This is a genomic window from Pseudohaemophilus parahaemolyticus (assembly GCF_938021905.1).
Taxonomy (GTDB): Bacteria; Pseudomonadota; Gammaproteobacteria; order Enterobacterales; family Pasteurellaceae; genus Haemophilus_A; species Haemophilus_A parahaemolyticus_B.
Window position 1 is genome coordinate 1 of sequence record NZ_CALIFA010000087.1, and the last position, 57,671, is coordinate 57,671.

Here is a 57,671-nt window from a genome sequence, read left to right on the forward strand (position 1 = left end):
AAGGTGTCTTTTTTTGTATCACGGCTAATTTTTTATTTGGTTTAGGTTATTATTTTGCTATTTTATTGCACCCATTAAGCGGCGAAAGTATGTTTGGTTTTCGAATTATTGTATTGATTCCATTTATTTTACTCGCGATTTTATTATTCAAACAGACTCCAAAATTTAAACAACTTTGGCAAAAAATAAAGAAAAATCCACCGATTATCTTTATTTTATTATTGCTTGCACTAAACACAGGCGTACAACTCTGGCTTTTTATGTGGGCGCCTAACAATGGCCAGGCAATTCCTGTTTCTATTGGCTATTTATTGTTGCCTATCGTTGCTGTAGCATTAGGTAAAATCGTATTTAAAGAAAATTTTACCTTATTAAAATGGCTTTCTTTAACTTTTGCGATTATTGGGGTAGGCACAAATATTATTTTAACGGGGACTTTTTCTTGGGCAACACTAGTCGCCGGCATTGGCTATCCACTTTATATTACATTACGTCGCTATTTTGACATTAATAATCTTGCTACATTTTTTATTGAATTATTATTAGTTACTCCCTTTGCATTATATTTTATTTCTCAAACGGAGATGCAGCCAATTTTAATGGAAAATCATTATCTTTATGCGATTCTGGCTCTGTTTGGATTGGTAAATGGTATTGCATTTATTGCTTATATCGCTTCCAGTAATTTATTACCTGTAAATGTGTTAGGGCTATTAGGTTATATGGAACCTTTAGTTATGCTTACTATTTCATTTATTATTGGCGAAAGTTTGGATTCAAAATCTTATATATTGATGATCTGTTTAGCTATTGCGATTACATTATTAACTATTGATAACTTCAAACAAGGAAGATTAAAACGATGAACGACATTGTAAATTATTGGGGCTTTTTAACCGCTTGTGTTTTATTAAATCTCACCCCCGGCTCGGATACCATTTATATTATTACTCGCACCATTGCAGAAGGTAAAAAATCGGGCATTGTTTCTGCTCTCGGTATTCAAACGGGAATGCTATTTCACGTGCTAGCGGTTTCATTAGGTTTAGCGGGCGTTGTTGCTCACTCTCCAATGTTGTTTGCTGTTCTCAAATATGCAGGTGCAGCTTATTTGCTTTATTTAGGCATCAAAATGTGGCGTGAACCTTTGGTCATTGATAATCCAAATTTAGACAAATTACCACTCTATAAAATTTATCGTCAAGGCGTGATTACTAACGTATTAAATCCTAAAGTAGTGTTATTCTTCTTGGCATTATTGCCACAATTTGTTACCTCAAACTTAGAAAATACCTTTTTACCGTTTTTATTACTGGGCTTAACTTTGCTCGGCACAAGTACCGTTTGGTGCATCATATTAGTGATAGCAGCCTCCCCATTGGGTCGTTTATTAAGAAATAGTCAAACAATTGGCAGCGGGTTAAATAAAATTTGTGGCACCATTTTTGTTGGGTTAGCAATGAAGATCGGATTGTAAAGATAAAATAAATGAGTGTGGTTTGGTAGTTTCTGATTTTTTATAGTGAAGATAGACAAGTAGGATAATCCGCTCTAAAATCAGAACTTTTCTTAATTTTTTTATAATGAATAGGACTTTATATGCAAACTCTTCTTAAACTTACACAATTTGTCAGTAAAACTTTTGCACTCTGGGCAATTGTTTTTGCTGTTCTTGCCTTCTATTTCCCCACTGAATTTAAAATCTTCGCACCTTATATTCCTTACCTATTAGGTTTAGTGATGTTTGGTATGGGGATTACGCTTACCTTTAATGATTTCGGCGAAGTAGCAAAACATCCAAAATCAGTCGTAATTGGCGTAGTTGGGCAATTTGTGATTATGCCCTCTATCGCTTTTGTTCTCGCTAAAGCCTTTGACTTACCGCCTGATTTAGCCGTTGGCGTTATCTTAGTCGGTTCTTGCCCTGGTGGTACCTCTTCAAATGTAATGACCTACCTTGCAAAAGGGAATACCGCACTTTCGGTTGCTTGTACAACAATTTCTACGTTGCTTTCTCCATTACTAACGCCTGCAATCTTCTACGTTCTTGCTAGCCAATGGTTAGATATTGATGCATCTGCAATGTTCTTATCCGTATTAAAAATGGTGCTTTTCCCAATATTCTTGGGGTTAGTTGTACGTGCGTTATTTAAGAAAGCGATTGAGCAAGCCAGCCAAGCCATGCCGTTAGTTTCCGTTATTTCAATTGTATTAATTTTGGCTGCTGTGGTTGCGGTAAGTAAAGATAAAATTGTAGAATCAGGCTTGTTGATTTTCAGTGTAGTAGTGTTGCACAACTGTTTAGGCTATTTAATTGGTTTCTTTTCTGCAAAATTATTCAAATTAAATATAGTCGATAGCAAAGCTATTGCCATTGAGGTAGGAATGCAAAATTCAGGATTAGGGGCAGCATTAGCCGCAGCACATTTCAACCCAATAGCTGCTGTACCAAGTGCTTTATTTAGTTTCTGGCACAACGTTTCAGGCCCAGTTTTGGCGAATATTTTCTCAAATATGAAGGACGATCATAAAACGAATAAATAAAATTTGTGTATTGTAGCAACTGTGTTTACCTAAAAACACAGTTGCTTTTTTCATTTCTAGGATTAGCCTTCACAGCTTGAACAACTTAATAAGTTGCGGTTAAACACTTGTGCTGCACTCATTGAGTATTGATAGTAAATTGATTTTAAACCCAACTCTTCTGCGGTTAAGTATAACTGGTTCAAGTCTTTTGCAGGGGTTGCAGGGTGCACCATAATATTAATACTCTGACCTTGATCGATATATTTTTGGCGTTGTGCTGCTTGTTGAATTACGCTTAATTGACTGATTTCAGAGAAGGTTTTGAATATTTCTTTCTCTTCATCAGTTAGTTGTGTCAAATGTTGCACAGAACCATCATTATGTAAGATAGATTCCCAAATTTCTTCGTTATCTAAACCTTTTTCTTTGAGTAATTTCTCTAAGAATGGATTTTTGTAAATGGTTTTGATTTTAGCCAAATCTTTTACATAGTAGTTCGATTTAAATGGTTCAACCGATGGCGATACGCTGCCTAAAATAAAGCTACTTGATTTAGTTGGTGCTATTGACATCAATGTGGTATTACGGCGTCCGTAGCCTTTTAAGATTTCAGGCTCACCAAAACGTTGTGCTAATTCTTTTGACGCTTTTAATGTTTTTTCCTGTAAGGTACGGAAAATTTCATTATTTTTTTGCATCGCTTGGAAGCTATCAAACGCAATGTTGTTCGCTTGTAAATAACTGTGCCAGCCTAATACCCCTAAACCTAATGCACGGTGGCGACGAGCAAATTTATTTGCACGATGCAAGAATGGAATTTCATTACTTTTCTCAATAAATTCACTCATTACTACATCTAAGAAGTAGGTTAATACTTCTGGTGCATCAGTCTCTTTCCACTCATCAAAATAGAGCAGGTTCATTGAAGATAAGCAGCATACAAAGCTCTCATCAGAGCTGGATGGTAACATAATCTCCGTGCACAAGTTTGAAGCATGTACGGTCATATTTTTATCTTTATAAACGTCTGGGCGACCTGCATTCGCATTGTCCTTAAAGAATAAATATGGAATACCCGTTTCAGTTTTACGTTGCAGTAATTTTGCCCAAAGCTGGCGTTTATATGGATCGCCAGCTTTCATTGACTCTAACCATTCGTGCCCTACGCAAACCCCATAATACATTAACTGAATTGGATTACCTTCAGTATGAATGTCTAACCATTCATCAATATCGCCGTGTTCAATATCAATATAGCCTGCGAATTGACCTTTACGGGAAGTCCCTTGAGAAATCACATCGATAACGGTATCAAATAACTTGCTGAAATTAAATGAGCCATCTGATTTACCGTTGTTTCTGATTGATGAACCACGTGGACGAATATCGCCAAAATAGCCTGATGTACCGCCACCGATTTTACTCATCATCCCCACTTCTGCAGTAGTTTCCATAATTTCGTGGATAGAATCCCCAATATAACTACCAAAACAAGAAATTGGTAAACCACGGTCTAAGCCAAAGTTTGACCAAATTGGCGATGAAAGTGAGAAATAACCACGAGCCATATAGTGGAAGAATTTATCCGCATAACCTTCAATACCTAATTTTCTTTCAGCGTGTTCAGCAATATAACGGATACGGTCTAAAGCGGTTGTTCCTTCAAGTAAATAACCACGTTGTAAAAATAAACGGCTATCTTCGTTTAGCCAAGCAAAATCGGGACGGGAACTAGAATAAATCATCTGCGGTAATCTGTTTCATTTTTTTACTATAATCGGTACTACGTTTGTTAAAGAAATCCGTTTCTTTGGTTGAAAGAATCTCAATATCAAACCACTCTGTTTCTTTTAACAATTCAGGATTGATGTCGTGTGGTGGTTCTAAACCTAATATCATCAATGAATTGTTATAACGGCTTTTAATGTAATTGAGCACAGTTTCTTTGCTAATAAAGCTCAAATCACCGTCTTCAAAAATCCAATCTAAAATGCCTTTTTCTGCATCAAATGCTTGATCTGCTAAGTTTTTTAATTCAACGAAGAATTCATCTGTAAATAATTCTGAATGTTCATCACGTAAAATTTCGTATAACGCAATTCCGAATTTACCGTGAATTTCTTCTTCTTTAGAGGTTGCTTCAACCGCATTTGAAATCCCTTTGAATAAGTTTTTATACTTATTGAAAGACATCATAATCAAGAATTGACCAAATAATGAAATATGTTCAACAAATAAAGAGAAAAGCACTAAAGAAAGTACAAATTCGCCTTTGCCCGCATCTTTATCTTTCATAAAGGCTTCCATGTAGCGGATGCGGTTCATTAACGGTTCAATCTCTTGAATTTGGCTAAACATCTCATTTAAGCCTAATTTTTCAAGCAAAAATGAATAAGCATCTTTATGGCGAACTTCTGATTCAGCAAAAGTACCACCTACATCATCCATTTCAGGTTTTGGAAAATAACGATAGAGCTCACCCCAGAAACGTTTTACATTCACTTCTACCTGCGAAATCGCCAGCATTGCACGTGTTAAAACGTGGCGTTCGTGGTTGCTAATGGTTGTGCGATAATCTTGAATATCACCTGTAAAATTGAATTCGGTGTGTAGCCAATATGAGTGGCGAATAGCATCTTTAAACTCAAGTAGTTCAGGGTATTCGTATGGTTTGATGTTCAAGCGTTTTTCAAAAAGATTACGTCTTTTCATACTTTGCTCTATGTTTCCTTATTGAAATTGAGGGCAAATTCTAGGGAATTTCTTTGGTAAGAACAAGTCTTGACAAAATGCTTTTGAGCACATTTTCTACTCCCCCTTTACTAGTTTATTGATTTATAAAGAAAAAATCTTTTAGATGATTTTGTTCTATATATTGTGCTTCAGTGTTATAAAAACACAATATATTGTGTTGTTTTACTTATGGATATCTTGTGTATATCTTTCTTTTTTACCAGAAAATTAAAGCAAAACGCTTTGATTTATAGTATTATCTTGCCATATTTAATCCTTATCACTAGCGGTTATATTTCTGAACTCTTTTGCAAAACTCTCAGAAAATTTAATCCCTTTCAATTTATAAAACTATGCAGAAAAATTTTTATTCAGGGCGATTTTCTGTTGCCCCTATGCTAGATTGGACTACGCGTCATTGCCGTTATTTTCATCGCCAATTTAGCCAACACGCTTTGCTTTATACCGAAATGATCACCGCTCCAGCAATCATTCATGCCAAATATGATCTGTTGGAGTACAATCCTGCTGAAAACCCAGTAGCATTGCAATTAGGCGGAAGCGATCCAAAACAGCTGGCACATTGTGCAAAATTGGTAGAAGAACGCGGTTATGCGGAAGTGAATTTAAACGTAGGTTGCCCGTCTGATCGCGTACAAAATGGCATGTTTGGTGCCTGTTTGATGGGTAAAGCCGATTTAGTTGCAGACTGCATTAAAGCAATGCAAGATGCAGTCCAAATCCCTGTGACGGTTAAACATCGCATCGGAATTGATGATTTAGACAGCTACGAATTTCTCTGCGATTTCATTGAAAAAGTGCAACCTTATTCGAACGATTTTATCGTGCACGCTCGTAAAGCATGGCTTTCTGGCTTAAGCCCGAAAGAAAATCGAGAAATTCCACCGCTTGATTATGAACGCGTTTATCAGCTCAAGCGTAATTTTTCACATCTCAACATCTCTATCAATGGTGGTATTAAGACCATTGAAGAAATTAAACATCATCTTCAATTCGTTGATGGTGTGATGGTAGGGCGTGAGGCTTATCAAAATCCTTCATTATTAGGAGAAATTGACTCGCAAATTTTTGGCGAAAATCGACCGCTTGTCACTGCCCGAGAAGCAGTAGAAAAGATGTTGCCTTATATCGAAAAGGAATTAGCGAAAGGGGTTTACCTCAATCACATCGTTCGTCATATGCTTGGAGCATTTCAAAATTGCAAAGGTGCAAGACAGTGGCGTCGCCATTTAAGTGAAAATGCTTGTAAACCAGGGGCGAATGTGTCAATTGTAGAAGATGCATTAAAGTTTGTCGAAAATAGATAAAAACTCTGCTTGTATCGCCACAAACAATGAAATTTAGCATAGAAAACAAAAATTGCTTTAAATGAATAATTTTAGATTTGCTAGAATGCAAACTTCTTATATACAGGAGATCTTATGAAAAATAAAATTTTGGGCAGTGCCTTAATGATTGCAGGCACAACCATTGGTGCGGGAATGTTAGCGATGCCGCTTACTTCTGCAGGAATGGGCTTTGGCATGACGCTCGTCTTACTCGTTGGCTTATGGCTACTTCTCACCTACACAGGCTTGCTCTTTATGGAAGTGTACCAAACCGCCAAACAGCAAGATGTCGGTGTGGCAACGCTTGCTGAACAATATTTTGGTATGACAGGGCGTGTGTTAGCTACCGCAAGCTTGTTAATTTTACTTTATGCGTTGTTGGCGGCTTATATTACGGGCGGTGGCTCGTTAGTTTCGGGCGTGTTGCCTGAAAGTTTGGGCGCAGATAATGCCTTAAAAATCGGGATTTTAATTTTTACTTTTATTTTAGGTGCATTCGTTGTAGTCGGGATTAAAGGTGTAGATGGTTTAACCCGTGTGCTTTTCATCGGAAAAATCATTGCCTTTATTGGCGTATTGATGATGATGTTGCCAAAAGCCAAATTAGAAAACCTGACTGCTGTGCCGTTAGATAATTTATTGGTGATTTCTGCGATTCCTATCTTCTTTACCTCGTTCGGTTTCCACGTGATTATGGGAAGTATCAATAGCTATTTAGAAGCGGACATCAAAAAAATCCGTGTGGCAGTACTTATCGGGACGTTAATTCCATTAACCGCTTACCTCTTGTGGCAATTGGCAACGCACGGGGTATTGAGCCAAAGTGAGTTTGCGACATTATTAAAACAAGATGCAACCTTAAACGGCTTAGTGAAAGCGACCAGTCAAATCACGGGGAGTACCGTGCTTGGCGAAATGGTACGAATTTTCTCTACATTAGCGTTAATTACCTCATTCTTAGGCGTGGCGATGGGGATTTTTGAAGGCGTGGGCGACTTATTGAAACGTGTACAGTTGCCAAACAATCGCTTGATTTTGACACCATTAACCTTTATTCCACCGCTTGCGTTTGCATTGTTCTATCCAAATGGCTTTATCGCAGCCTTAGGCTATGCGGGTTTACTCTTCTCTTTCTACGGCTTAGTGCTTCCAATCGGCTTGGCGTGGCGTGCTCGTCAATTACACCCAAATCTGTCATACCGTGTTGCGGGCGGGAACGCTGCTTTAGTGATTGCGTTGATTATGGGCGTGATTATTATGGTCATTCCATTCTTAATGCAAGCTGGAATTTTACCGTCTGTTGCAGGTTAATTATGTAAGTTAAACGTAGAGTGATATGCTCTACGTTTTTTATTTCCAAAATAAAATTCGTATTTTATTATTTTTTTCATAAATAAAAAAATTCTAGGTTGAAATTTTAACTCAAATTCGATATATCTATTTTCAGTTAATTTTTAAAATCTAAAGAGGAAACATTATGAGCCAACCTCATTCTGGCGTGCGTCAAAACATTCATATGTTGGGCGAATTTTTAGGAGAAACCATTCGAGAAGCACAAGGAAGCGAAATTTTAGATCTTATTGAGAGCATTCGTCAGCTTTCAAAAAAATCTCGTAGTGGTGATGAACAAGCCCGCGAGCAGTTGCTGAATAAACTTGCCCATATTTCGACTGAAAATGTCTTACCTGTGGCTCGTGCCTTTAGTCAATTCTTAAACCTCACCAATATTGCAGAACAATATCAAACGATTTCTCGTCACGACTATGATGAAACCTTAGGTAATCGTGCTCTAAGTGCACTTTTCGCCCGCTTGAAAGCACAAAATACGCCTGTTGAGTTAGTCATTCAAACCGTTGAAAAATTACTAGTTGAGCTTGTTTTAACCGCTCACCCAACCGAAGTGACACGCCGTTCTTTGGTGCATAAACACGTTGAGATCAATAAATGTTTAGAACAATTAGAGCACGATGATTTAACCGAGGGCGAAAAATTCCGCCTACAACGTCGTTTGATGCAGTTAATTGCACTTGCGTGGCATACCAATGAAATTCGTGCCGCTCGCCCAACGCCAATTGATGAAGCTAAATGGGGAATGGCTATTATTGAAAACAGCCTTTGGACTGCTGTGCCAGACTTCTGCCGTGAGTTGAATTTCCAATTAGAAAAACATTTTGGCGTACAACACGATGTAGCACTTATCCCTGTGCGTTTCTCTTCCTGGATGGGAGGCGACCGCGATGGCAATCCGTTTGTGACCTCTGAAGTAACTCGCAAAGTATTCTATATGAACCGCTGGAAAGCCGCAGATCTTTTCTTACGCGATATTAGTAATTTAGCCGAAGAGCTTTCAGTAGTGCACTGTACGCCTGAATTCCGCGAAAAATATGGCGATCATATTGAGCCATACCGTGTGGTGGTAAAAGGCTTACGTAGCAAATTACAAAATACCTTAACTTACTTTGGCGAGTTAATTGAAGGTAAACCCGTTACGATTAACAAAGATGAAGTCATGTTTAATGACGAAGAACTTTGGGAACCGCTTTTTGATTGTTACCAATCGTTACACGCTTGCGGAATGCGTATCATCGCAAACGGTGGCTTACTAGATTGCTTACGTCGCATTCGCTGCTTTGGTTTAAGCCTTTCTCGCTTAGATATTCGCCAAGAAAGTACCCGTCATGAAATGGCAATAGCAGAAATCACCCGTTATATTGGCTTAGGCGACTATTCGCAATGGACTGAAAATGATAAACAGGCGTTTTTAGTGCGTGAATTAAGCTCACGCCGCCCACTTATTCCAACCAATTGGACACCAAGTCCAGAAACGCAAGAAATTTTAGATACATGCAAAGTCATCGCTGAGCAGCCAAAAGGCGTGATTTCTGCTTATGTGATCTCTATGGCTCGTGAAGCATCGGATGTATTAGCGGTACATTTATTACTCAAAGAAGCAGGCTGTAAATATACGATTCCCGTTGCTCCGCTATTCGAAACATTGAACGACTTGGATCACAGTGAAAAAGTGATGACCGATTTGTTCAATATCGGCTGGTATCGTGGCATTATCAATAACTACCAAATGGTAATGATTGGCTACTCCGATTCTGCAAAAGATGCGGGAATGTTAGCCGCTTCTTGGGCACAATATCGTTCACAAGAAGCCTTAGTGAACTTGGCGGAAAAACATAATATTGAATTGGTTTTATTCCACGGTCGTGGTGGTACGGTGGGGCGTGGCGGTGCACCTGCTCACGCAGCACTGTTATCTCAACCTCCTCGTTCGCTCAAATCAGGCTTACGTGTAACAGAACAAGGTGAAATGATCCGCTTTAAACTTGGTTTGCCAGAAGTGGCTGTTGATACCTTAAATCTATATGCAAGTGCAATTTTAGAAGCGAACTTACTCCCACCACCAGAGCCAAAACAAAGCTGGCGTGATGTGATGGATAAAGGGGCTGAGATTTCTTGCGAAATTTATCGTGGCGTTGTGCGTGGCGAACCTGATTTCGTGCCTTATTTCCGTGCTGCAACGCCAGAACAAGAGTTAGCGAAATTACCGCTTGGCTCACGCCCTTCAAAACGTAATCCAAACGGCGGGGTAGAAAGTCTGCGTGCTATTCCTTGGATCTTTGCGTGGATGCAAAACCGCTTAATGCTACCAGCATGGCTTGGTGCGGGAGCTGCATTGCGTAAAATGATTGAAACAGGTGATGAAACAACGCTTAAAGAGATGAGTAAAGAGTGGCCTTTCTTCTCAACCCGTATCGGTATGCTTGAGATGGTGTTCTCCAAAGCAGATTTATGGTTGGCAGAACATTATGATCAACGCTTAGTCGCTAAAGAGTTGCAACGCCTAGGGCAAAATCTCCGTACGCAATTGAGTGAGGATATTCAAACCATTCTTGCTCTATCAAGCGATGGTCAGTTAATGGGTGATTTACCTTGGATTGCCGATTCTATCGCCTTACGTAATGTTTATACCGACCCACTTAACTTATTACAAGTTGAGTTGCTTGCCCGTTTACGCCAAACTGAGAACCCAGATCCAGAACTTGAACAAGCCTTGATGATTACTATCACGGGGATTGCAGCAGGAATGCGAAATACAGGTTAGAGTTTAGTAAAACTACCGTGAAAACTAACCGCTTGTAAGTATTAAAAAATTTACAAGCGGTTTATTTTTTTACAAAATTTACAAAATCCCTGAACTAACTCTCTCTATGAATATCAAAATTATGTTATGATTTAGCGTTAAATTTATAGGTATGGGATATGAATAAACGAATAACTGCCCTGCTATTGGTGATTGTGGCTACCTTGCTAGGCTGGATGCAATATCAAGCCAAAGACGAAACAAACGGACTAGATAATCTGATTAAAAAAGAGGGAATGCCAGATTACACCGGTAATCGAATGTCTACTTCGGTGTTTGATTTAGAAGGCAAACCAGAATATTACGCTGAAGCAGAAGAGATTAAGCGTTATGAAGAGAGTGAAAAAACCGAATTTACAAACCCGTTAGTTAATTTATTTGATAAATTGACCGCTTTAAAGCAGTGGAAATTGAGTGCAGATCACGCAGAAATTAATGCAGAGAGAATTTTAACTCTTTCAGGTAACGTAACATTGCAAGCACTTGAGCCAACTTCAAAATTACAACGTATTGAAACGGATCATCTTTCAGTTAATTTAACTACGCAAGATGTGTTTACTGACAGTGAAGTTAAATCACAAGGCTTAGGTTTTACTACCAGCGGTATAGGGTTGAAAGGAAATTTAAAACAGCAAGTGGCAACCTTACTAAAAGATGTGAAAAGCTATATTGAGCCGACAGTCATTAAAGCGGCAAATAAGCAAGAGAAGGAAAAACAATGAAATTTGCAATAAAAACAACAATTTTAATCGCTTTATTAAGCGTGAGTTTATCGGCTCAAGCATTAAAAAATGATACTGACCAGCCAATTAACATTGATTCAGGCAGTCAATCATTAGATATGAATACAAACACGGTCGTTTTTGATGATGGTGTCACTATTACACAAGGTTCAATTATCGTGAAAGCGAATAAAGTGACAATCGTTCGTCAAGAAGGTAAAAAAGAGACATTAGATGCGGTAGGTTCGCCTGTTACTTTCCAGCAAACTCTTGATGATGGTAAGCCTGTAAATGGGAAAGGTTCAAGCGTAAAATATGATTTGAACAGCGAATTTTTAACTTTAACGGGTGATGCGGAATTGAAGCAATTAGATAGCTTTATTAAGGCGCCGTTAATCACTTATGATGTAAAAAAACAGCAGCTTAAAGCAACAAGCGGTGGAAAAACACGCGTGAAAACCGTACTTATTCCCAATCAGTTAAATCAGAATAAAAAATAGGAAAGTTATGGCAACGCTCTATGCAGAACATTTAGCGAAAAGCTATAAAAATCGTAAGGTAGTGAAAAATGTGAGCTTTCACGTAAACACGGGTGAAATTGTGGGATTACTTGGTCCGAATGGTGCGGGTAAAACTACCTCATTCTATATGGTAGTGGGCTTAGTTCGCCACGATAATGGTACAATTCGTATTGATCAAAAAGATATTAGCACTCTACCGATGCACGATCGTGCGAAACAAGGGATTGGTTATCTTCCGCAAGAGGCCTCAATTTTCCGCCGTTTAAGTGTGTATGATAACTTGATGGCTGTGTTACAAGTACGTAAAGATCTAAATAATAAACAACGTTGCGAACGTGCGGATGAATTAATTTCAGAATTCCATATTGAACATATCCGCAACAGTCTTGGGCAAGCTCTCTCTGGGGGAGAACGTCGTCGTGTTGAGATCGCTCGTGCACTGGCAGCTAATCCACAATTTATCTTGTTGGATGAACCTTTCGCAGGGGTGGATCCAATCTCCGTTATTGATATAAAAAAAATTATCGTCAATCTAAAAGAACGTGGGTTAGGCGTGTTGATTACCGATCACAACGTGCGTGAAACACTTGATGTATGTGAGCGTGCTTATATTGTCGGTAGTGGTGAGATGATTGCGACAGGCACACCAAGCCAAGTGCTTGAAAATCCGAAAGTAAAAGAAGTTTACTTAGGTGATCAGTTTAAACTTTAATCCTTTCAATAACGAATGCCATTGAATTTCAATGGCACTTTTATTATGCAATTAACAGAATTTTTAACCCCAGATCATATTTATCATGATGTGGTCGTTTCAAGTAAAAAACGCTTATTAGAGTTAGCGGGCAAAACAGTTGCTGAATCTATCCAGTTAGAATACCGTCTCAATGCAAAAGAGGTATGCCCTGTGATCTGTTTTGAAAATTTGTTCAAACGTGAAAAATTAGGTTGCACTAGCATCGGTAATGGTATTGCATTACCACACGCAAAACTACCATCTGACTGTACTGAACTTAATCAACCCATTGCTCTCTTTTTTAAATTAGAACAACCAATTGATTATGAAGCCAGTGATAATAAAGAGGTTGATTTGGTTTATGCCATGATGTTTCCTGAAGGCTGTTGTGAAAAATACAAAGGCTGTTTGCAGCAAATTGCCCAAAAACTTAGCGATAAAGCATTAGCTAAACAGCTCAGAGCAACACAATCGGCAGATGAAATCTGGCAGATTTTAGCATATATTGATAGACAATCAGAAACAGAAGAGTAGTTGATGGGGCTATTATGGAACTTATCATTATTAGTGGGCGTTCAGGCTCGGGTAAATCAGTGGCATTACGTGCATTAGAAGATGTTGGATATTACTGCGTGGATAACATTCCGCTTCCGTTAATCCCTCAATTAGCAGAATATCTCTCTAAGTCAAAAGAATCAGCAGTGGTTAGTCTTGATGTCCGAAATTTACCCGAAGATGCAAAAGTTTTAGATGAACTATTTGCCCAGCTTTCACCTTATCACGTAAAATTGTTGTTCCTAGATTGCGAACGGAGCATGCTTATTCGCCGTTACAGTGATTCTCGCCGATTACATCCGCTTTCTAGCCAAGATTTATCTCTCGAAAGTGCGATTGATTTGGAAGAACGTTTACTTGAACCATTGCTTCAACAAGCCAATTACATTATTGATACCTCCCACCTTTCTTCACACGAACTGGCAGAAAATTTAAGAACGTTGTTACAGGGGCATCAAGAGAAAGAGCTAAATATTGTGTTTGAATCTTTCGGCTTTAAGTATGGCTTGCCAGCTGATGCAGATTATGTGTTTGATGTACGTTTCTTGCCTAACCCGCATTGGAATCCAGAGTTGCGTCCAATGACAGGACTAGAGCAACCTGTAATTGATTTTTTAGAGCGACAAACAGAAGTGCACCAATTTATCTATCACACACGTAATTATTTAGAAATGTGGTTGCCTCAGCTTGAAAAAAACAACCGAAGTTATTTAACTATTGCAATTGGTTGTACGGGAGGCAAACACCGTTCTGTTTTTGTGACCGAACAGCTCGCCAAATATTTCCAAGCGAAAGGCAAAAAAGTGCAAATTCGCCATCGTAGTTTAGAAAAACATCACAAAAAAGCTTAAATTTACATAAATATACAAGACTTTACGGAACATTTGTTTTGAAAGTCAGTCTATACAGCGTACAATATACAAACCTCTCTATTGAGAGAGATTTATTTTACATAAAGGGAACTTAAATGACTAAATTAACTAAAATCAGTGCAACAGCATTATTTGCATTATTTTTAACCGCTTGTGATAAACCAGCAGATAAAGCTGCTGAAGTACCAAAAGCAGAAGCAACACCAGCAGCACAAACTCAAGCACCAGTAGCACAACAAGAAACAGCTCCAGCAGAAACAGCAAAACCAGCTGTACAATTAAGTGCAGAAGAGTTAGCTCAAGGTAAAACAGATTTACAAAAAATCTTAGATTGGAACAAAGCACAAGAGCAAGCAGCAAATGCAGCTCAACAAAAACTTCAAACTGAGTTAGCAACGAATGATCCTAAAAAAGTAGAAGCTGCATTAGTTGAATTTACAAAAACTGTAGATGAAACAGTAAAAACTTTAGATGCCGTAGAAATCAAAAGCCCCTTAGTTGCTGCATTTAAAGCAAAAACTAAAGAAGTTTTAACTTTATCCAGTTCAATCGTAGCAGATTCTGTAAAAGTGATGGCTCAACCAACGCCTGAATCACAAAATGCATTAGCAGAGAAAACACAGCAACTTATCCAAGAAGGCAATGTGTTACAACAATTACAAGCTGAATTACAACAAACTTTCGGCGAATAATTTTAGATTCAAACAATAATAATAATGGCTAGTGTTTTGCTAGCCATTTTTTTGAGGTTAATATGACTAAATTAAAAACATTAAGTGCAATTGCATTATTATCTGTACTTTTAACCGCTTGTGATAAATCTACAGAAACAACAACTAATGTTGCAAACACAGCACCAGCAGTCCAAACAAAAATGGAACAAGAAACTTTACCAAGCAATCAAGAAAAAACGGAAGTGAAAGCTGAAGAGAAATCTGCGGAAGTAGTAGACACTGGAGCGGAAGATTACAAAAAATTCCGTGAATGGCAAAAAGCTCAAGAACAAGGTATCGAAAATGCGATTACTACTGAAGTAGAAAAACTAGGCGACAAAGCAAAAGATGAAAAATTATTGCGTGATGCAATGAATAAAGCGTTATTAGCTCAAGCTGATGTAATTAAACAAAGTGCAGATACTTTGCAAATTGCTGATGAGAAAGTAAAACAGCTTAAAGAAAAATCTTTAGAAGCCTTATCATTGGGCATACAATTGATGACAGAAGGAGAAAAAGTAGTTCACCAACCAACGGAAGAGTCACATAAAATCTTTAGTGAATTACAGGCAAAATTAGATCAAGTAGCAAAAGAAGGTAAGACACTAGAAGAAGAATTGATAAAGAAGTATGAAATTGTATCAGAACAAAATGCTGAATCTAAATCACAACCTTTTAAAGAAGAACAAAAATAATCTGACATAAAAGATATGAAAACGGTCTAAACCTTATGCTTATCATATAAGGTTTAGACCGTTTTTTAATGGCAATTTTCTATTACTGTTTCACTAAATCTTTTAATGCCTTGCCAGCAACGAAAGCTGGGATTTTAGCTTCTGCGATTTGGATCTCTTCGCCAGTACTTGGGTTACGACCAATACGTGCTGCACGCTTGTTTACTTTGAATGTACCGAAGCCGATTAATTGAACAGCATCACCAACTTTTAAGCTTTCAGATACGGCTTCTAACGTTGCTTCTAAAGCTGCTTTAGCATCTTTTTTGCTTAAGTTTGCTTTTGCTGCGATAGCATCAATTAATTCACTTTTGTTCATAGTTTAATCCTCAAAGATTGTTTAGTTATGGCGAAAATCGCCGAAAGGGTTGATATAACTTGGTGTAGCTTAATTCAAAGTTCGAATTTCTCAAATAGGCAAATATTATTTTTTATCGAAAAATAATTCTACTGGTTAAAAATCACACCAATATTGCTTATTCCCGCACTTCTGATCTCGTTTTTAAGGTCTAAAATCAAGGCAACATCACGCTCTTCGCATTCATTGAGAAGTCGGTAAATTTGCCATTGTACGTCTAATTCTGCTTGAATTTCTTCTGAATTTTTTAGCTCTACTTCGCTTAATTCTCGTTCATTTTGCATCTCTAAATAGCTTGCAACGGTGCCAAGCGAGATTTGGCTAATGCGAATCGCTTGTTCAAGTGTTGAGCCAGCAATGATGCTGTGTAGCAATTCAGAAAGTGCTTCGCACGCATCTTGGGCAGGAAGCACGCCGAAAAATTCATATTCGTTCACATCTGGGATGATGTTTTCTAATTTTTCGAGCTGATTATCAAAGTTGATTTTCGCTCCCTTAACAGTGAGATGCTCCCAGACGAGATTTAAGATATTCTGATAGAGCTTCGTATTCTCTTCTTGTTCAGCTACATGGCAGAACATTTGGAAATTCGGATACATTCTTTCGCACAAACACGCCATAAAGGTCAGGTGTTGCCAAGGTTCAAAGCGTTCCATACGTTTGTGAATGGGGTTTCGCATATAATTCCTCGCGATAGTTAATGACAAAGCGGTCGAAATTCGTAAAAGTTTTACAACGCTCCACCGCTTGCAGCTAATTATTTATGATATTGCTTCGAAAACTCGTGAATAGCGTTTACAAACACTTTCGGGCTTTCAGTTGGAACATCTTGATGGATGCCGTGCCCTAGGTTAAACACGTGACCAGAGCCTTCGCCAAAACCTGCAAGAATGTTTTTAACTTCTTGCTCAATGCGTGCAGCTGGAGCATATAATACGCTCGGATCCATATTGCCTTGCAGTGCTACTTTGTGCCCTACGCGTTTTTTCGCCTCACGAATATCAACAGTCCAGTCTAAACCAACTGCATCGCAACCTGTTTCTGCAATCGCTTCAAGCCATAATCCACCACCTTTGGTGAACAGGGTAATAGGTACTTTTCTACCTTCATTTTCGCGAATTAAGCCTTCCACGATTTTTTGCATATATTGCAATGAGAAGGTTTTGTACTCTTCGTGAGCTAACACACCGCCCCAAGTGTCAAATACCATTACCGCTTGTGCACCCGCTTTAATTTGTGCATTTAAATAAAGAATGACGCTGTCTGCAAGTTTGTCTAATAATGCGTGTAAAATCTGCGGATCGGCATACATCATTTTTTTAATTTTAGTGAATGCCTTGCTTGAACCGCCTTCGACCATATAAGTTGCTAAAGTCCATGGGCTGCCAGAAAAACCGATTAACGGTACTTCGCCTTTTAATTCACGGCGAATGGTGCGAACAGCATTCATTACATATTGTAATTCACCTTCAGGATCGGGAATTGGCAAATTATCCACTTGGATTTTATGCTCAATTGGGCGAGCAAATTTAGGACCTTCGCCTGCACCAAAACTTAAACCTAAGCCCATTGCATCTGGAATAGTCAAAATATCTGAAAATAAAATCGCTGCATCTAATGCATAGCGGCGTAAAGGTTGTAAAGTCACTTCGCAGGCTAAATCTGCATTGCGACATAGCGACATAAAATCGCCTGCTTGTGCACGGGTTGCTTTATATTCTGGCAAATAACGACCTGCTTGACGCATCATCCAAACAGGTGTCATATCCACAGGTTCACGTAATAGGGCTTTTAAATAGCGATCATTTTTCAGCTGAGTCATAATTATCCTTATTCTTCAAAATTAGTGCAGTTGAGCTTTGTTTGCAGGTGTGGTATTTAATGCGAAATTGCTGTGCAAGAAAAGAGCCAGCACGCGTAAATATTCGACGACTTCTTCGCCCGCTTCGATGAGTTCTTCGTTTTTGTCATCATCGTGGTAGCCAAGGCGTGAGATCTCTTCTAAATCATCAATTGCTTCGCCTACCTCATCTTTTTCTTCGCTTAATTTGGGTTGAGCTAAACCTAACCCCAAAATAAAGTGGCTTGTCCATTCCGCAATGCTATCAGCAAGAGCGAAGCCATCATTTTCATCTTCAGGTAACCAAAGGCTGAAAAGCGTGTTAGCTTCCGTATAACTAGCGGTCAATTCTTGATAAAAGTTTTCCAATGTTTTGAGAGGAGCTTGAGAAAAGGCGTGCCCATCATGGGTGAATTGGTAAGTTAATGTTTTCCAAGACTCATCTTGTACCCCGCCCACAATTAAGCCGCTTAAAAAGCCGTGAAATTCGGCAGGCGTAATCTCAATTTGCAGTTGGGCAACGAGTTGTTTAAATTCTACTTGTATTGTCATATTAATAAAATCAAGAGGATGATCAATTAGGCTCGCATAATAGCAAAAAAACGCAAAATAAGGGATAAAAATCGGGCTATTATGCTGATTTACCTATAAATAATTAAAATTGTTGAATTGAATTTAGCGATTTTTCTATTTATGATTAAATTGAATAATGGCATAATAAACTAATTTATTCTTTATAAGGACGGCTTGTTATGTCGGCAAATAATATTGAGATACAAATTTTTGGGCAAGTTTTGCGATTACATTGTCCACCAGAACAGAAAGATAATTTACTTGCCTCTGCCCAACGTTTGGAAGAGCGTGTAGGCGTTCTAAAAGAACAATCAGGCATTATTCAGTTAGAAAAAGTATTGGCAATCGTGGCACTTAATTTAAACTATGAACTTGAGCTTGAAAAACAACGCAATGAAAACAATAAAAATGTGTTACAAAACTGCATTCAGCAGCTAGATAGTTCATTGAATAAACTTCAGCCAGCCGCATCAATTACGGTTGATGAATAACTGTTATATGCTCGCCTAAAAGCTAGGCAAACGTAAAATAAATTGCGTTTAAGACTAGGAAAAAAGGCAAAATTCCGTTAATATTCTAACCTGTCTGGGGTGTGCGTTGTTGGTTACGTCCCTGAGCCGATAATTTAAAACTTTGAGTTGGACATCCAGTTGTTGGTGAGCATGCTTACTTTAAGTAAGAAGCCTAAAAACAAATACGTTCGACTCCCTTGAACCTTCTGGTTCAAGGACTATTACCGATAGCGGCACTTCGGACACTCCACCAACTATTACCTATGCAATCATCCATTCAAATAGACCGCCAAGTTCTTCGTAAACAACTTCTTGAAAAACGCTCACATTTATCCGCAGAAAAACAATTGCAAGCCTCGCAGGATCTAGTTCCTATTGCATTAGATATTATCGAAAAACAGCAAGCGGAACATATCGCTGTTTATTTGCCATTTAAACACGAAATTTCACCTCTTGTGTTAGTTGAAGAGCTACGTAAACAAGGCAAAAAATGCTACTTACCGATTATTCATCCTTTTTCAAAGGGGAATTTGCTTTTCTCTCATTTTGAATCAGTCACACCGTTAGAAAAACATCCGTGGGGCTTGTTACAACCGAAATTAGATGTGAGAAATGTGATCCCGACTTCGCAAATTGATATGATTTTTACACCGCTTGTTGGTTGCGATAAACAGCTTGGGCGACTTGGTTACGGTGGCGGTTTTTACGATCGCACCTTTGAACAAAATCCGAAAGCAATTCGCATAGGGCTGGCTCACGCTTGTCAATGTGTAGAAAAGCTACCTCTTGAGCCTTGGGATAAACCGCTGCATCATTTAATTATTGCGGAATAAGCCCGCTTAAATCAAAAAAATCCGCCTTTTTATGCGGTTTAAGTTGAAATTTTGCCAAAAATCAGTAATCTCTTTCCTTTAAAATTTTAAGAGGATGCATAATGTTTGGCTTAGATCCAACCGTAACTACCTTCCTGATTTATTTGTTAGGGATGATCTTAATTGGCTTTACCGCCTATCGTGTTACCAATAATCTTTCAGATTACATCTTAGGCGGTCGCCGCTTAGGTAGCTTTGTTACCGCACTTTCTGCGGGGGCATCAGATATGTCTGGTTGGTTATTGATGGGATTACCAGGGGCAATTTATGCGGGTGGTTTAATTGAAGCTTGGTTGGCAATTGGCTTAACATTAGGGGCTTATCTTAACTGGAAATTGGTTGCAGGGCGTTTACGTGCCCAAACTGAATATTTTGGCGATGCTTTAACTTTACCAGAATATTTTCACAACCGTTTTAGCGATAAAACCCGTATCATCAAAATCTTATCTGCTCTGATTTTCTTACTTTTCTTTGCGGTTTATTGTGCTTCTGGCGTTGTGGCTGGTGCACGCGTATTCGAAAACCTCTTTGGCGTGCCTTACGCTGATGCTATCTGGTATGGTGCCGTTGCGACGATTCTTTATACCTTTATCGGAGGCTTTTTAGCAGTAAGCTGGACGGATACCATTCAAGCCACATTGATGCTTTTCGCATTAATTCTTACACCTGTTTTTGTGCTGATGAATATTGGTGGCTTTGAGGTGATGGAGGCCGCTATCACACACGCAGAAACAATCGCTCAACGCAACTACAACGATATGTTTACAGGCACTACCGTGCTGGGTGTCGCCAGCTTAATGGCATGGGGTTTGGGCTATTTTGGTCAGCCACATATTGTCGTTCGTTTTATGGCAGCGGAAGGTGTTAAATCACTCGAAAATGCTCGCCGCATTAGTATGACTTGGATGGTTATTTGCCTTGCTGGTGCAATTGGTATTGGCTATTTTGGTATGGCTTATTTCTTCGTACACCCAGAACAAGCTAGCGTAGTGAGCCAAAACAACGAACAGATTTTCATTGAACTTGCGAAATTATTATTCAACCCTTGGATTGCTGGCATCTTACTTTCTGCCATTTTAGCCGCTGTAATGAGCACACTTTCAGCTCAGCTTTTGATCTGTTCAAGTGCAATTACCGAAGATTTATACAAAGGCATCCTTCGCCCAGAAGCCTCTGATAAAGAACTCGTTTGGTTAAGCCGTTTAATGGTGCTCGCTGTTGCTACCCTTGCAATTTATATCGCTCAAGATCCAAACAGTCAAGTATTTGGATTAGTAAAAGATGCGTGGGCAGGCTTTGGATCAGCATTTGGTCCTATAGTCTTACTCTCATTATTCTGGAAACGAATGAATGGTTTAGGTGTAATGGCAGGGATGCTCACAGGGGCATTAATTGTTTATTTCTGGAAAGATTTAACTACTTTATTTGAACTGCCCGAAATGTATTCCATGATCCCAGGTTTCTTACTTGCAACACTAATGATTGTCGTGATTTCTCTCATTACACCAGCACCAAATGCCAAAACATCTGAAACCTTTGAAAAAGCGAATAAAGCATATTTAGATGAATTGAAATAAAAACGTAAAACGAGAAAAAGGCAAGGATTATCCTTGCCTTCTAAAAGATTACAATAAATTAAATCTCAATACCTTCAAATAATGCGGTACTTAAGTAACGCTCTGATGCTGATGGTAAAATGGCTACAATCAATTTATCCGCAAACTCTGGTTGTTGTGCTAAGCGATTCGCAGCAGCCACTGCAGCACCTGATGAAATACCTACTAAAATACCTTCTTCTGCCATTAAACGACGAGCGGTTGCAATAGCTTCATCGCTTGAAACTTGTTCTACACGATCAATTAAACTTAAATCTAAATTTTTTGGAATGAAACCTGCACCGATACCTTGAATTTTGTGAGGACCTGGTTTTACTTCTTCGCCATTTAAGGTTTGCGTAATTACTGGGCTCTCTTTCGGCTCAACAGCAACAGAAATAATCTGTTTACCTTGATCTTGTTTGATATGGCGAGAAATCCCTGTAATTGTACCGCCTGTTCCGACGCCAGCCACAATAACATCCACTTTACCTTCAGTCGCATTCCAAATTTCAGGGCCTGTCGTTTGTTGGTGAATCGCTGGGTTTGCTGGATTTTCAAACTGTTTTAACATCACGTAATGATTTGGATCGCTTGCTACGATTTCTTCAGCTTTTGCAATCGCACCTTTCATCCCTTTTGCACCTTCGGTTAATACAAGGTTTACGCCTAAACCACGTAATAAACGCTTACGCTCAAGACTCATCGTTTCAGGCATCGTTAAAGTAATTTTATAACCGCGAGCAGCTGCTACATAAGCAAGAGCAATTCCTGTGTTACCGCTAGTTGCATCTACGATCTCTTTGCCTTTAGTTAAAAGACCATCTTTCTCCGCTTGCCATACCATATTCGCACCAATACGGCATTTCACGCTAAAGCTCGGATTACGTGATTCTACTTTTACGACCAAATTGCCATTATTGCCGAAATGTTTTAAGCGAACAAGAGGGGTGTTACCAATGGTATATGAGTTGTCTGTATAAATTGTCATGGCAAATTCCTTATTTTGAATTAGGTTAAAGTTGGATTAAGCATACGCCATTTTGATTAAATTTGTAGAGACAAAAAACTATTTGATATAACTAGATAGAATATCCACCTAGAGTACCATTTTAAATAATTTTGCTTTACATTCTTTAAAAGGTAGAGTATCTTTGATTTAAATGTACTAGTTTAATAGTTCAATTGAAGTTAAATTTGATTTTAAAGAGGATGATGTTATGAAATCTTATAAAACCTTAATTATTTCTGCTTTAGTTGCGTTTTCACTCAATACAATTGCTCAAGAACTGCCTAAGGTGGCTATTACTGCCATTGTTGAGCATCCTGCGTTAGATACTATTCGTAAAGGGATTGTCGATGAGCTTGCAAATCAAGGTTTTGAAGATGGCAAAACGATTAAAATAGACTATCAATCTGCTCAAGGTAGCACCGCAACAGCGGCTCAAATTGCCCGTAAATTTGTAGGCGATAAAGCAGAGATCATCATTCCAATTTCAACCCCATCAGCTCAACCTGTTGTCGCAGCAACTAAAACTATTCCTGTGGTTTATTCTGCGGTAACTGATCCCGTAGCCGCTAAGTTAGTCAAATCTTGGGAGCCAACAGGCACGAATGTAACAGGTGTTTCAGACCATAAAGCGATTGAACCGCAATTGGAGTTGATCCATAAATTTGTACCAGAGCTTAAAGCGGTTGGCTATGTGTTTAGTGCAGGTGAAGTAAACTCAGCGATTGTATTAAAAGAATTGCAGGCTGAAGCTGCGAAAGCAAATATCAAAGTAGTGCCTGTTGCCGTACAACGTAGTGCAGATATTGGCACAGCAGCACGCAGTTTAGCGGGTAAAGTGCAAGCAATTTATATCTCTGAAGATAATGCAGTGGTTTCTGCTTATGAAGCATTACACAAAGCTGCATTAGAAATTAAAGTGCCTGTGATTGCTGCTGACCGTGATACGGTAAAACGTGGGGCTTTAGCGGCTTATGCGGTAAATCAATATGATATTGGCGTGGAAACAGGTAAAGTGGCGGCCCGAGTGTTAAAAGGCGAAAAAGCAGGTTCAATTCCAACACATGAAGTGAGCAAAATGGAGCTTTCAGTCAATACGCAAACAGCTAAAGCTTATGGCATTACCATTCCAGAAGCGTTGTTAAAAGAAGCTAAAGAGACATTCTAAACTTCGCTTTGAACTTTTTGTCATAGAGAACAGCAACCATAAATTGCTGTTCTTTTGTATTTTTGGAGAGAGGAAAGAATTTTGTTATTTACTAAATTTAGAAATTGGTTTAATCGCCAGATGCGAAAATCAATTAACCAGAAAAATCAACAACGTTTGAGTAATCATGAAATGTCTGTGATTGCCAGTAATTGCAATGGTGCCCTTATTCTGCACGATTTAAGGGAGCAATTCCGTTCGCCTTTTGTAAATCTTTATCTTGAACCTGCTGACTTTGTAAAATATCTGCAAAATATGACCGCTTATAATCAAATGGAGCTTGGCTTTATAACTACTGATAAGCCTTATCCCGTAGGAAAATTAAGTGATATTACGCTACATTTTATGCATTATCACAGTGAGCAAGAAGCGAAAGCAAAATGGGAAGAGCGTCTCAAAAGAGTAAATTTAGATAATCTGTTTATTATGATGACAGATCGCGATAGTTGCACCGAGCAAAATTTACAAGATTTTGACCAACTGCCATTTAAACATAAAGTAGTGTTTACGCATAAGCCTTACCCTGAAATCAAATCCAGTTTTTACATCAAAGGTTTTGAGAAAAAAGGACAAGTTGGTAATTTATTTGAATTTTCAGGTTGGAACGGGCGGAAATATTACGACCAATTTGATTATGTAACGTGGTTTTCCAATGTAAAGAAAGATCAATTGGAGTGTAATTTAGAGTAATAATAGTACTTGTTTTAAGATAAAAAATAACCCTATAGCAAAAGGGCTATAGGGCAAATCTTTTGTTCTAATTCTGGAGGTAAGAATTACTGTTTTACAAAAGGAGACAAATAAAACAAGAACAAAAGTAAAACTAAAGGAAATTAGTTGGCTCCTCCTGCGGGACTCGAACCTGCGACATATGGATTAACAGTCCACCGTTCTACCGACTGAACTAAGGAGGAACAAAACGCTGATTATTTTAGGCTAAAACGTTTTAGCTGTCAAATAAATCATTTCACAAATAAAATTATAAGTCATATTAGCTTTATTTATGCAATTTACTCGTGCGATACAGTGCAAACCTTACAGCTCGGCATTTTAGGTAAATTCATTTCTCGCACAAAAAAATGTAAACCATCAATAATTAACAATTTCCCTGACAAGGTTTTGCCAATATCAAGCAAAACTTTTATGGTTTCCAATGCCTGTAAACTGCCAATCACGCCTACAATGGGGGAAATCACACCCGCTTCTACACAGCTTAACGTATCACTTCCAAAAAGCTGGCTTAAACACTGGTAGCACGCTTCATTGTCAGCATAGGTAAAAACGGAAACTTGCCCTTCAAAACGGATTGCTGAACCTGAAACAAGCGGACGTCTTTGTTGGAAACATTGAAAATTGAGTTGGTTTCGCACATCTACGTTATCTGTACAATCAACGACTATATCTACTTGTCTAATGAGTTCGGCAAATTCTGCATCATCACATTTTTTCACGACTGCTTGCACTTCAATATTCGGATTGATTGATTGCAAACGAACCTTTGCTACTTCCGCTTTAGGTTTACCCATATCGGCATCCGTATAAAGAATTTGGCGTTGCAAATTAGAAAGCGAGATAGTGTCAAAATCCACCAAAATGATTTTACCCACTCCAGCACTTGCCAAATATTGGCTTGCAGCACAGCCTAAACCTCCCGCTCCCACAATCAGTACACGGCTCTCTTTGAGCTTTTCTTGCCCATCAAAATCAACCGCTTTTAGGCTGATTTGTCGGTTGTAACGCAATATTTCGTGATCGGTTAATTCCATATTCCCTACTATTTCAACAAGCCATTAAAAGGCTGAATGGTCACTTTTTCGCCTGCTTGCACATTGCCACGTTCAGCTTCTAACACAATAAAGCAGTTGCTTTCATAAAAAGCACTAAAAATGTGCGAACCTTGCTGCCCAACAGGTTTTACCATCAATTCGCCTTGCTCATTGATGAAATAAAAACCGCGTTGGAAGTCTTGGCGACCAACGGCTTTTTTCAGATTAATTGCCGCAAAAGCGGTCATTTTTGGCGTTAAATTTGCAAGATAATCTGCATTTAAGCCTGCAAGTTGAGCCAAAGCAGGCTGCACTAATTGGTAGAAAGTAACTAAGGCTGAAACAGGATTACCTGGCAAACCGAAGAAGACGGTTTGTTTTTCGTTTTCATTACCTAAAAAGCCAAATGCGAATGGCTTACCTGGTTTCATTGCGATTTTCCAGAAGGCGATTTTACCCAATTTTTCGAGCACATCTTTGGTAAAATCTGCTTCACCAACAGAAACGCCACCGCTGGTAATTAACACATCTGCAGCTTGTTGTGCTTTCATAAAAGTCTCTTCGAAAATGGTTGGATCGTCTGGCAAAATGCCGAAATCTAAAATCTCGCAATTTAATTTTTCTAACATCAAGCATACGGCAAAACGATTGGTATCGTAAATTTGCCCAACGGTCAACGTATTCCCTACGCTTACTAATTCATCGCCTGTAGAAAGAATCGCGACTTTAGTGCGTTTAAATACCTCTACTTTCGCAATGCCAAGCGATGCCAACAACGGTAAACTCGCCACGTTTAATAAACTGCCTTTGGCAAGCACAAGACTGCCTTGTGCTACATCTTCGCCCACGCGGCGGATGTTCTGCCCAAGCTTAATACTGTTGGTAAATTTAATCTGATTTTCGCCCGCTTGTTCGGTTTCTTCTTGCATAATCACGGCATCGCAGCCTGTTGGCAGCATTGCACCCGTCATAATTCGCACACACTCGCCTGATTTGATTTTGCCCTCAAACGGCTTACCTGCGAAAGCTTTGCCTGCAATGGTAAAAGTAGAAAATTGATCTAAATCCGCCAATTTGATTGCATAGCCATCCATCGCTGAATTATCAAAACTTGGGACGTTAATCGGAGAAATAATATCTTGAGCGAGTACTCTATTTGCTGCTTGATTAAGGGAAAGCGTTTCTGTTTCTGTTGGGGTTGGAAGCTGAGCAAGCATATTTGCCAAAGCCTCGTTGAGAGGTAAAAGTGCCATCATATTTTCCTTTTGAAGAATAAGAGAAAGGACGTAAAAAAACGCCCTTTTTTTCTTAGTTTACCCGATTTTCACCGATTATGCACTTGCACTAATGTTGTGAATTTCTAAATTGCCTGATTGAGCCGCATTTTTTGCTTTTGCTTTATCATTACGAGCTGCAGCAATTGCCTCTAAATATACTTGATCTACATCGCCTGTAATATATTCGCCTGTAAACACCGATGCATCAAAGTTTTTGATTGCTGGGTTTTCAGTTTGAACCGCTTTTATTAAGGCATCTAAATCTTGGAAAATCAATTTATCTACACCAATCATCTCTGCAATTTGATCTACATCACGATGATACGCCACTAATTCTTCACTGGTTGGCATATCAATGCCATATACGTTTGGATAGCGAATTTCTGGTGCTGCAGAAGCGAAGTACACTTTTTTTGCTCCAGCAGCACGTGCCATTTCAACAATCTGTTCAGAGGTTGTGCCACGCACGATAGAGTCATCGACTAATAATACATTTTTGCCTTTAAACTCTGCAGCGATTGCGTTAAGTTTACGGCGAACCGAGCTTTTCCGCTGTGCTTGACCTGGCATAATAAAGGTGCGAGCCACATAACGATTTTTCACAAAACCTTGGCGATATGGTTTGTAAAGTACGTTGGCAATACGCACGGCAATATCGTTTGAGGTTTCAGGCACAGGAATAACCACATCGATTTCATCCACTATTCTGCCCCACTCACGTTTAATTTTTTCGCCCAACATTTCGCCCATATGTACGCGTGAAGCATAAACAGACACGCCATCAATCACAGAATCTGGGCGGGCAAAATAGACGTATTCAAAAATACATGGATTGAGCGTTGGATTCTCTGCACAAATTTGTGAGTGAAGTTCACCATCAAAGGTAATATAAATGGCTTCGCCTGGCAGCACATCACGTTCAAACTCAAAGCCTACGATGTCTAACGCCACACTTTCAGAGGCAAACATATATTCGGTTTTCCCACCAACCACACGTTTACCCAATACAAGCGGTCTAATTCCAAACGGATCACGAAAAGCGACCATACCATGTCCGATGATCATTGCGATACAAGCATAAGCCCCTTTAATAATCTGATTGGTTTTGCGAACAGTTTCAAAAATGTTTTCAGGTGAAAGATGTGAGGTTGGATATTGATCAAGATAATGAGCAAAAATATTTAATAACGCTTCGGAGTCAGAATTGGTGTTCACGTGGCGACGTGCTTCAGTGAAAAGTAATTCTTTTAATTCTGCACTGTTGGTTAAGTTACCGTTATGCACGAGCGTTAAACCAAACGGTGAGTTTACATAAAAAGGCTGAGCTTCCGAAACGCTTGAACTGCCCGCAGTTGGGTAGCGAACGTGCCCGATACCTGCATTACCTTGCAAGCGTAACATATGTTCTTGGCGGAAAACCTCGCTCACTAAGCCATTCGCTTTACGTAAACGGAAGCGGTTTTCCTCATCAATAGTGACAATACCTGCGGCATCTTGCCCACGGTGTTGAAGTAATGTTAAACCATCATAAATCGCTTGGTTTACAGGCGATCCCCCAATAATCCCGACAATGCCGCACATAAAAAATAACCTCTATTTAGTTGAATTTAAGAAACTAGAATTTGCCTGTAATTGCTCGAAAAACCATTGCACAATGAAGTCAAAATGCGGGATAAGTTGCGATTCTTTCCAAAGCTCATTTTGACTTACTGATGTAAAGGTATCAAGGAAGAAAAGTGCTACAGAGACGATTAAAATCCCACGCAATGCACCAAATGCCCCACCGAGAATACGGTCTGTAGTAGATAAAATACCCGTGGTTGAAATGATTTTATTTAATAACGCATTGATGACACCGCATACAATCAGTACGATCACGAAAAGTGCTGCCGCCGCTACGCCATTGCGTAAATATTCTGAATTTTGCAAGTAAATGGAGTTCACTTGGGTAAGATAACTACTCAAATAAGGGTAAAAATTACTTGCTACCCAAAACGCCAATACCCAGCCAGCCAGCGATAATGCTTCACTCACAAAGCCACGCCATAAACTAATCAGAATAGAAAATGCAATCAAACCAACGATAATAATATCAACCATATAAACCTCTACGGGCAATATCCGCCCTATTTTACAAAAAAAGAAAACGTTTGCGTAGTGCAAACTGTGGAAAAAACATCATTATTTTGATGAAAGTGAGTAAGCGGTCGATTTTACAGAGTATTTTGCAAACTTTCTTTCTTTTTAACCGCTAAAGGAAAATGCCTTTACGATTTTAACCGTAAAGGCATTTAGTTTTCATAATAAATTTATTTTATTAACCGTTATATTTTTGGAACACTAAGCAAGCATTAGTACCACCAAAGCCGAAACTATTTGACATTACAGTTGTTAATGCTTTGTCTTGGCGTTCTGTTACGATATTTAAGCCTTGTGCCTGTTCATCTAATGTTTCAATGTTGATGCTTGGAGCGATAAAGCCATTGTCTAACATCAATAATGAGTAAATCGCTTCGTGTGCACCTGCAGCACCTAATGAGTGCCCCGTCATTGATTTAGTTGATGAAATCGCGGGTGTTTTTTCGCCAAATACGTTTTTGATTGCACCTAATTCTTTCACATCGCCTACTGGCGTTGAAGTGCCGTGTACGTTGATGTATTCGATTTCACCGTTTACGGTTGCCATCGCTTGTTTCATACAACGCTCTGCACCTTCACCGCTTGGTGCAACCATATCGTAACCGTCTGACGTTGCACCGTAGCCCACAATTTCTGCATAAATTTTTGCACCACGAGCAAGAGCGTGTTCCAATTCTTCAACAACAACGACTGCACCACCACCAGCGATAACGAAACCATCACGGTTTGCATCATAAGCACGGCTTGCTTTGGTTGGTGTGTCGTTATATTTAGTTGAAACTGCTCCCATTGCATCGAATTCGGTTGCACATTCCCAAGAAAGTTCTTCCGCGCCACCAGCGAAAACCACATCTTGTTTGCCTAATTGGATAAGTTCCATCGCGTGACCAATACAGTGAGCTGAAGTTGCACAAGCGGAGCTGATTGAGTAGTTCACACCACGGATTTTATAAGGGGTCGCTAAACAAGCTGATACGCTTGAAGCCATTGTTTTGGTTACGGCATAAGGACCTACCGCTTTCACACCACGAGGACCACGTACCGCATCGCACGCCACCAATTGGCTGTGTGCTGAACCAGTCCCCGCACCAATCACTAGACCTGTACGGTCATTTGAAACCTGTTCTTCAGTTAAGCCCGAATCTGCAATTGCTTCTTTCATTGAAAGGTAAGCGTAAGCGGCAGCATCACCCATAAAACGAAAAACTTTACGGTCGATTAACTCTGCTGGATTTAATTTAATGGTGCCGGCCACTTGGCTACGCATTCCTACTTCTGCAAATTCAGGTACGAATTCAATCCCTGATTTACCTTCTTTTAATGAAGCTAACACTTCTTCTTTGTTGTTACCGATACTAGAAATAATACCTAAACCTGTAATAACGACTCTTTTCATCTTTTATCCTTCAAGTACTTGGAAATATAATAAATCGTTCAAACTTTCATCAAAATAATGAGAAAGCCAGAAAAACTGCTTTATTCTACACAATTTTGCCTTTTCTCTGAACCATTTTAGCGAATTGATTATGTGATCCGAGCTGTTCTTTGGACGAAATCAATCTTCTTGTTTGCAGCAAAGAGGCTTTATCTTTACTTTTTTGTTTAAACTGTTAGAGTGATACAAAATTTAATAGAAAGGACTCTAAGGTGAAAAGTCTAACATCAATAGCTCTCAATTCAATTCATATGCGTTCTATTGATCGTGATCTTTCCTCTCATGCTGATGTGCAACTTGCCAAAGCGATTATAAAAGTGAATGCATTGGATCAATATCGCATTCGTCGAGCATTGGCTTCAAATGATGCCCATTTCAAGCACGTTTTTTATCTTATCCCATTATTATTACATTATAACCTGCCTGAATTGCCAGCTTATGTAGAGAATGCTCCGCACGGTATTTATCAATTTTCCTTTAATCATTACCAACAACGTTTTTTTGACACGCTTATTCCTGAAGAGAAAAAAACAAAGGTGATGCATTGTGCCTTTGATGGCATTTATTCAATGGGAAGTACTGGCTCAATTGTGCAAACGACTAAATCTGATCTGGATTTATGGATTTGTCATAATGATGAGATGAGCAGTGAAGATTATCAACTTATCGAGCAAAAACTCGCTAAATTAACTCAATGGGCAAAAGGATTAGGCATCGAAGTTAATTTCTATTTGATGAACCCTGAACGCTTTAAATCGAATCATTACAACTGCGGTGTAAGCGAAGAACACAGCGGTTCAGCACAACATTTTTTCTTGCTTGATGAATTTTATCGTTCCGCAGTTCGCTTGGCAGGCAAGCGCCTACTTTGGCTACATTTATCGGATAATGACTATAAAAAAGCGATTAAATCGAAAAAAATAGATCTCAACGAATGGATTGATTTTGGCGACTTTTCTTCACTTTCCACGTCCGAATTTTTTGGTGCGAGTTTATGGCAGCTTTACAAAGGCATTGAAAGTCCTTACAAATCAGCAATCAAAATTTTGTTGTTGGAAAGCTACGCCCAAACCTACCCAGAAACGAAGCTTATTTCAAAACAATTTAAGCAAAAATTATTGAGCAACAAAACGGAGTATTATCATTTCGATCCTTATTTGGCAATGCTTGAGCAAGTGACAGATTACCTTAAAAATCGTAAAGAATTATCAAGATTAGACCGCTTGCGTCAATGTTTTTACCTTAAAGCCAAAGAAGGAAAAGTGCTCTACAACTGGCGTGAGCGTGAGTTGCAATCTTTAATTGCTGATTGGGGCTGGGCTGATGAAGAAATAGCGTTACTTAATTCTCGTCCAAAATGGAAAATGAAACAGGCAATTGTGCAAGATAAAATGCTCGTCGAACAACTCTTACAAAGTTATCGCAATTTAATCAATTTTGCCAACAAATTCCATATCAATCCAAGCATAATGACGAACGATACCGACATTTTAATGCGTAAGCTTTATTCGGTTTTTGAAATACTGCCTGGCAAAGTAACTCTACTCAATCCACATATTACGCCTGATTTATCGGAACAAAATATTACTTTTATTGAAGCCCAAGACAGTTCGGCAATGAAAGCGGGTTGGTATTTGATTAATCAATCACCAAAAAGTGCTTACGACTCCTCACAGCGCTTTGTGCAATACAACAAAAATTTACACAAACTGGTGGCGTGGGCATATTTCAATGGCATGATTACCGTGAGCACCAAATTACACGTGGTTAGCCAACATGTTGATTTACATAAACTACGTCAATTTATTACCGATCTACGGCTCTTTTTCCCTGTTTCTGCACCGAAAATCAGTGAAAATGAGTTATTGCACCCTAATGAAATTCGTAGCCTTATTTTAGCGATAAATCTCACAAATGATCCAACGCAACACTTTGCTGATATTCGCCGTGATTTCCATTCAAGCGATTTATTTAGCTTTAATGCCTTTGAGCAAAATTTGGTAGGAAGCGTAAGCATTATTTACCGCAATATGTGGAATGAAATTCGTACCCAACATTTTGAGGGTGAACAAGCTGTTTTGAATGCACTAAAGCTACTTTCCAACAAAATCTACCGCAATTCAGCCCCCCCACAATCAGTAAATGTATTCTGCTATAGCAAACAGTTTCGCAGTGAGTTGCGGGAAACCATCGCTGATCTGGTGCATCGTTGCATTTCAGTACAAACAGGATCGATTTATGCCAATGCGTTTAATACGGTAAAAGTGGCAGGCAGAACTTGGCAACTGGTATTTAGCGATAAAAACGTGAAAATTAAGCCTGTTGCAGAACAAGCGGTTGAAAAAGTCAAACGCCTTACCATATTAAGCCATTTAAGCAAAAAAGGCGAAAATCGAGTGGTGGTGTACCCAAGTCAAATCAACGATTTTGCCAGTGAAGGATTTTTACAATTCTTCTTTGAAGATGGCAAAAATGGTTGTTTTAACGTCTATATTCTAGACGAAAACAATCATATCGAAAATTACACCAGTTGCAGTGGCACAAAAGAAGAAAAAATTCGTGAAATCAACCGCTTGTATGCTGAGCAATACCTTGAAAATGACCAAAACAGCATTTTTAACTACCCGCAATTCTACCAACTTTTAGAAGAGGGCGATGAGGTGAAAATCGTGCCATTTCAAAGTAAGCAACATAGGGAATTTATGCAAAAACAGGGATAACATTTCTCTACAAGCAGGTTTTTACACCTGCTTTTTTATTGAAAAATAAGGGTTAAATTAACTTTAGCGTGGTTAAAATGTAAAGACTTACTCTAAATGATATTGACTCCTATTAAAAATTTACATATATTTACGGAACTTTTTACAAGTAAGAATAATTCTTATCTTTCTTTATTTTGGAATCTACAGATGAAATTGAAAAACACCCCACTTTCTGTTGCTGTGCTTGCAGCGCTTTCTTCTTTTGCATACGCAAATACTGCTGATTCAGTGAAACTTGATGTTGTTCAAGTTGTTTCTGAAAATGCAGGAGCAAAAAGCAAAACCAATGTTGTAACCTTAAAAGATCTTCAAAAATCGACTAACGAAGATTTAAGAGGCGTATTAAGTGCTGAACCCGCAATTAACTTTGGTGGCGGTAATGGAGGTACTTCACAATGGGTGACTATTCGTGGTATGGGTCAAGACCAAATTGATTTCAAAGTAGATAATACTTCAAGCGACACCCCAGTTTTCCATCACCAAAGCCGTTTTATGTTAGATCCAAGCCTTATTAAACGTATTGACGTACGTAAAGGTGCAGGTTCTGCAAGTGCGGGCATTGGTGCAACCAGTGGCTCTATTGAAGCTACGACGGTTGATGCAAAAGATTTATTAGAAGAAGGTCAAGCGTTTGGTTTCAAACTTAATGCTGGCGTAAGCAGCAATAAAGGCCACTCACAAGGTGCAACCGTTTATGGTAAAGCAGGCGTTGTAGATGCATTATTAAGCGGTAACTGGCAAACTCTTGAAAATTACAAAGGCGGTAAAGGCTATTCAAATAAAGATGGCTCTGATGTAGTTAAAAATAGTGCATTAGGACAACGTGGTCTATTAGCCAAATTTGGCGTGGACATTACAGAAAATCAACGCGTTGTGTTAAGCCATCGCCAAGAACAATATCACGGTGAACGAGCATTACGCGAAGAGTTTGATTTCTCACAATCTTATTTAGCAGGTACAAGTCAAGATCTTAAAGCGGGTCAAACATTAAGTAATGTTTTCGCAGGTAAAGATCATCGCGGTAATAACACTTACTATATTTTAGATTCAAATGGTGCCTTGATTGCGAATGATGCAAATAATAACCCTCGTTATCGTATTACAACACAGGATACGACAAACTTAGAGTGGAGTGGTAAAAATATGGGCTTCATTACTGAAGCAAAAGCAAATGCTTACCGTATTGAAACCTCACGCAAAGAACCTGCCCAAAGAAGCTATAGTACTACACGTGTTTCAACTCAAGGTGCAAACTTAGATTTAGATTCTGAGATTGGTGAAAGTCACTGGCTAAAATATGGTGTTAACTACCGCCATCAAGAAGCAAAACCAAATTCAATAGCTCATGCAACAGGTGTAAAACGCAACCAACAAAAAGAAGATGTGGGTTTATATGTTGAAGGGATTTGGGGCTTTGGACCAGTCACATTAACCACAGGTGCACGTTACGATCACTTTAAATTCAAAGCGAACAGTGGCAAAACCGTCAGCCATGCTGATTTCAATCCAAGCGTTGGTTTAATCTGGCAAGCGTTAGATAATTTAAGTTTCAATACTAACTTAAACTATGCAAGCCGTAGCCCACGTATGTTTGAAGCGATGTTAGCAGGCGATAGATTACGTGATGTTTCAGATAATCTACGTGCAGAAAAAGCACGTAACACAGAAGTGGGTTTCAACTATGATGTAACTAAAAACATCTCATTAAACGGTAGCTACTTCTGGCAAAAAGTAAAAGATGCTCACGCGACTAAAGCTAACACCATTGTAAATGCTGCACTACTACGTAACCAAGGTTATGAATTAGGTGGTGCCTATAAACAAGGTGGTTTCAAATTCCGTGTAGGCGTTGCTGACAGCAAACCAGAAACCTTCACATTTAACGGTGCAAGTTTAGATAATGCCGTATTTGCAGTAGCAACAGGTCGCACTTGGACAACAGCCGTTTCTTATAAATTTGAAAATCCAAGTTTAGAATTAGGTTGGAAAGGTCGTTTTGTTGAAGGCGAAACAGGCACACCAAGTCGCGGGTCAAACGCTGGTTCAGCGGCAATCAAACAATCAGGGTATGGTGTGAGCGATTTCTACGCAAACTGGGAAGCAAACAAAAACTTAATGCTTAATTTTGCGGTAAATAATGCATTTAACAAAAACTATAAGAGCCATAGCCAACGTGCTGGCGGCAATAGTTTAGCGGGTGCAGGTCGTGATTTCCGTATGAATGCAACTTACACTTTCTAATTTCATAATAATCCCTCTATGATCAAACCTTACCCACCTCTTTCGAGGTAGGTAAGGTTTTTTTCGTTCTCCCTCTTTCGGATTTATGGCATAATCTGTGCAGTTTTATTTTTGTTCACTTAGATTTCAATGTTTCCAGAATTTGGCTATTTTTCCCTGATTTTTGCTCTTATTGCCTCGATAACCCAAGTAGGGTTATCGCTTTGGGGTGAGCTGAGAAGAGCTCCATATTTTTTATCGCTAAACCCATTTCTCTCGCTATTACAAGCGGTCGGAACGGGCATTTCTTTTGCAAGCCTTGCTTATGCGTTTTTAACCGATGATTTCTCGGTGATTTACGTTGCTCAACACTCCAATAGCCAATTACCCGATTTTTTTAAATTCGCTGCCACTTGGGGCGGGCACGAAGGTTCAATGCTCTTTTGGCTTACCGCACTCACGCTCTGGACGACGGTCTTTTGCCTTTTTTCTCGTAAAATCGACCGCTTGTTTGCTAATCGCACACTAGCGATGATTTCGCTTGTTGCAATGGGCTTTATGCTCTTTATCTTGCTGGTTTCCAATCCCTTCGAGCGTAGTTTTCCACCTCCTCCAGAAGGCCGTGATCTCAATCCAATGCTGCAAGATATTGGCTTGATTTTCCATCCGCCACTGCTCTATTTAGGCTATGTCGGCTTTGCAGTGAGCTTTGCGATGATTGTGGCAAGCCTACTTTCTGGCAAAATGGACGCTGCCGTAGCTCGTTGGATTCGCCCTTGGACAATGATTTCGTGGGGCTTTCTCACTGCAGGGATTATCCTCGGTGCTTGGTGGGCGTATTACGAACTTGGCTGGGGAGGCTGGTGGTTCTGGGATCCGGTTGAAAATGCTTCATTGATGCCGTGGCTTCTCGGCACTGCGTTAGTGCATTCGTTAATCGCTAGCGAACAACGTGGCGTGTTTAATTATTGGACGATTTTACTCGCCATTTTCGCCTTCGCCTTAAGCTTGCTCGGCACATTTATCGTTCGCTCTGGCGTACTTACTTCTGTACACGCCTTTGCGGTCGATCCTGATCGCGGTGTGGCATTACTGCTGCTTTTCTTCAGTCTCAGTTTTATTGCTCTCGCACTCTTCGCTTGTAAAACCCAATTCTGGCAAGGTGAAGTACGCTTTACGTTTTTTTCTAAAGAAACCGCATTCTTATTGCTCAACGGTTTATTTGCTGTAGCAACTTCGGTTGTGTTGCTTGGCACTTTTTATCCACTTGTGTTTACGATGATGCAATGGGGCAGTATTTCCGTTGGCGCACCTTATTTCAACACTATTTTCACCCCGCTTGCGTTGCTAGCAATGTGTGCAATGGGCGTAGCTGTGATACTTCGCTGGAAAAATGTACCGCTCAAACAAGCCAAATTACAACTCTGGCTTCTGCCCGTGGCGGTGTTGCTTGCCCTTGGTTTGATTTATCACACCGTGAGCCAAACGCATCTGTTTAAAATCGAACCACTTCCCGTAGTGTTCGTCAGTCTTGCATTCTGGATTATTTTGACGCATCTGCCTTATTTGCGTTTTATGTGGAAAATCCGTCCGCTTGCAATGCGTTTGGCACATATCGGCTTTGCGATTTGTGTGATTGGTGCGATGATGAACAGCTACTATGGTGATGAAATTGGTGTACGATTAAAACCGACTGAAACTGCCAATATCGCCGATTTTGAATTTAAATATGAAGAGTATCGCGATGCTATTGGTGCCAACTACACTGCTGAACAAGCCGTTTTTTCCATCAGTAAAGCCGGCAAAACGCTCGCCCAAATCATCCCAGAACGACGTTATTACGACATCCGCACCATGACAATGGCTGAAGTCGGCTTATATCACCACGGCTTGCATGATCTTTATGTAGTGATGGGCGATAAATTCGGCAATTTAGAATACGCCTTCCGCCTACATTACAAACCTTACGTCAGAGCTTTATGGCTTGGTGGGGTAATTATGGTGTTGGCTTCACTAATGGCGTTGTTAGGGTATTCTCGCAGAAAATAAAAAATCCGCCGATAGCAATGCTACTAAAAAATCCCCCTCTTTAGAAAAGAGGGGTTAGGGGAGATTTGATTACGATGTTTATTTTTCGTATGGACTCCGTTTTCACTTCTGCCAAATCTCCCCCTCCCCTCTTTGCTAAAGAGGGGGGATTATTACAAAAGGAAACAACAATGAAAAAAATCCTCCTCTTCATCCCCCTCGCCATTCTTATGGCGGTGGTGGCATTTTTAACCGTTCCGCTGTTGAACAAAGATGCCCTTTCGCCAACGGAAGATTGGCAAGATAAGCCAATACCCGAATTTGTGGGCAAAAATCTACTTGATCCGCACGCACGTTTAACCAACAACAGCTTGCCACAAGAGCCGTATATTTTGAATGTTTGGGCGAGTTGGTGTATCTGGTGTATTAAAGAGTTTCCGATCTTATTGAAATTGAAAGCTCAAGGCGTGCCGATTGTGGGTTTAACCTATTCAGACCAACCCACCGATGCTCGTGAAGCTTTAGGGCGTTGGGGAAATCCATTTGCGTTGGTAATTGATGACTATGAACGCGGTTTTTTAATTCAAACCTTGAAGGTCTCTTCCGCCCCGTCAAGCTACTTGGTGGATAAACACGGCGTCGTTCGCTACCAACAAAAAGGCTATAATCCTGATTTTGAAAAAGATTTCCTGCCAAGATTAGAAGCATTAAGAAACGAAAAATAAGAGCATAGGAATATAGGAATAGAATGAAGTTTTTGCAAAAAATTATCCTTTTTTTACCGCTTGTCTTTGCCGTTTTCAGCAATATAGCCAAGGCGGAAATGGTCGATACCTTCCAATTTCACAACGATGCAGATCGCATACGTGCAATGAGTTTAGCGAAATCTTTGCGTTGTCCGCAATGCCAGAATCAAAATTTATTGGAGTCAAATGCCACTACTGCTTATAAACTTCGTATTGAAGTGTATGAAATGGTCAATGAAGGCAAATCGGATCAGGAAATTGTTGAAATTATGACCCAGCGTTTCGGTAATTTTGTGAACTACAAACCGCCTGTAAATGAGCAAACTTGGCTGCTTTGGGGGATGCCTGTGGCCTTGCTGGGGATCATTTTAGTTGCGATCGTATGGAGAACTCGTACCAGAAAGACAGGACAATAGATGAAAACACGTGAACAGCTTAATTTAGAAAACTATCAACAAGCGGTCAAATTCGCAGGCAATTTTGCCGAACCGTTCAAACAAGAATATTTGTCGGAGGCAGAAAGCCGTTATCAATTTGATCAAAATACAACAGAACCTTGGCAAAATAAAAGGAAATTTTCACCGCTTGTTACAAGTTTGGTTGTGCTTTTAATTACCGTCCTCAGTGGCTTACTTTATTGGCAGTCGGGGCGTTATGCCTTGGTGCAAAAAGGTGAGCAAATGCACCAAGCCTTCCAAGTAAAATTGGAGATGGAAGACAAAACCCAAAAAAACGATCGCTATATTGAGAGCTTGCAAAACCGTTTGCGCGAGAACCCAAACGATGGGGATTTATGGTATGAATTGGGGCAGGCTTATGCGTTAAATAATGAGTTTAATTCAGCATTGATTAGCTATCAAAATGCACAGGTGGTATTGGGCGAAAAAGCGGCGATTTTAGGGGCAATGGCAACCGTAGATTATTATGATAAAGGGCAAAAACTGTCCGAGCAGGCAAAAGCGTGGTTAGATAAAGCCTTATCATTAGATTCAAAAGAGAGTTCAAGCTTGTTACTACTGGCTTCTGATGCCTTTTTGCATAATGATTATGAGCAAGCAATTGGCTATTGGCGACGTGTGTTAGATGGCGATAATGATGCCATTAACCGCCGTGCAATTATTCAAAGTATTGAAATGGCGAAGCAGATGAAGCAAAAATAACCCCTCCCTCTGAAGAAATTTCTAGATGGAACTTTTTCTGTCTCTCTTACCAAGGGAAAGAGGAAATTTTCCACAAACTATTTAAATTCAAGTAGAATAGAACCCTTTTATTTTAACAGACACAACAGATAAAAATTTGGAGAGATTATGCCTAAACTACGTTCAGCGACCAGTACACAAGGTCGTAATATGGCGGGCGCACGTGCATTATGGCGTGCAACAGGAATGAAAGAAAATGACTTCGGCAAACCAATTATTGCCGTGGTAAACTCATTTACCCAGTTTGTACCAGGTCACGTACATTTAAAAGATATGGGGCAATTGGTTGCCGCTGAAATTGAAAAAGCAGGCGGTGTTGCAAAAGAATTTAACACTATTGCGGTAGACGATGGTATCGCAATGGGACACGGTGGTATGCTTTATTCACTTCCAAGCCGTGATTTAATTGCAGATTCGGTGGAATATATGGTGAACGCACACTGTGCGGATGCGATGGTCTGTATTTCCAACTGCGATAAAATTACCCCAGGGATGTTGATGGCGGCAATGCGTTTGAACATCCCAACCATCTTCGTTTCAGGCGGCCCAATGGAAGCAGGTAAAACCAAACTTTCTGATCAATTAATTCGCTTAGATTTGGTAGATGCAATGATCGAAGCAGCCGATCCAAATGTTTCAGATGAACGTATTGATGCTATTGAGCGTTCTGCTTGCCCAACTTGTGGTTCTTGCTCGGGTATGTTCACCGCAAACTCAATGAACTGCTTAACAGAAGCATTAGGTTTAAGCTTACCGGGCAACGGCTCAATGCTTGCCACCCACGCAGACCGTAAAGAGTTGTTCTTAAAAGCGGGGCGTCAAATCGTTGAATTATGCAAACGCTACTACGAACAAGACGACGAAAGCGTATTGCCACGTTCAATCGGTACTTTCGATGCTTTTGAAAATGCGATGAGCTTAGACATCGCAATGGGCGGTTCAAGTAACACCGTGTTACACTTACTCGCTGCCGCACAAGAAGCAGGCGTGGACTTCAAAATGGAAGACATTGACCGATTATCTCGCAAAGTACCTTGCTTGAGTAAAATCGCACCGAACACCAACAAATACCATATGGAAGATGTTCACCGTGCCGGCGGTATTATGGGCTTATTAGGCGAATTAGACCGTGCGGGCTTAATCCACAAAAATACCCACACTGTGTTAGGTTTAACGATGGGCGATCAGCTTGACCAATACGATATTATTCGCAACCAAGACGAAGAGTTACACAAATTCTTCCGTGCTGGTCCTGCGGGTATTCGCACCACTCAAGCATTCTCACAAGATTGCCGTTGGGACACGGTAGATAATGACCGCGTAAACGGTTGTATCCGCAACAAAGAAAACGCGATTTCACAAGAGGGCGGTTTGGCGGTGTTATTTGGTAATATTGCAGAAGACGGCTGTATCGTAAAAACTGCAGGCGTGGATGAATCGATCTGGAAATTCACTGGTAAAGCGATTGTATTTGAAAGCCAAGAAGATGCTGTTGCAGGTATTTTAGGTGGTAAAGTGAAAGAAGGTCATGTGGTGATCATCCGTTACGAAGGCCCGAAAGGCGGACCAGGTATGCAAGAGATGCTTTACCCAACCAGCTACTTAAAATCGATGGGCTTAGGCAAAAAATGTGCACTTTTAACAGATGGACGTTTCTCTGGCGGCACATCGGGTTTATCTATTGGACACGCTTCCCCAGAAGCGGCTTCAGGTGGTGCAATCGGTTTAGTTCGCGATGGCGATATTATCAACATTGACATTCCAAACCGTGCCATCAATCTTGCAGTAAGCGATGAAGAACTTGCCACACGTCGTGCAGAGCAAGACGCAAAAGGTTGGGCACCAGCAAACCGCCAACGTGAAGTCTCTTTTGCACTGAAAGTTTACGGACATTTCGCCACTTCAGCCGATAAAGGCGCGGTACGTGATAAAACGAAAATTTAATTAAGCTAACCGAAAGGCTGATGGGAAATCTGTCAGCCTTTTTTAGTAGGTTGTGTGAATGCAATTCACACACTTTTTTTACCGCTTGTGTGCATGAACTGACGGTTCACACACCTTATTGTGAGGAATTATGGATATTTTAGATTTACTTCATCATCGTCGTTCAAGTAAACAATTTGGCAATGTTGCACCTAATACAGAACAGCTTGATGTGATTTTAAAAGCAGCTTTACGAGCACCAGATCATGGGCGAATGAAACCTTATCATTTTGTGGTGATTCAAGAAAGTGGTATGCCAAAATTTCACGAATGCTTAAAATCAGCAGCCATTGAATTTGAAATGGATGAAAAAAATGCTGCCAAAGCCGATAAATTAGCAAATCAAGCTCCAATGGTCATTGGCGTGGTGGCAAAATTAGATCACGAATCAGTGAAAGTGCCCATTTGGGAGCAAATTGTTTGTGCAGGTTGTGCCACTTATGCGATGCAATTAGCAGCAAACGCTCAAGGTTTTGATACTGTTTGGATTACGAAAAAATGGGTGGAAAGCACAGCTATTCGCGAAGCATTTGGTTGTGCGGAAACGGATAAAGTGATTGGCTTGCTAATGATCGGTTCACCTAAAGATGGCGAAGAAATTGCTTCCGCTCGCGATGCAGAAGATCCAACTGATTTTGTGCATTTTATCCGCTAATAGAATTGGTGTTAAAAGAGGCATAGTTTTGACAAAACAGTAATCATTTTATCTACTATACTTTTATTAAATATAAAACGAATTCTATAAATTTAGTATGGATTTGAAATAATCACCAACCCGTGTTATTATATCCATACTTTTGGAAACAATCCTCTCAATTCCTACTGAGCGTTTCCTTCAAAATCGCACTTCTATGTGCTGTCATTCGTAGTTGTTCAACTGCACACTTTTGCCTTAAGGCAGCATCTCTAAGATGTAATTTTTTTAAATAAAATATTCAATATTTCAATGATCTACTTAACTATTTAAGGAGAAGGTTTGTCTTTATCTCAATTTATGGAAAAACGAACGTCATTTAATCCATTAGTGATCGGCTTGACGTTATTTTTTATCCTCTTTTTAGTGCTCATGATTTTGGTTGCACCGACGCAAACACAAGCACTATTAGATCAAGCTAAAGCAGGGATTTTTGCCAATTTTAGTTGGTTCTACGTTTTAACATTTTCAATTTTTTTAGGCTTTTTGCTGATTCTTTCCTTCAGTAGTTTAGGGAATATTAAACTTGGTAATGATGAAGAAGAGCCTGAATTTCGATTCCTTTCTTGGCTTGCAATGTTATTTGCAGCGGGAATGGGGGTTGGGTTGATGTTCTTTGGTGTGGCAGAACCATTGACACATTATCTCTCAGAGATTACTAGCGGCACAGCAGAACATCGTCAACAAGAAGCGATGTTACATACCTTATTCCACTGGGGAATTCACGCTTGGGCGGTGTATGGAATGATTGCTTTGGCTTTAGCTTATTTCGGTTTCCGCTATAAACTGCCACTTGCATTGCGTTCTTGTTTCTACCCATTATTGAAAGATCGTATTAACGGTAAAGTCGGTGACGTCATTGATGTGATGTCATTGCTTGCGACTTTATTCGGTATTATTACAACCTTAGGTTTTGGTGCATCGCAATTAGGTGCGGGATTAACTCAATTAGGTTGGGCAAGCGAAAATAGCTTTAGTTTACAGTTAATTGTTATTGTCGTTGTCATGAGCTTAGCCATATTCTCTGCGATTTCGGGAGTGGGAAAAGGAGTGAAAATGCTGAGCGAAATAAACCTAAGCTTAGCTTTCTTATTGCTAATTTTTGTTTTAGTAGCAGGACCAACGCTCTATTTATTATCGGCATTTAGTGATAACTTAGGCACATATCTTAGCCATTTAGTACAATTAAGTTTCAAAACCTATACGTATGAACAAGAGCATACTAACTGGTTTAGCGGTTGGACAGTTCTTTATTGGTCATGGTGGTGTTCTTGGGCACCTTTTGTAGGCTTATTTATTGCACGGATTTCAAAAGGACGTACAATTCGTGAATTTATTTTTGGCGTATTAGTCATTCCAAGCTTATTTGGTGTACTTTGGTTTACCGTATTTGGTAACACCGCCATTTGGCTCAATGATGGTGAGGCTGCGGGTGCATTAGGTCAGTTAATCTCAACGCCAGAATCGCTCTTATTTAGATTCTTAGATTACTTACCGCTTTCAGCCGTAACAGGCATTGTCAGTTTAGTGGTGATTTCGTTATTCTTTATTACTTCGGCAGACTCAGGTATTTATGTCCTCAATAACATTGCATCACGCGATAAAAGCTTAACTTCTCCTCGCTGGCAAGCAGTAATGTGGGGGGGAGTAATGTCTGTGGTAGCGATTGTCTTAATGTATTCAGGTGGCTTAGCTAACCTACAAGCAATGACGTTAATGGTATCTCTCCCATTTGCCATGTTAATGCTGATTATGTGTGTGAGCTTATGGAAAGGTTTAAATGCAGATAAGAAATACTTTAGCACTAAAGTGAACCCAACCAGCATTTTCTGGACGGGCGAAAAATGGAAAGATCGTTTAGAGCAAATGATGAACCAAACGCAAGAGAAAGATATTTTACGCTTCCTCAAACATACTGCGTTGCCTGCAATGCGTGAATTACGCCAAGAGTTAATTGGTAAATATAATTTGAGTGTGTCGGTAAAGACCTTGTTTGATCAAGATGAACCTGCAGTCGAATTAGTGATTCAAAAAGATGCAATACGTGACTTTATGTACGGTATTAAATCGGTTAGCCGTGAAGTTTCAGAGCAGTTAATTAACGATGAAAACTTACCGCATATTCAACATAGCACCACTTACGAACCTTACACTTATTTCTTTGATGGTCGTGTTGGTTATGATGTGCAATATATGGATAAAAATGAGTTAATTGCGGATATGTTAAAACATTACGAACGTTATTTAACGTTATTAGATAATGTTGGGCAAGAGCTAATGGCTCATGAACAAACAGAATTAGCAGAATAATTTTTACGTTTAGTCTTTCAAAATACGGTTGAATTTTTTCAACCGTATTCTCTTTATTTTAGGCGTTTTAAGCACACCTAATCTCTTTTTTATAATTTACTATTTTTAGTGACGGGAGAATTCAGGTAAATCAATATTTAACCGAAGGTGAATTAAACCAATCACTTCAAGATATTGCCTCATTGCTTTTTAAGCTTCTTCATTATTTACACATTACCACCAACATGTCACCGCTTACCTCCCTCGTTCAAATCTGATAGAATAGCCAAATTTTTTATTATTAACATCAATTTTATGGCATTACTTAACCTATCAAACGCCTATTTAGGCTTCGGGGATTTTCCACTTTTAGATCATACCGAATTACATATTGAACCGAACGAACGCGTCTGTTTAGTGGGGCGCAATGGAGCGGGCAAATCAACGTTAATGAAAGTACTTGCTGGCGAAGTGCAATTAGACGATGGCAAGTTAATTTTTGAAAAAGACATCATTGTGACACGCCTTGAGCAAGATCCACCACGTCATATTCAAGAAACCGTTTTCGAATATGTTGCTGAAGGGATTGCACATTTAAGCGATCTTTTAAAGCAATATCACCACATTTCGCAACAAATGCTGACCAATTACAGCGATGAGTTATTAGCAAAATTGTCACAAGTGCAAGCTCAGCTTGAGCACAATAATGGCTGGCAGTTTGAAAACCGCATCCAAGACACGCTGAAATTGTTAGAGCTTGATCCAGACAAAAAACTCTGTGAACTTTCAGGTGGTTGGGTTCGCCGTGCTGCTCTTGCCCGTGCCTTGGTTGCCAACCCAGATATTCTGTTATTAGATGAACCAACCAACCATTTAGATGTGGAAGCCATCACTTGGCTTGAAGATTTATTGCTCAATTTCAAAGGTTCGATCATCTTTATTTCGCACGACCGCTCATTTATCCGCAAAATAGCAACCCGAATTGTTGATTTAGATCGCGGTAAATTGGTTTCTTACCCAGGTAATTACGATCTTTATTTAGAAACCAAAGCAGAAGATTTACGTGTAGAAGCCTTACAAAATGAGCTTTTCGATAAAAAACTAGCTCAAGAAGAGGTTTGGATTCGCCAAGGCATTAAAGCCCGCCGCACGCGTAACGAAGGGCGAGTGCGAGCCTTGAAAAAATTGCGTGAAGAGCGTCGCAACCGTCGTGAAGTGCAAGGCAAAGCTAAAATCCAGTTAGATACCACTGCTCGATCAGGCAAAATCGTGTTTGAAATTGAGCATGCCAGTTACGAAGTTGAAGGTAAAACCTTGCTGAAAGATTTTTCTGCGACTATTCAACGTGGCAATAAAATTGCGTTAGTGGGGCCAAACGGCTGTGGTAAAACCACCTTCATCAAACTGTTATTAGGTGAATTGCAACCTACTTCGGGTACCATTCGTTGTGGAACCAAATTAGATGTCGCTTATTTCGATCAATACCGTGCAGAGTTAGATTTAGAAAAAACGGTGATGGACAACGTTGCCGATGGTAAACAAGATATTGAAGTAAACGGCGTAAAACGCCACGTGCTTGGCTATTTGCAAGATTTCTTATTTCCGCCCAAACGTGCAATGACGCCCGTTAAAGCCTTATCGGGCGGCGAGCGCAACCGTCTCTTATTGGCAAAATTATTGCTCAAGCCCAATAACCTTCTGATTCTGGATGAACCAACCAATGACTTGGACGTGGAAACATTGGAATTATTGGAAGAACTGCTTGCCGATTATCAAGGTACATTATTAATCGTCAGCCACGACCGTCAATTTATCGACAATACCGTGGAAGAGTGTTTCTTCTTTGAAGGCAACGGCGTATTAAATCAATATATTGGTGGCTATTTTGATGCGAAGCAGCAACAAGAAAATTACCATGCCAGCCAAGCTGTACAATCGCAAAATCAGAAGAAAAATGAACCGCTTGTAAGCGAACTCGTAAAACAAGAAAAACCCAAAGCAGAAACGAAGAAAGTGAAGTTGTCGTATAAAGAACAACGTGAACTGGAAGAATTACCTGCGAAGATGGAAGCCCTTGAGGCAGATATTGAAGCTTTGCAAACAGAGGTGAATTCAGCTGATTTCTTCAGCAAAGAAATCGCTTATACCCAAGAAAAATTACAAGCTCTTGCAGAGAAAGAAGCTGAACTTGAACAAGCTTTTGAACGCTGGGAAATGCTTGAGAATATTAAGAGTGTGATATAAATGAAAATAAGACTGCTTAAGCAGTCTTATTTTTTATCTATTATATTGCTTTAATGAATTTCGATTAATGGTCTATTTTCATCCATTTCTAACAAACGCCCCACTCGGAACAGTGGTACATTCATTGCATTTGCAATTTGTTGGATTTTTTCTACCGCTTGCGACTCAACAGCAACCAATAAACCGCCAGAAGTTTGCGGATCGCATAAAATGGCTTTCTGCTCGTCCGTCAATGTTGAAATCAAATGCCCGTAGCTTTCGAAGTTGCGGTTTGTTCCACCTGGTACTGAGCCTTGTGCAATATAATCTCGCACGCCATCAAGCGTTGGAATATCCGCAAAATCGACTTCCGCTCGCAAATTTGAGCCTTCGCACACTTCTTTTAAATGCCCTAACAAGCCAAAACCTGTGACATCAGTCATCGCTTTCACTTCATCCAATTTGGAGAATTCTGCACCAATCAAGTTCATTTGACACATCGCATCTCGTGCTAAATATTGATGCTCAGGCTTCAAAATTCCCCGTTTTTCTGCGGTTGTCAAAATACCGATACCAAGTGGTTTGGTTAAGAAGAGTTGACAACCTGCGGTTGCCGAAGCGTTGCGTTTCACTTTTTCGGTTGGAATAACTCCCGTTACCGCCAAGCCAAAAATTGGCTCTGGTGCATCGATGGAGTGTCCGCCAGCCAAAGCAATGCCCGCTGTGGCACAAGCGGCACGACCACCTTCTACGATTTGTTGAGCGACTTCCGCGGGGAGTTTATTGATCGGGAAGCCTAAAATCGCAATCGCCATAATCGGCTTACCTCCCATCGCAAAAATATCGCTAATTGCATTGGTTGCTGCAATTCGCCCAAAATCAAATGGGTCATCGACAATCGGCATAAAGAAATCGGTGGTACTGATAATGCCCACGCCATTACCAATATCGTAAACCGCTGCATCATCTGCAGTTTCGTTGCCGACTAATAAATTTGGGTCGATAAATTTTTCGAGTTCGCTATGTAAAATTGTCCCTAATACCTTAGGCGAAATTTTACAGCCTCACCCCGCACCGTGACTAAATTGTGTTAAACGTACTTGTTCAGTCATCTCGCCTCCTTGTCTATAACATCATTGAGAATATTTTACCAGAAGTGATACAAGCGGTCGATTTTGTCAAAAATATTACAAAATGAACCGCTTGATAATCTAATCTCTGATTAACCGACTACTTGAGGCAATAAACCTTGTTGGATTAAAAATGGTACAATCACGATAAATACACCTATCACTAATGCGATAATCAATGAGGCTTTGCCACCTTTTACGCGATATGCTAGGTTTGCATTTTGGCTACGTAAACGCCATACCATCGCAATTGGTAACACAACAGCGTAGAACGCAAACATCTGCCCTGCATATCCTAATGCACTAATAAAACCTTGCGGGTAGAAAAATGCAAATAACATAGGTGGTAAGAAAGTCAGCAAGCCTAAACTTTTACGCCCTGCACTGATATTTACACGTTTGAGCAAATCTTCTAAGGCTTCAAATAAACCTAATGCAACGCCTAAGAATGAAGTGATTAAAGCTAGTGCTGAGAAAAGACGAACGACAATACCAACAATTGAGCTACCTGTAATATGGTGGGCAGCTTCTGCCAAGCCATTTAAGGTTGGATCACGTTCTAAAATTTCCATAAATTCCGTTTGACTTAAAACACCGTGTGTCGCTAATTGCCATAAAATATAAGCGATAAGCGGAATTGCTGTACCGACCACAATCGAGATTCGTAATGCTTTTACATTACCATCAAGGTATTTATTTAGGCTTGGGATGGAGCCGTGGAAACCAAATGAGGTAAAGAAAATCGGCATTGCAGAAATCAATAGGGCATTATTGATTGGCATTGCTAATAAATGATCTACGGTCACTTTCGGCAATAATAGCCCTAATACTAAGATAAATGCCAGGATTTTAGTTGCAAAAATGAGGCGATTTACGGCATCCACACTAGTTGTACCTACTACAATAAAACTACCGAATACCACAGTGAAAATCACGCCCGCAATTTTAGTGGTAGTTTCTGCATCAACAATGGTTGGCAACAATCCGCCTAAAATTGAACTACCGCCTGAAACATAAGCGGATAAAATCGCGTAAAGGAAGATGATCAATACCGCAGTGGAAACCACGCGCCCAAATGTGCCGTAATATTTTTCTGCCAATGTGCCCAAGCCAGCATCACTGTCAACAGTTTGATACGCTTCTACAAATAGCAATGCAGTAAAGCAGAGTAGAAGCCATAAAGAGACGAGAAGAACCACGGTAAAACCAAAGCCAATGCCCGCTGAAGTTAAAGGCATTGCCAACATTCCAGCTCCGATTGTCGTTCCTGCGACAATCAACGTGCTTCCGAGTGTTTTATTTTTCATACAATCACCTGTCAATAAAAATGAACGGTTTGATTGTAGCGAAAAATAGAGATTTTTCTACTCTTTTTTGCAAAAAAGTAAAAATATCTTTGCTTAGTAAACTTTTGTTTACAAAAATAAACCCCTTAAAGGAAATTTAAGGGGCTTACATGCTAAATCCATTAACACTTTGTTAAATCCGCTCTTTAATGCCACCAAATTCGGCAATGATTTTTTGGGTAAAGAGCTTCAATTCTTCGGTCATCAACAAGAAATCAGCATCAAAACGCTGAGCAATATCTTCTTTTAAAATATCATCATTTTTCTCACGAATTTCATCGGCAAATTTAAGGCGAGAAAGCACGACTTCTTCATTCAATACACAAGAAAAATGATTTTCCCAGTCGATTGCAATTTTGGTTACAAATTTACCCGCTTGTAAGTGTGACGTTATCTCATCGCTTTCCAACATCTGATTTTTACAACGAATCACACTACCACTTTCAAAGGATTTTAACTCTGCTTCCTCTAACAGGTTTAACCACGCAGGTGTATAACTTTTCGCTACCCAATCGGTCATCACTTCATAAGGCGGAATTGCAAAGGAAATCGGCACAACAGGGAGCGAGCCTAGCGTTTTACGCAATAATGCAAGCGTATCTTCCGCTCGTTTGCTTGAACCCGCATCCACATAAACCAACTGTGCGTCTAAATCCAACCAAATAGTGGTGAACTGATGTTTGCTAAACGCACGAGGTAACAATACAGAAACGACCTGATCTTTCACTGCCTGTTTCTCTGTTTTTTTGAGTTTACGAGCTTCTTTTTCTTCCAATTCGGCAATACGTTTTTCAACTTCTTGCTTCACTACATTTGCTGGCAACAGTTTGTTTTCCTGATGTGAAATCAGCAAAAATTGCTTACCTTGTGAGAAGAACAGTTGATCAGAACTAGCAAGCGGTTTGCTCCAACCAAATTTACTCATATCGTGAACTTCACAAGGTGTAAAGCGATTTTCAGTTAATCGCTCATTAAGCGTTTGCTCATCTAGCGTTAGCTCGCTAGTGAGACGATAAATCATCACATTTTTAAACCACATAAATTATCCTTAAATTTCTGCATCATACTGGCAAAAGCAAACTCAGCGGTTTTTGTTTAAGAATTTGCCATATGCATTTGGCAATATTTTTCCAGCTATCTACCGTCGCACCTAGTGAGCGAAGTGCCAATGAAAGTGTGAGCGAGAAACTGACCGCCAGATTAACCACGCCAATCAATAAAACAAAACAGAGACTTTGCCAGAAAATCACCCAGCCTAAATTCCCACTCATTACTGCATAACCAATATTTGCTGAAGAGAAGGCAATGTGGCGAATATCAAGCGGGAGATTGAGCAAATAGCCTACGACGCCTGTTAAGCCGAGCAACATACCGAAAGCCAAATTACCTATAATCGAACCATAGTTGTTATGCATATAATTGGCAAAAATCAACCGCTTGTGTTCGCCCATTATTTTTACAAGGAGTGGGTGATGCTGCAATCGCATTCGCAAGTTGAGATAATTACAACGGTTATCCACATAACCTGAAATCAAACCTGCACAGAAGAGCCAAATGCCCGCAATTGCAGCGAACCAAAGTGTGCCACCGAGCGGATCGATGCTGTGCAGTTGATAAGCAATTTGTTCCTGATCAAGCAATGGCTTACCTTCAAAATGTTGGTAACCATAAGCCACGAGTGAAGCAATCCCAACCGCCACCGCCACATTCCCGATAACTGCAATACTTTGCGAGCGGAATACATCAATCAGCAATTGAGCAAGCTTCATATTTACCGCTCGCCCTTGAGGATTTTTCCCAACAAAATCAGCAAATCTTGCCGCCGTCATGGCGGGCTGTTTGGTTGCAACGGTAAAATGCAACATAAAAATCAAGGTAAAACCAATACCGTAATTCAGCCCTTCGGCAATACCTTTTAGCATCTTATCTTCAATCACACCGCCCAGGTAAATTTTGAACAATGCCATCAACGCAATCAGTACGCCTCCGCCTGCGGCAGAGTAGAACATCGAAAGATATTCGCTTTTGTTGCGTGTGATATAGTGCTCACCATGGTCACTCGTGTTCTGGGTAATGCTACGCGAAAGCATGCTCACACTCTGCTTCCAAAGCGCGGAGATGCTGTGTTTATTTGCAGAAGCAATGGCTAAATTTCCCGCCAAAAGCAAAATTCGGCGTGGCAAAAATCGATTAGAAGCAAATACGTCCATCAACATCGCAAGGCGCTCAAGCGTCTGCTCCAAGCGTTCAAGCAGATAAGCCACTTCCATTGAAGAGCCCATCGCTGCCCCTTTTTTCTTCAAGCGGTCGATTAATGCCTTACTTTGGGCAAACATCACTTGCAAGTGCCCATCATCAAACAGCTCATTGCGACGGCGTGCTTTAATCCATTGTATCACCTCATTTTGTAATGCAACAAAAGGACTATCTGCCTCAATTAAACTTGGATCTAAACGCATCAGTTCAGGCTGCATATCTTCGGCAGCAATCCAAATCGAAAGCATCTTAATCGCAAATAGGCCTTCCGCCCGCAAATGAGCATCCACACGTTCACGCTCTGCTTCACTCACATAACGATTTAGCAATTTAAAAATACTGCCCCAATAGTGTAATGGCACGCTGTTGAGCCATTCGCCATCGTGTTTATCGTTAAACAAGATGAAAAAAATATCACGAAGATCTTTTACATCTGGCACGGCAGGATTGAATTTTTCATATAAGCGTGAGCGAAATTCGCGTCTAAAACCATCACGGCTTAAAATACCGTTAGAAATCAATAGCGGATAAAGTCGCATACTGCATAACCAACGACAAAGTTGTGATGCCAAATTTTGCGTAAGTGGCTTGTTTTTCTTTAATGTTGTGATTAAAAATTTGAGTTGTAGCTCTCGATTTTCTTCGCAACGAATCCAATGGAAAAAGCCTTTTAGCAACTCAAAAATATTGTCTTCTGCCAGTTTTTGTTCGATAAATTGGATAAGTTGTTGTTCGGATAAATAGCGTTTTTTCTTCATATTAGAGACCTCTCTCTGCCTTTAACTTCCCTATTAACTTTTCATTCGCAGGAGGGAATTGCCCTTCATCTAATTCAGATTGAGCAATCCAGAAGCCTTCTTGCCCTTCACGTCCGAAAGGTTCCCCGATCCATTCTTCGACTAAGAAAAAATAAAATTCGATAATTTTCGTGGGATATTCAAACTGGAAATGTTCATAAGGGAACGCACTCAATACTTGAATGCCTGCTTCTTCTTCCAGTTCGCGTTTTACAGCTTCTTCTGGCGTTTCATTTGGTTCAATTTTTCCACCAGGAAATTCGAGGGATTGAGCGAAATCTTGCCCTTCAAGGCGTTGAGCTAAATAAATTTGTCCAAATTCATTGCGGATAATGCCTGCAGCAACACGAACAATGGGTTTTGACATAATTACATTCCTTTCTATAAACGTAGAGCGGAGTTTATCTCCGCCCAAATATCATTCAGTTGTCTTAATGGATTAAAATTAATTTTGTGTTTTTACTAAAACATGGCTGCTACGATTTAGTATTCATAAAATTATAACTCATCGAAATATTTATTGCCCCACGTTTTTTCCGCAAGTTGCAATAAATTAGCGAAATCCTGATAGCTCGGAATCGATTGCACAGGACAAGCGGTCAGTTTTATATTTTCATTTGCCAATTTCTGACGTAGCTCTTCATACCAGCCCATCAAATGTAAAGGCAGTGGCGATTTAGACCGTTTGCCGAGAAAATATAAACCTTGATAGGGAATACTTACCGCAAAAAGGGCGGTAATTACCGAATTTGCTAGAATCGATTGGCTTGGATCTTTAAAAAAGTATTGCCACAAAATCGTAAAACAAGCAAAAGAGGGCATCCATTTGCCTGAAAATTTAATAAGCTGAATAAGACGGTAATCAATCATAAACAGGCTCAATTTCTTTTGTTGTGGATAGGTGTTTAAATAGCGTTGTCCTGATTGGAATGTGTCGAGCATAGTTTAAAATCATAAAAAATGGAGATAAAAATAGCCTAAGGCAAAACTTAATGCACTTCAAGCAATCTATTGATATACTTATGAACAATTTTTTACTTTTTATTAACGAAAAACAAGGATTTTTATGCCGATTAATTTTCCACAATTATTACAAGATAGTTGGAATTTTATCCGAAATCGTCGTCAGTTTTCGCTAACGGCTATAGGGCTGTTGCTTGCTATTCAGCTACTAGCAACCTTTGTACTTACTAATCTTATGGCTTCAAATTCGACAGTTTCATTGCTTCCTTCGCTCTTAATTGGTATTGGTAATATTTTTATTTCTGTGCTTTTAGTGCTTAATATTAACGATATTAATGCAGGCATATTCCAATCTTTTTTCCAAAATACTAGCAAAGCCTTGGCAAAACTGCTCCCCGCGATTTCGCTTAATATCATTATGGTGTTGCCTCTTTCTTTCGGTATGTCGTCGATTTTATTTAGTAATATTTCAGGCAGTGGGGCAAGCATTTTTAGTTTACCCCTATCAGCGATTGGAATTTTTGTATTTGTGCGCTTAAATCTCGCTATTTATGTCTTTCTTGTTGAAAATTATCGTGTTGGACAAGCGGTCAAATTTATGTGGCAACTTGCAAAAGGCAAAATGGCAGCCCTTTTTGCTTATACATTATTAGCAAACCTATTACCAATTTTAATTACTACTCTAGTTGGGCGCTTAGGCGATAATGTCGCAATTATGGTGCTATCTTTCGTGATCTCTGCTTTTTTATCACTCTTTACCACCATTTTGGGCTTCCGTTTTTATCAAACCATTCGCCCAAAAACGGTTAATTAAGGATCAATGATGAAACAATTGCTTGAATTTATTCCTCTTATTCTTTTCTTTGTAGTGTACAAATTTTTTGGCACACAAGAAGCTGCGATTACATTGGTAATTGCAACGCTCGTGCAATTGATTGCCCTAAAAATGCTCTATGGCAAAATTGAAAAAATGCAGCTTTTTATGGCTGGCTTTGTCGTTGTTTTCGGTGGGCTAACCGCTTATTTTAACGACGATGCCTTTTTAAAATGGAAAGTCACTCTCTTAAATGGATTATTCGCATTAGTACTGTTAATTAGCCAATTTGTATTGAAAAATCCGATTATCAAACATCTATTGAGTAAAGAAATTTGCTTACCAGAAAACGTGTGGGCAAAACTCAATACGGGGTGGGCAATCTTCTTTATTATTTGTATGCTTCTTAACCTCTATGTAAGCCATTTTATGTCGAATGATGCGTGGTATACCTTCAAAGTCTTCGGCTTAACTGGCTTAAGTCTAGTTGCAACGATTTTAACGGGTGTGGTGGTTTACCCCCATTTACAAGAAAACCAACAGAACAAGGAATAACAAATGAAAAACGAACCTTATACAAAAAATCCTGATGGTAAGCTGATTTTACGCACACTGGCAATGCCATCAGACACCAACGCCAACGGTGATATTTTCGGCGGTTGGATTATGTCGCAAATGGATTTAGGCGGTGCGATTTTAGCCAAAGAATTGGCAAAAGGGCGTGTTGTAACCGTTACTGTCGATAAAATGATTTTCCACCTTCCGATTTCTGTCGGTGATGTCGTTTGTTGTTATGGTACATTAGTACGTTTAGGCCGCACTTCAATGCAAGTAAAAGTGGATGTATTTATCAAACAAGTGTATGAAGGCGCGCGTGAGCGTTTTAAAGTGACAGAAGCGTTATTCACTTATGTGGCAATTGATAAAGAGGGTAAACCTCGCCCAATTCCACGTGAAAATAACCCAGAATTAGACGAAGCATTGGTACTGTTAGAAACAAGCCAAGCCAAAGAAAAAGCAGAATAAACATTTATTAACAGAAGGAAATAACGATGTATTACGTAATTTTTGCCCAAGACAACCCAAATATGTTGGAAAAACGCCTTGAAGTTCGCTCAGCTCATCTTGCTCGTTTAGAGAAATTACAGGCAGAAGGAAGGCTATTAACCGCAGGTCCTAATCCGACAGAAGATGGCTCAAGTGTGACAGGCTCAACTGTAATTGCAGAATTTGATTCGCTGGCAGATGCTCAAGTTTGGGCTTCTGAAGATCCTTATGTAGAAGCTGGCGTTTACGGTGATGTGATTATTAAGCCGTTTAAGAAAGTTTTTTAGAAATAAATAAACAAATTTTAAAGGGAAATGATCAAATATCATTTCCCTTTTATATAAATAAGCATAATGGCTACATAATACTGCTTTTTATGCATAAACTTTTTGTAATAATCATTTAACCCTAATGCACATCATCATCCGCTAAGAAACCACCGCTTTGGTGTGCCCAAAGTTTGGCATAAACCCCACCTTGAGCGAGCAATTCTTCGTGTGAGCCTTGTTCCACGATTTCACCTTTATCTAACACGATTAAACGATCCATTGCCATAATGGTTGATAAGCGGTGAGCAATGGCAACGACGGTTTTACCTTCCATTAAGTTTGTAAGGTTTTCTTGAATTGCTACTTCCACCTCAGAATCTAAAGCACTGGTTGCTTCATCTAATAAGAGAATTGGAGCATCTTTGAGCATCACGCGTGCAATAGCAATCCGCTGTCGTTGTCCGCCTGAAAGTTTCACTCCGCGTTCTCCTACGTGGGCATCAAAACCTGTTCTACCTTTAGCATCTTGAAGATTCGGGATAAACTCGCTTGCTGCTGCTTGTTCAACGGCTTTAAGCATCTCTTCTTCTGTCGCATTTGGTCTGCCATACATCAAATTTTCACGCACAGAACGGTGCAATAATGAAGTATCTTGAGTTACCAAGCCAATTTGTGAACGCAAACTTTCTTGTGTGATGTCGCGAACGTTCTGACCATCAATGGTAATTGAGCCGTTTTGAATATCGTAAAAACGGAGCAATAAGTTCGTCAGTGTTGATTTTCCTGCCCCACTGCGTCCAACTAAACCGACTTTTTCACCTGGTTTAATCGTTAAATCAAATTTTTTAAGTAATGGTTTACGTGGATCGTAAGCAAAATCAACGTGATCAAACTTGATTTCGCCTTTGGTTACCGCAAGCGGTTTAGCATCAATTTTGTCTACCACACTATGTGGTTTCGAGAGCGTTCCCATTCCATCTTGTACCGTGCCAAGATTTTCAAATAAACGAGCGAATTCCCACATAATCCATTGCGATAAACCTTTGATGCGTAATGCTAAAGCAGTTGAAGTTGCTATCGCACCTGCACTCACAAGCTCTTGTGACCAAAGCCACAAGCCAATGCCTGCCGTAGAAACGATTAAACTGATGCTTGTGAAGTTAGTCAATGTTTCAATCACGGTCACCAAACGCATCTGTTTATGCACCGTGACCATAAACTCTTCCATTGACTCTTTTGCATAAGCTGATTCACGATTGCTGTGTGAGAAGAGTTTGACTGTAGCGATGTTGGAATAAGCATCGGTAATTCGTCCTGTCATTAGGCTTCGTGCATCTGACTGTTCTTGGGCGGCAAGAGCAAGTTTCGGTACGAAAATTTTAATAGTTAAACCAAGTGAAATAACCCATAAAATAAAGGGCAAAAACAGCCAACCATCAAACTGCAGCAAGATCACGCTTGAAGTTGCAAGATAAACGGCAACATAAATCAGCATATCTGCACAGGTCATCACCACATCGCGCACAGCAAGGGCTGTTTGCATTACTTTTGCTGATACACGCCCTGCAAATTCGTCTTGATAAAAGCCCATACTTTGTCCGAGCATCAAGCGGTGGAAATTCCAACGCAAACGCATAGGGAAGACACCTTGCAAACTTTGGAAGCGAATACTGCTTGATAAAAAGACAAACAGCACGCCTAAGATTGCAATGCAAAACATGGTGATAATTGAACCGCTTTTCTCTGCCCAAAGTTCAGACGGGCTGAAGCGGTTGATCCAATCGACCAATTCGCCCATAAATTGAAACAGAACCGCCTCAATAATCCCTACGCTTGCCACTAAGATGGTAAGCAAAATCAAGTAAAAGCGCATTCCTTTTGTTGCATCATAAATGAAAGGAAGCAAACCAGCTTTTGGGATTTGAGGCTGTTCGTTTGGATAGATTTCGATTCGATTTTCGAACCAAGTAAATAATTTATTGAACATATTTTTCCTAAAAGATATTAAACAAAACAGCCCCAAAGGGGCTGATTTATGCGTAATCTAACACAAAATTCCTCAATTTAAGGATTCAATAACTTCTCATCTAATGCTAAATCTTCGTTGCGATTTACACCAATGCCTTTTGCTAGCACATTACGTGCAATTTGGTGTGCTTCTTCTAAAGAGTGCTCTTTATATGAACCGCATTGGTATTCGTTTAGCTCTGGAATTTTTGATACATCTGGCACTTTGTTTAACGCATCTTCCATTGAAGCTGTCCATGCTTGTACTACATCTTGCTCACTTGGTGCACCAATTAACGACATATAAAAACCCGTGCGACAGCCCATTGGTGAAATATCAATAATTTCTACGTTTTCGCTATTTAAGTGATCACGCATAAAGCCTGCGAAAAGGTGTTCCATAGTATGAATACCACGCACTGGTAGAATATCAATATTCGGACGGCAGAAGCGTAAGTCAAACACGGTAATGGTATCACCTTTTGGCGTTGTCATGGTTTTTGCCACGCGAACTGCTGGAGCATTCATTCTAGTATGGTCTACTTTAAAGCTATCTAATAAAGGCATAATTCTCTCCTAATAATAAATCTTTCTATTCCGCAATTCCTTGATCCCATTCTGGGGCTTCTTGCGGAATTTTACGTTGTAATAAGAAATGGCGGTTTGGTTTCGCCTGTGGTTGCACTACTCTGCCTGATGGGGTT

General features: G+C 39.7%; 53 protein-coding genes, 1 tRNA gene and 1 other RNA gene (1 of these 55 running past the window's edge). 33 read left to right on the forward strand and 22 right to left on the reverse strand.

Annotated elements, in window-relative coordinates; genetic code table 11:
• Positions 1 to 17: 17 nt before the first annotated feature.
• The 3 genes from rarD to QMF79_RS10035 all read left to right on the forward strand — a co-directional run bounded on the left by rarD (position 18) and on the right by QMF79_RS10035 (position 2,544).
• Positions 18 to 866 carry an EamA family transporter RarD gene (gene rarD, locus QMF79_RS10025; RefSeq protein WP_281773805.1) on the forward strand — a complete coding sequence of 283 codons (849 nt, stop codon included), beginning with the start codon at positions 18 to 20 and terminating at the stop codon, positions 864 to 866.
• Positions 863 to 1,477 (forward strand): LysE family translocator, encoded by a 615-nt coding sequence (locus tag QMF79_RS10030; protein ID WP_281773750.1) that lies wholly within the window; start codon positions 863 to 865, stop codon positions 1,475 to 1,477. Before rarD ends, QMF79_RS10030 begins: the two co-directional genes overlap by 4 nt.
• A 122-nt stretch (positions 1,478 to 1,599) precedes the next feature.
• Positions 1,600 to 2,544 carry a bile acid:sodium symporter family protein gene (locus QMF79_RS10035; RefSeq protein WP_281773751.1) on the forward strand — a complete coding sequence of 315 codons (945 nt, stop codon included), beginning with the start codon at positions 1,600 to 1,602 and terminating at the stop codon, positions 2,542 to 2,544.
• Positions 2,545 to 2,606: 62 nt separating this feature from the next.
• Here the strand turns inward: QMF79_RS10035 and QMF79_RS10040 are convergent, their stop codons facing one another.
• Positions 2,607 to 4,271: a ribonucleoside-diphosphate reductase subunit alpha gene (locus QMF79_RS10040; protein WP_281773752.1), complete on the reverse strand. Its 1,665-nt coding sequence runs from the start codon at positions 4,269 to 4,271 to the stop codon at positions 2,607 to 2,609.
• Complete coding sequence (locus tag QMF79_RS10045; protein ID WP_281773753.1) at positions 4,258 to 5,238, reverse strand: ribonucleotide-diphosphate reductase subunit beta; 981 nt, start codon at positions 5,236 to 5,238, stop codon at positions 4,258 to 4,260. Before QMF79_RS10045 ends, QMF79_RS10040 begins: the two co-directional genes overlap by 14 nt.
• A 374-nt stretch (positions 5,239 to 5,612) precedes the next feature.
• Between QMF79_RS10045 and dusA the strand changes: the two genes are divergently transcribed.
• The 10 genes from dusA to QMF79_RS10095 all read left to right on the forward strand — a co-directional run bounded on the left by dusA (position 5,613) and on the right by QMF79_RS10095 (position 15,572).
• Positions 5,613 to 6,587, forward strand: coding sequence for a tRNA dihydrouridine(20/20a) synthase DusA (gene dusA, locus QMF79_RS10050; protein WP_281773754.1), 975 nt, complete (start codon positions 5,613 to 5,615; stop codon positions 6,585 to 6,587).
• Positions 6,588 to 6,701: 114 nt separating this feature from the next.
• Positions 6,702 to 7,919, forward strand: coding sequence for an aromatic amino acid transport family protein (locus tag QMF79_RS10055; RefSeq protein WP_281773755.1), 1,218 nt, complete (start codon positions 6,702 to 6,704; stop codon positions 7,917 to 7,919).
• A gap of 166 nt (positions 7,920 to 8,085) precedes the next feature.
• Complete coding sequence (ppc, locus tag QMF79_RS10060; RefSeq protein WP_281773756.1) at positions 8,086 to 10,722, forward strand: phosphoenolpyruvate carboxylase; 2,637 nt, start codon at positions 8,086 to 8,088, stop codon at positions 10,720 to 10,722.
• Positions 10,723 to 10,880: 158 nt separating this feature from the next.
• Positions 10,881 to 11,483, forward strand: a complete 603-nt coding sequence (gene lptC / locus QMF79_RS10065; protein ID WP_281773757.1) for an LPS export ABC transporter periplasmic protein LptC — start codon at positions 10,881 to 10,883, stop codon at positions 11,481 to 11,483.
• Complete coding sequence (lptA, locus tag QMF79_RS10070; RefSeq protein WP_281773758.1) at positions 11,480 to 11,983, forward strand: lipopolysaccharide transport periplasmic protein LptA; 504 nt, start codon at positions 11,480 to 11,482, stop codon at positions 11,981 to 11,983. Before lptC ends, lptA begins: the two co-directional genes overlap by 4 nt.
• Before the next feature lie 7 nt (positions 11,984 to 11,990).
• Positions 11,991 to 12,716 (forward strand): LPS export ABC transporter ATP-binding protein, encoded by a 726-nt coding sequence (gene lptB / locus QMF79_RS10075; protein ID WP_281773759.1) that lies wholly within the window; start codon positions 11,991 to 11,993, stop codon positions 12,714 to 12,716.
• Between the two features lie 45 nt (positions 12,717 to 12,761).
• Positions 12,762 to 13,271 (forward strand): PTS sugar transporter subunit IIA, encoded by a 510-nt coding sequence (locus QMF79_RS10080; RefSeq protein WP_281773760.1) that lies wholly within the window; start codon positions 12,762 to 12,764, stop codon positions 13,269 to 13,271.
• 14 nt (positions 13,272 to 13,285) lie between these two features.
• On the forward strand, positions 13,286 to 14,143 hold the full coding sequence (rapZ, locus tag QMF79_RS10085) for an RNase adapter RapZ (protein WP_281773761.1): 858 nt from the start codon (positions 13,286 to 13,288) through the stop codon (positions 14,141 to 14,143).
• A gap of 116 nt (positions 14,144 to 14,259) precedes the next feature.
• Positions 14,260 to 14,856, forward strand: a complete 597-nt coding sequence (locus QMF79_RS10090) for a lipoprotein HlpB (protein ID WP_281773762.1) — start codon at positions 14,260 to 14,262, stop codon at positions 14,854 to 14,856.
• Between the two features lie 62 nt (positions 14,857 to 14,918).
• Positions 14,919 to 15,572, forward strand: coding sequence for a lipoprotein Hlp (locus QMF79_RS10095; RefSeq protein ID WP_281773763.1), 654 nt, complete (start codon positions 14,919 to 14,921; stop codon positions 15,570 to 15,572).
• Between the two features lie 82 nt (positions 15,573 to 15,654).
• Here the strand turns inward: QMF79_RS10095 and QMF79_RS10100 are convergent, their stop codons facing one another.
• From QMF79_RS10100 to QMF79_RS10115, 4 genes are all read right to left on the reverse strand, one after another.
• Positions 15,655 to 15,930, reverse strand: a complete 276-nt coding sequence (locus QMF79_RS10100; protein WP_281773764.1) for an HU family DNA-binding protein — start codon at positions 15,928 to 15,930, stop codon at positions 15,655 to 15,657.
• Positions 15,931 to 16,058: 128 nt separating this feature from the next.
• Positions 16,059 to 16,649, reverse strand: a complete 591-nt coding sequence (locus QMF79_RS10105; RefSeq protein ID WP_281773765.1) for a YjaG family protein — start codon at positions 16,647 to 16,649, stop codon at positions 16,059 to 16,061.
• 77 nt (positions 16,650 to 16,726) lie between these two features.
• On the reverse strand, positions 16,727 to 17,791 hold the full coding sequence (hemE, locus tag QMF79_RS10110; protein WP_281773766.1) for a uroporphyrinogen decarboxylase: 1,065 nt from the start codon (positions 17,789 to 17,791) through the stop codon (positions 16,727 to 16,729).
• Between the two features lie 21 nt (positions 17,792 to 17,812).
• Positions 17,813 to 18,367: a UPF0149 family protein gene (locus tag QMF79_RS10115; protein WP_425591900.1), complete on the reverse strand. Its 555-nt coding sequence runs from the start codon at positions 18,365 to 18,367 to the stop codon at positions 17,813 to 17,815.
• 194 nt (positions 18,368 to 18,561) lie between these two features.
• Here QMF79_RS10115 and QMF79_RS10120 point away from each other — a divergent pair, with 194 nt between their 5' ends.
• The 4 genes from QMF79_RS10120 (at position 18,562) to putP (ending at position 21,343) form a co-directional block, all read left to right on the forward strand.
• Positions 18,562 to 18,873 carry a cell division protein ZapA gene (locus tag QMF79_RS10120; protein ID WP_005706879.1) on the forward strand — a complete coding sequence of 104 codons (312 nt, stop codon included), beginning with the start codon at positions 18,562 to 18,564 and terminating at the stop codon, positions 18,871 to 18,873.
• A gap of 88 nt (positions 18,874 to 18,961) precedes the next feature.
• A non-coding RNA gene (ssrS, locus tag QMF79_RS10125) (6S RNA) lies at positions 18,962 to 19,143 on the forward strand.
• A 14-nt stretch (positions 19,144 to 19,157) separates the two neighbouring features.
• Positions 19,158 to 19,727 carry a 5-formyltetrahydrofolate cyclo-ligase gene (locus QMF79_RS10130; protein WP_281773768.1) on the forward strand — a complete coding sequence of 190 codons (570 nt, stop codon included), beginning with the start codon at positions 19,158 to 19,160 and terminating at the stop codon, positions 19,725 to 19,727.
• A 101-nt stretch (positions 19,728 to 19,828) separates the two neighbouring features.
• Complete coding sequence (gene putP / locus QMF79_RS10135) at positions 19,829 to 21,343, forward strand: sodium/proline symporter PutP (protein WP_281773769.1); 1,515 nt, start codon at positions 19,829 to 19,831, stop codon at positions 21,341 to 21,343.
• A 58-nt stretch (positions 21,344 to 21,401) separates the two neighbouring features.
• On the opposite strand, the gene cysK is transcribed toward putP, so the two are convergent.
• Positions 21,402 to 22,352: a cysteine synthase A gene (cysK, locus tag QMF79_RS10140; protein ID WP_119223166.1), complete on the reverse strand. Its 951-nt coding sequence runs from the start codon at positions 22,350 to 22,352 to the stop codon at positions 21,402 to 21,404.
• A gap of 229 nt (positions 22,353 to 22,581) precedes the next feature.
• On the opposite strand from cysK, the gene QMF79_RS10145 reads away from it, so the two are divergent.
• Complete coding sequence (locus tag QMF79_RS10145; RefSeq protein ID WP_281773770.1) at positions 22,582 to 23,538, forward strand: ABC transporter substrate-binding protein; 957 nt, start codon at positions 22,582 to 22,584, stop codon at positions 23,536 to 23,538.
• A 120-nt stretch (positions 23,539 to 23,658) separates the two neighbouring features.
• Positions 23,659 to 24,267: a DUF1919 domain-containing protein gene (locus QMF79_RS10150; RefSeq protein WP_281773806.1), complete on the forward strand. Its 609-nt coding sequence runs from the start codon at positions 23,659 to 23,661 to the stop codon at positions 24,265 to 24,267.
• A 148-nt stretch (positions 24,268 to 24,415) separates the two neighbouring features.
• Here QMF79_RS10150 and QMF79_RS10155 read toward each other — a convergent pair.
• The 6 genes from QMF79_RS10155 to fabB all read right to left on the reverse strand — a co-directional run bounded on the left by QMF79_RS10155 (position 24,416) and on the right by fabB (position 30,155).
• A tRNA-Asn gene (locus tag QMF79_RS10155) sits at positions 24,416 to 24,491 on the reverse strand.
• A 96-nt stretch (positions 24,492 to 24,587) separates the two neighbouring features.
• Positions 24,588 to 25,343, reverse strand: a complete 756-nt coding sequence (gene moeB / locus QMF79_RS10160; RefSeq protein WP_281773771.1) for a molybdopterin-synthase adenylyltransferase MoeB — start codon at positions 25,341 to 25,343, stop codon at positions 24,588 to 24,590.
• A gap of 8 nt (positions 25,344 to 25,351) precedes the next feature.
• Positions 25,352 to 26,596 (reverse strand): molybdopterin molybdotransferase MoeA, encoded by a 1,245-nt coding sequence (gene moeA / locus QMF79_RS10165; RefSeq protein WP_281773772.1) that lies wholly within the window; start codon positions 26,594 to 26,596, stop codon positions 25,352 to 25,354.
• 78 nt (positions 26,597 to 26,674) lie between these two features.
• Positions 26,675 to 28,201 (reverse strand): amidophosphoribosyltransferase, encoded by a 1,527-nt coding sequence (gene purF / locus QMF79_RS10170; RefSeq protein WP_281773773.1) that lies wholly within the window; start codon positions 28,199 to 28,201, stop codon positions 26,675 to 26,677.
• Between the two features lie 12 nt (positions 28,202 to 28,213).
• Positions 28,214 to 28,720: a CvpA family protein gene (locus QMF79_RS10175; protein WP_281773774.1), complete on the reverse strand. Its 507-nt coding sequence runs from the start codon at positions 28,718 to 28,720 to the stop codon at positions 28,214 to 28,216.
• Between the two features lie 217 nt (positions 28,721 to 28,937).
• Complete coding sequence (fabB, locus tag QMF79_RS10180; protein WP_111312647.1) at positions 28,938 to 30,155, reverse strand: beta-ketoacyl-ACP synthase I; 1,218 nt, start codon at positions 30,153 to 30,155, stop codon at positions 28,938 to 28,940.
• 290 nt (positions 30,156 to 30,445) lie between these two features.
• Between fabB and QMF79_RS10185 the strand changes: the two genes are divergently transcribed.
• The 10 genes from QMF79_RS10185 to QMF79_RS10230 all read left to right on the forward strand — a co-directional run bounded on the left by QMF79_RS10185 (position 30,446) and on the right by QMF79_RS10230 (position 46,359).
• A complete protein-coding gene (locus tag QMF79_RS10185) occupies positions 30,446 to 32,914 on the forward strand; it encodes a class I adenylate cyclase (RefSeq protein WP_281773807.1) in 2,469 nt (822 codons plus the stop codon).
• A 189-nt stretch (positions 32,915 to 33,103) separates the two neighbouring features.
• Positions 33,104 to 35,197 carry a TonB-dependent receptor domain-containing protein gene (locus tag QMF79_RS10190; RefSeq protein WP_281773775.1) on the forward strand — a complete coding sequence of 698 codons (2,094 nt, stop codon included), beginning with the start codon at positions 33,104 to 33,106 and terminating at the stop codon, positions 35,195 to 35,197.
• A 129-nt stretch (positions 35,198 to 35,326) separates the two neighbouring features.
• Positions 35,327 to 37,225 carry a heme lyase NrfEFG subunit NrfE gene (gene nrfE / locus QMF79_RS10195; protein ID WP_281773776.1) on the forward strand — a complete coding sequence of 633 codons (1,899 nt, stop codon included), beginning with the start codon at positions 35,327 to 35,329 and terminating at the stop codon, positions 37,223 to 37,225.
• 170 nt (positions 37,226 to 37,395) lie between these two features.
• Positions 37,396 to 37,929, forward strand: a complete 534-nt coding sequence (locus tag QMF79_RS10200) for a redoxin family protein (protein WP_281773777.1) — start codon at positions 37,396 to 37,398, stop codon at positions 37,927 to 37,929.
• A gap of 23 nt (positions 37,930 to 37,952) precedes the next feature.
• Complete coding sequence (nrfF, locus tag QMF79_RS10205; protein WP_281773778.1) at positions 37,953 to 38,366, forward strand: heme lyase NrfEFG subunit NrfF; 414 nt, start codon at positions 37,953 to 37,955, stop codon at positions 38,364 to 38,366.
• The gene (locus QMF79_RS10210; protein ID WP_281773779.1) at positions 38,367 to 39,110 is read left to right on the forward strand and encodes a TPR domain-containing protein; all 744 of its coding nucleotides are present in this window, start codon (positions 38,367 to 38,369) and stop codon (positions 39,108 to 39,110) included. It abuts the gene before it with no gap.
• A 147-nt stretch (positions 39,111 to 39,257) separates the two neighbouring features.
• The gene (ilvD, locus tag QMF79_RS10215) at positions 39,258 to 41,093 is read left to right on the forward strand and encodes a dihydroxy-acid dehydratase (protein WP_281773780.1); all 1,836 of its coding nucleotides are present in this window, start codon (positions 39,258 to 39,260) and stop codon (positions 41,091 to 41,093) included.
• A gap of 130 nt (positions 41,094 to 41,223) precedes the next feature.
• Positions 41,224 to 41,787: an NAD(P)H nitroreductase gene (locus tag QMF79_RS10220; protein ID WP_281773781.1), complete on the forward strand. Its 564-nt coding sequence runs from the start codon at positions 41,224 to 41,226 to the stop codon at positions 41,785 to 41,787.
• A 321-nt stretch (positions 41,788 to 42,108) separates the two neighbouring features.
• On the forward strand, positions 42,109 to 44,136 hold the full coding sequence (locus QMF79_RS10225) for a BCCT family transporter (protein ID WP_281773782.1): 2,028 nt from the start codon (positions 42,109 to 42,111) through the stop codon (positions 44,134 to 44,136).
• Between the two features lie 294 nt (positions 44,137 to 44,430).
• Complete coding sequence (locus QMF79_RS10230) at positions 44,431 to 46,359, forward strand: ABC transporter ATP-binding protein (protein WP_281773783.1); 1,929 nt, start codon at positions 44,431 to 44,433, stop codon at positions 46,357 to 46,359.
• A gap of 50 nt (positions 46,360 to 46,409) precedes the next feature.
• On the opposite strand, the gene selD is transcribed toward QMF79_RS10230, so the two are convergent.
• The 6 genes from selD to yfbV all read right to left on the reverse strand — a co-directional run bounded on the left by selD (position 46,410) and on the right by yfbV (position 52,809).
• Positions 46,410 to 47,450: a selenide, water dikinase SelD gene (selD, locus tag QMF79_RS10235; protein ID WP_281773784.1), complete on the reverse strand. Its 1,041-nt coding sequence runs from the start codon at positions 47,448 to 47,450 to the stop codon at positions 46,410 to 46,412.
• A 110-nt stretch (positions 47,451 to 47,560) separates the two neighbouring features.
• Positions 47,561 to 48,775, reverse strand: a complete 1,215-nt coding sequence (locus tag QMF79_RS10240) for an aromatic amino acid transport family protein (RefSeq protein WP_281773785.1) — start codon at positions 48,773 to 48,775, stop codon at positions 47,561 to 47,563.
• 172 nt (positions 48,776 to 48,947) lie between these two features.
• On the reverse strand, positions 48,948 to 49,853 hold the full coding sequence (gene rdgC / locus QMF79_RS10245) for a recombination-associated protein RdgC (protein WP_281773786.1): 906 nt from the start codon (positions 49,851 to 49,853) through the stop codon (positions 48,948 to 48,950).
• A gap of 22 nt (positions 49,854 to 49,875) precedes the next feature.
• Positions 49,876 to 51,828: a site-specific recombinase gene (locus QMF79_RS10250; RefSeq protein WP_281773787.1), complete on the reverse strand. Its 1,953-nt coding sequence runs from the start codon at positions 51,826 to 51,828 to the stop codon at positions 49,876 to 49,878.
• A 1-nt stretch (position 51,829) separates the two neighbouring features.
• Entirely contained in the window at positions 51,830 to 52,234 is a 405-nt protein-coding gene (gene mutT / locus QMF79_RS10255; protein ID WP_040217361.1) for an 8-oxo-dGTP diphosphatase MutT, read from the reverse strand.
• Positions 52,235 to 52,365: 131 nt separating this feature from the next.
• Complete coding sequence (yfbV, locus tag QMF79_RS10260) at positions 52,366 to 52,809, reverse strand: terminus macrodomain insulation protein YfbV (protein ID WP_281773788.1); 444 nt, start codon at positions 52,807 to 52,809, stop codon at positions 52,366 to 52,368.
• Between the two features lie 124 nt (positions 52,810 to 52,933).
• Here yfbV and QMF79_RS10265 point away from each other — a divergent pair, with 124 nt between their 5' ends.
• From QMF79_RS10265 to QMF79_RS10280, 4 genes are read left to right on the forward strand one after another with little or no spacing between them, the layout of a single operon-like run.
• Positions 52,934 to 53,644: a hypothetical protein gene (locus QMF79_RS10265; protein ID WP_281773789.1), complete on the forward strand. Its 711-nt coding sequence runs from the start codon at positions 52,934 to 52,936 to the stop codon at positions 53,642 to 53,644.
• Between the two features lie 9 nt (positions 53,645 to 53,653).
• Entirely contained in the window at positions 53,654 to 54,199 is a 546-nt protein-coding gene (locus QMF79_RS10270; RefSeq protein WP_281773808.1) for a septation protein A, read from the forward strand.
• 3 nt (positions 54,200 to 54,202) lie between these two features.
• A complete protein-coding gene (yciA, locus tag QMF79_RS10275; protein ID WP_281773790.1) occupies positions 54,203 to 54,670 on the forward strand; it encodes an acyl-CoA thioester hydrolase YciA in 468 nt (155 codons plus the stop codon).
• Positions 54,671 to 54,696: 26 nt separating this feature from the next.
• A complete protein-coding gene (locus tag QMF79_RS10280; protein WP_281773791.1) occupies positions 54,697 to 54,978 on the forward strand; it encodes a YciI family protein in 282 nt (93 codons plus the stop codon).
• Between the two features lie 121 nt (positions 54,979 to 55,099).
• Here the strand turns inward: QMF79_RS10280 and QMF79_RS10285 are convergent, their stop codons facing one another.
• The 3 genes from QMF79_RS10285 to QMF79_RS10295 form a co-directional block, all read right to left on the reverse strand.
• Entirely contained in the window at positions 55,100 to 56,947 is a 1,848-nt protein-coding gene (locus QMF79_RS10285; RefSeq protein WP_281773792.1) for an ABC transporter ATP-binding protein, read from the reverse strand.
• A 77-nt stretch (positions 56,948 to 57,024) separates the two neighbouring features.
• Positions 57,025 to 57,534, reverse strand: a complete 510-nt coding sequence (luxS, locus tag QMF79_RS10290) for an S-ribosylhomocysteine lyase (protein WP_111312628.1) — start codon at positions 57,532 to 57,534, stop codon at positions 57,025 to 57,027.
• 25 nt (positions 57,535 to 57,559) lie between these two features.
• A protein-coding gene (locus QMF79_RS10295; protein ID WP_281773793.1) for a PqiB family protein crosses the window boundary here: on the reverse strand, positions 57,560 to 57,671 show its end. Its footprint extends 2,558 nt past the window's final position; the window shows 112 of its 2,670 coding nt (coding positions 2,559-2,670); its start codon lies beyond the right edge, outside the window; its stop codon occupies positions 57,560 to 57,562.

Coding starts and splice junctions, on each gene's coding strand:
- QMF79_RS10030 (WP_281773750.1), top strand. CDS start 863: ATGAACGACATTGTAAATTATTGGGGCTTTTTAACCGCTTGTGTTTTA.
- QMF79_RS10035 (WP_281773751.1), top strand. CDS start 1,600: ATGCAAACTCTTCTTAAACTTACACAATTTGTCAGTAAAACTTTTGCA.
- QMF79_RS10040 (WP_281773752.1), bottom strand. CDS start 4,271: ATGATTTATTCTAGTTCCCGTCCCGATTTTGCTTGGCTAAACGAAGAT.
- QMF79_RS10045 (WP_281773753.1), bottom strand. CDS start 5,238: ATGAAAAGACGTAATCTTTTTGAAAAACGCTTGAACATCAAACCATAC.
- dusA (WP_281773754.1), top strand. CDS start 5,613: ATGCAGAAAAATTTTTATTCAGGGCGATTTTCTGTTGCCCCTATGCTA.
- QMF79_RS10055 (WP_281773755.1), top strand. CDS start 6,702: ATGAAAAATAAAATTTTGGGCAGTGCCTTAATGATTGCAGGCACAACC.
- ppc (WP_281773756.1), top strand. CDS start 8,086: ATGAGCCAACCTCATTCTGGCGTGCGTCAAAACATTCATATGTTGGGC.
- lptC (WP_281773757.1), top strand. CDS start 10,881: ATGAATAAACGAATAACTGCCCTGCTATTGGTGATTGTGGCTACCTTG.
- lptA (WP_281773758.1), top strand. CDS start 11,480: ATGAAATTTGCAATAAAAACAACAATTTTAATCGCTTTATTAAGCGTG.
- lptB (WP_281773759.1), top strand. CDS start 11,991: ATGGCAACGCTCTATGCAGAACATTTAGCGAAAAGCTATAAAAATCGT.
- QMF79_RS10080 (WP_281773760.1), top strand. CDS start 12,762: ATGCAATTAACAGAATTTTTAACCCCAGATCATATTTATCATGATGTG.
- rapZ (WP_281773761.1), top strand. CDS start 13,286: ATGGAACTTATCATTATTAGTGGGCGTTCAGGCTCGGGTAAATCAGTG.
- QMF79_RS10090 (WP_281773762.1), top strand. CDS start 14,260: ATGACTAAATTAACTAAAATCAGTGCAACAGCATTATTTGCATTATTT.
- QMF79_RS10095 (WP_281773763.1), top strand. CDS start 14,919: ATGACTAAATTAAAAACATTAAGTGCAATTGCATTATTATCTGTACTT.
- QMF79_RS10100 (WP_281773764.1), bottom strand. CDS start 15,930: ATGAACAAAAGTGAATTAATTGATGCTATCGCAGCAAAAGCAAACTTA.
- QMF79_RS10105 (WP_281773765.1), bottom strand. CDS start 16,649: ATGCGAAACCCCATTCACAAACGTATGGAACGCTTTGAACCTTGGCAA.
- hemE (WP_281773766.1), bottom strand. CDS start 17,791: ATGACTCAGCTGAAAAATGATCGCTATTTAAAAGCCCTATTACGTGAA.
- QMF79_RS10120 (WP_005706879.1), top strand. CDS start 18,562: ATGTCGGCAAATAATATTGAGATACAAATTTTTGGGCAAGTTTTGCGA.
- QMF79_RS10130 (WP_281773768.1), top strand. CDS start 19,158: ATGCAATCATCCATTCAAATAGACCGCCAAGTTCTTCGTAAACAACTT.
- putP (WP_281773769.1), top strand. CDS start 19,829: ATGTTTGGCTTAGATCCAACCGTAACTACCTTCCTGATTTATTTGTTA.
- cysK (WP_119223166.1), bottom strand. CDS start 22,352: ATGACAATTTATACAGACAACTCATATACCATTGGTAACACCCCTCTT.
- QMF79_RS10145 (WP_281773770.1), top strand. CDS start 22,582: ATGAAATCTTATAAAACCTTAATTATTTCTGCTTTAGTTGCGTTTTCA.
- QMF79_RS10150 (WP_281773806.1), top strand. CDS start 23,659: ATGCGAAAATCAATTAACCAGAAAAATCAACAACGTTTGAGTAATCAT.
- moeB (WP_281773771.1), bottom strand. CDS start 25,343: ATGGAATTAACCGATCACGAAATATTGCGTTACAACCGACAAATCAGC.
- moeA (WP_281773772.1), bottom strand. CDS start 26,596: ATGGCACTTTTACCTCTCAACGAGGCTTTGGCAAATATGCTTGCTCAG.
- purF (WP_281773773.1), bottom strand. CDS start 28,201: ATGTGCGGCATTGTCGGGATTATTGGGGGATCGCCTGTAAACCAAGCG.
- QMF79_RS10175 (WP_281773774.1), bottom strand. CDS start 28,720: ATGGTTGATATTATTATCGTTGGTTTGATTGCATTTTCTATTCTGATT.
- fabB (WP_111312647.1), bottom strand. CDS start 30,155: ATGAAAAGAGTCGTTATTACAGGTTTAGGTATTATTTCTAGTATCGGT.
- QMF79_RS10185 (WP_281773807.1), top strand. CDS start 30,446: ATGCGTTCTATTGATCGTGATCTTTCCTCTCATGCTGATGTGCAACTT.
- QMF79_RS10190 (WP_281773775.1), top strand. CDS start 33,104: ATGAAATTGAAAAACACCCCACTTTCTGTTGCTGTGCTTGCAGCGCTT.
- nrfE (WP_281773776.1), top strand. CDS start 35,327: ATGTTTCCAGAATTTGGCTATTTTTCCCTGATTTTTGCTCTTATTGCC.
- QMF79_RS10200 (WP_281773777.1), top strand. CDS start 37,396: ATGAAAAAAATCCTCCTCTTCATCCCCCTCGCCATTCTTATGGCGGTG.
- nrfF (WP_281773778.1), top strand. CDS start 37,953: ATGAAGTTTTTGCAAAAAATTATCCTTTTTTTACCGCTTGTCTTTGCC.
- QMF79_RS10210 (WP_281773779.1), top strand. CDS start 38,367: ATGAAAACACGTGAACAGCTTAATTTAGAAAACTATCAACAAGCGGTC.
- ilvD (WP_281773780.1), top strand. CDS start 39,258: ATGCCTAAACTACGTTCAGCGACCAGTACACAAGGTCGTAATATGGCG.
- QMF79_RS10220 (WP_281773781.1), top strand. CDS start 41,224: ATGGATATTTTAGATTTACTTCATCATCGTCGTTCAAGTAAACAATTT.
- QMF79_RS10230 (WP_281773783.1), top strand. CDS start 44,431: ATGGCATTACTTAACCTATCAAACGCCTATTTAGGCTTCGGGGATTTT.
- QMF79_RS10240 (WP_281773785.1), bottom strand. CDS start 48,775: ATGAAAAATAAAACACTCGGAAGCACGTTGATTGTCGCAGGAACGACA.
- rdgC (WP_281773786.1), bottom strand. CDS start 49,853: ATGTGGTTTAAAAATGTGATGATTTATCGTCTCACTAGCGAGCTAACG.
- QMF79_RS10250 (WP_281773787.1), bottom strand. CDS start 51,828: ATGAAGAAAAAACGCTATTTATCCGAACAACAACTTATCCAATTTATC.
- mutT (WP_040217361.1), bottom strand. CDS start 52,234: ATGTCAAAACCCATTGTTCGTGTTGCTGCAGGCATTATCCGCAATGAA.
- yfbV (WP_281773788.1), bottom strand. CDS start 52,809: ATGCTCGACACATTCCAATCAGGACAACGCTATTTAAACACCTATCCA.
- QMF79_RS10265 (WP_281773789.1), top strand. CDS start 52,934: ATGCCGATTAATTTTCCACAATTATTACAAGATAGTTGGAATTTTATC.
- QMF79_RS10270 (WP_281773808.1), top strand. CDS start 53,654: ATGAAACAATTGCTTGAATTTATTCCTCTTATTCTTTTCTTTGTAGTG.
- yciA (WP_281773790.1), top strand. CDS start 54,203: ATGAAAAACGAACCTTATACAAAAAATCCTGATGGTAAGCTGATTTTA.
- QMF79_RS10280 (WP_281773791.1), top strand. CDS start 54,697: ATGTATTACGTAATTTTTGCCCAAGACAACCCAAATATGTTGGAAAAA.
- QMF79_RS10285 (WP_281773792.1), bottom strand. CDS start 56,947: ATGTTCAATAAATTATTTACTTGGTTCGAAAATCGAATCGAAATCTAT.
- luxS (WP_111312628.1), bottom strand. CDS start 57,534: ATGCCTTTATTAGATAGCTTTAAAGTAGACCATACTAGAATGAATGCT.